Below are 57,420 nucleotides of genomic sequence, written 5' to 3'. Positions count from 1 at the left end.
CCACACGCAGTACGCCCCCGCAAAGGAGGACCTGCGCGCGCAGATGCACACCGACGAGGAGACCCTGCGGCTCTACCGGGGGATCACCCGCTTCCTGCTCGACGACACCACCGGCTTCACCGGCACCAGGTCCGCCCTGCAGCGGCACTGCCGCGACCGCGCGTACGGGGTCATCCAGCGCAGCCGGGCCTGGGGCGACCTGATCGCCGAGCAGCACCCGCGCTCGTTCCGGCTCTCCATCCACCCGCAGCGGGTCGGCGCCGCCAAGTTCGGCATCCGGCTGCTGGAGGCGCGCGACGCCTGGACCACGCCCTGGCACTCCTCGGTGCTCCACCACCCGGACGGCCGGTGGGAGCTGCTGCGCAGCGCGGAGGCCGCACAGCTGGGCCGCCCGGTCCTGCGGGACGGCCGGCCCAGCCACTACGAGGCGGGCTGACCCGGTGCAAGGGTGCCGGTCCGCGCGGACCGGCCCCCTGCGCACCGCCCCGCTCAGGAGGCGCCGCCCGCTCAGGAGGCGCCCCGCTCAGGACGCGCCGGCGGTGCTGCGCTGCGCCCCGTCCGGGCGGGCCGGAGCCTGCCGGTGGTCGAAGGCGATCAGCGGATCGCCGGTGAGCGGGTGCTCGACCACCGCCGCGCGCACCCCGAACACCTCGGCGAGCAGCTCGGCGGTGAGCACCTCGCGCGGTTCGCCGGACGCCACCAGGACGCCCCGGTGCAGCACGTGCAGCCGGTCGCAGACCGAGGCGGCGGCGTTGAGGTCGTGCAGCGCGACCAGCGTGGTGCGGCGCTGCTCGCGCAGCAGGGCGAGCAGCTCGACCTGGTGGCGGACGTCCAGGTGGTTGGTGGGCTCGTCGAGCACCAGGACGTCCGGCTGCTGGGCGAGCGCCCGGGCGAGCAGCACCCGCTGGCGCTCGCCGCCCGAGAGCTGGGCGAAGCGCCGGCCGGCCGCGTCCGCCATGCCGACCCGGTGCAGCGCCTCGGCGACCAGCCGGTGGTCCTCGGCGTCGTCGGCGGCGAAGGCAGGCTTGTAGGGGGTGCGGCCCATCGCGACCACCTCGCGGACGGTCAGCTCGAAGTCCCCGCCGCGCTCCTGCGGCAGCGCCGCGATGTGCCGGGCGGACTCGGCGGCGGACAGCCCGGTCAGGTCGCGTCCCGCCAGCAGGACACGTCCGGCGCTGGGCCGCAGATGCCGGTAGACGGTGCGCAGCAGGCTGGACTTGCCGCTGCCGTTCGGCCCGACCAGTCCGGCGATCTCGCCCTCCTTGGCGACCAGGTCGGCGCCGGCCACGACCGTCCGGCCGGCCAGGGTGACGTGCAGGTCCTCGACGGCGATCCTCAACTGCGCTCCAGTCGTCGGTCCAGCAGGTAGATCAGGGTGGGCGCGCCGAGCAGCGAGGTGACCACGCCGATCGGCAGCTCCTGGGTCTCCAGCACCGTACGGGCCGCGGTGTCGACCACGACCAGCAGGACGGCGCCGGTCAGCGCGGAGAGCGGCAGCAGCCGGCGGTGGTCGCCGCCGACCAGCAGCCGGCAGACGTGCGGCACCATCAGGCCGACGAAGCCGATCGCCCCCGAGACGGCGACCAGCACCCCGGTCAGCACACTGGTGACGACGAAGAGCTCGCGGCGCAGCCGGGTGACGTCCACCCCGAGACCGGCGGCCGTCTCGTCGCCCATCAGCACCGCGTTGAGGCCCCGGGCGCGGGCCTGGAGGGCCGCCAGGCCGAGCAGGACGGCGGCGGCGGGCACCGCGAGCTGGCTCCACACGGCGCCGCTCAGCGAGCCCATCAGCCAGAACAGCACGCCGCGGGTCTGCTGCTCGTCGTCGGTCTGCAGGACCAGATAGCTGGTGAAGCCGGCCAGGAACTGGCCGATGCCGATGCCCGCCAGCACCAGCCGCAGCGGGGAGAAGCCGCCCCCGCGCCGGGCCAGCACCCAGACCAGCGAGAAGGCGGCCAGGGCGCCCGCGAAGGCGGCGAGCGAGACGGCCGTCCCGGCGGCGTCGGCGGCGTTCAGGCCGAGCCCGGCGCCGAGGACGATCACCGCGACGGCGCCCAGCGAGGCCCCGGAGGAGATGCCCAGCAGGTACGGATCGGCCAGCGGGTTGCGGACCAGGGCCTGCACGGCGGTGCCGACCAGCCCCAGCCCGGCGCCGACCAGGGCGGCCAACAGGGCGCGGGGCACGCGCAGTTGCCAGACGATCAGGTCGCGGGTGCCGGGCTCGGGGGCACGGCCGGTGAGCCGCCGGGCGACCACCGACCAGACCTCGCCGGGCGGGATGTCCACCGAGCCGAGGGAGACGGCGGCGGTGAGGGCGGCGACCAGCGCGGCCCCGAGCACGGCGGCCAGCGGGCCGGCCCGCAGGGCGTGCTCCCTGCGGGCCGGGCGCGGCGTCCTCGACAGCGTCGAAGCCATCGGCTACCGGCCGTTCTTGACGAGCGACGGGTGCAGGGTCGCGGCGATCTGCCGGACCGTGTCGGCGTTGCGGACCCCGGCGATCGTGGTCACCTCGGAGCCGATCCGCAGGAACCTGCCCTCCTGGACGGCCTTCAGCCCCTGGGTGGCGGGGAACTCGCGGAGGAACTTCTCGGCGTCGTCGAAGGCCTTGCGGTTGGCCTCCTCGCTGCCCCGGTTGCGGACGCCGAGCTGGATCCAGTCGGGGTTCTTGCCGACCACCTCCTCCCAGGAGACCGGCTTGCGGTCGGCCGAGCAGTCGGCGAAGACGTTGCGGGCCCCGGCCATGGTGATCACCGCGTTGGCGACCTGCTGCGAGCAGACCGCGATCGGCTGCTTGGTGCCGGCGTCGAAGTCGAAGAAGAAGTAGCCGGGCCGCTGCTCGGAGGGCACCCCGGCCAGCGCACCGGCCACCTCGCCGGTCTGCTTGCGCATCGCCGCGACCAGCTCGTCCGCCTTCCCCTGCGCACCGACCACGGTACCCAGCCGCTTGATGTCGTTCTCGATGTCGGCGAGGTCGGTGCGCGGGCCCTTCGCCGCCGCGGGCGTGCCGGCGCAGGCGGTGGAGAGCAGGTACACGTGCTTGATCCCGGCGGCCTTGAACTCCTCCTCCGAGGGCAGCGTGGCGGCCCCGCCCATCATGCCCATCGCCCCGAAGGTGTCGACGTACAGGTCGGCGCCGGAGCCGAGCAGCTTCTCCTTGGCTATCGTCTTCTCGCCCAGCACCGGCACCTTGGCGCCCTGCTCGGCCAGCGCGGACGGCAGGCTGCCCTTGCCGGGCGGGAAGCCCGTCCCGATGACGCGGTCGCCGGCGCCGAGCTGCAGCAGGAGCTCCAGGCTCGCCGCGTTGCTGGTGACGATCTTGCGCGGGGCCGCGTCGAACGAGGTCTCCTTCCCCGCGCAGTCGGCCACCTTCACGGGGTAGCCGCTGCCGCCGCCGGTGGCCTCGGCCTTCCGGTCACTGCTGCCGGCACCGCTCCCGCAGGCCGTGGCGAACAGGGCGACGGCGACGGCGACACCGCCGAGGACGCGAGGGCGCATGACAACTCTCCTGGTTGGACGGACGTGCCGGGCCCGGCGTGCTGCGGACCCGGACCAGGTAGTCGGATACGCCAGCCGATCGGTTCCCACGACTTCCGGCGGAGGGGGCGGTGGCCTCCGGCGGGGGCGGTCGGTTGCCTCCGCTGGGGCGGTCGGTGAGTTCCGGCGGGGCGGTGGCCACCGGCGGGGCGGACGGTGACGGCCGCCGCGGGGGTTGCCTCCGGCGGCGTGGCCCGCGGACCGGCCCGGTACCGTCGGGTGCCATGGCGCACCCCCTGGACGACCTCGGCCTGCCCGTTCCGCTCGGCCCCCGCCCCGTACGCCGCGTGGTGTCCCTCGTACCGTCCCTGACCGAGGCCGTCGCGGCGAGCTCCCCCGGCCTGCTCACCGGCGCCACCGACTGGTGCAGCCACCCCGCCGGCCTCGCGGTGGAACGCATCGGCGGCACCAAGAACCCCGACACCGCCCGGATCGCCGCCCTGGCCCCCGACCTGGTGCTCGCCAACGCCGAGGAGAACCGCGCCCTCGACCTGGACGCCCTGCGCGCCGCCGGACTCCCCGTCTGGGTGACCGACATCCGCACCCTGGACCAGGCGTTCACCTCGCTCGACCGGATGCTCCGCGACGCCTGCGGACTCCCCCGACCGGCCTGGCTCGACGCCGCCGAGGCCGCCTGGCAGGACGTCGCACCGCCGCAGCGACCGGTCCGCGCCGTCGTCCCGATCTGGCGCCGCCCCTGGATGGTCCTCGGCAGCGACACCTTCGCCGGCGACCTGCTGCGCCGCCTCGGCGTCGCACCCCTGCATGCCGACCACCCCGAGCGCTACCCCGCCGTCCCGCTCCCGGACCTGCTCGCCGCCCGCCCCGACCTCGTCGTCCTCCCCGACGAGCCGTACCGGTTCACCGCCGGGGACGGCCCCGAGGCGTTCCCCGGCGTCCCGGCCGCCCTGGTCAGCGGACGCCACCTCACCTGGTACGGGCCCTCGCTCGCCGAGGCCCCCGCGGTACTCGCCGCCCAGCTCGCCCGGGCGCAGGCGTGACACCCGCCGACCCGCCCGGACCCCGCCGCACGGCACCCGCCCGGGGCGCGGACGGGCCCCCGTCGTAGGATGCCGCCCTGCGCCGGACGATCCGGCGCCAGGAGGGGGTACGGGGCATGGGGGACAGCATCGTTCGGCCGGTCGGGGCGACCCGCGGAAGCACCGCCGCAGGTGGGAACGGCCTCGGATCCGGAAGCGGCCGCGGACGCGGACCCGGAGGCGGACACCGGGCGGCGCGGCGGGTGCTGGCCGCCGTATCGGTGGCGGCCGTTTCCGGCGCACTGCTGACCGGCTGCGGCAGCAAGGGCGGTGACGACCGCGCAGCCGGGACACCGAGCCCGGCGGCGAGCAGCGGCACGGCGAGCCCGACGCCGTCCGAGAGCCCGAGCGCCACCGCCACCCCCACCGGGAGCGCGAGCCCGACCGCGACCGCGAGCCCGAGCGCGAGCAAGTCCGGCAAGCCGAGCGCCACACCCTCCACCACCCGCCCCGCCACCGCCGGCGCGAGCCCCACCGCCAAGCCGACCGCCGGCACCGGCACCCCGCGGACCGGCGCACCCGTCGTCGCGGCGCCCGTCCCCACCGCCAAGCCCGGCCCGGTCGCCCCGCCGCCCCCGCCCGCCCCCGCCGTCCCGCACGTCCCGCCGCTGCAGAGCAGCTGCAAGCCGAGCTACCCGCAGGCCAACGAGCCCAAGGACGCCGTCTCCGCAGCCCTCACCACCGCGGCCGGCCAGAGCCGCACCCTCAAGCTGAGCAACGGCGGCACCGACAAGCTCCCGCCGCTGCCCGTCAACCTGGTGAAGGCGATCGCCTGGCAGGAGAGCGGCTGGCAGTCCGGCATCCTCGCCTGCGACGGCGGCATCGGCACCATGCAGGTCATGCCCGGCACCGTCAGCTGGATGAACGGCAAGTACGGCACCACCTCCGACCCCAACACCCTGGCCGGCAACGTCCAGCTCGGCACCCAGCTGCTCGACTGGCTGATCGCCTACTACGGCGACTCCTGCTTCGGCGGCAACTACAGCCTCGCCCCCGACGCCGCCGGGAAGACCCCGCTGCTCGACCTGGTCATCGCCGCCTACAACGCCGGCGCCGGAAAGGTCCACTACAACACCGTCACCGACCCGGCGACCGGCGAGACCACCGGCAGCCTGGAGATCCCCAACCCCTCCTACGTCGCCAACGTCAAGGCGCTGATGGGCAGCCAGCCCTGGACCAAGGGCTGAGCACCCGGGCGGGCCGACCCGTCCGGACGTGCGTCGGGCCCGGTGGATGCGGAAGAGGCATCCACCGGGCCCGACGGGCTCTCGGCCGTCCGGAACCCGTCAGCTCCGGGCTGCGGTGACCGCGGCGCCCAGGGCCTCCTTGATGCGCGGACCGAGGCGGGCGAAGCCCAGCTCCTTCATCGCCGCCCGCAGCAGCTCGTCCTCCGACCGCGTGACCCCGTCACCGTCCACCCAGCGCACAACGGCCAGCAGCTCGTCGGCCGAGTAGGCGGTCACCGGCCGACCGGGCGTGAAGTCCGGCTTCTCCGGCCGCCCGGCAGGCGCCGCGGCGGGCTCGGGCTCGACGACAGGGGCCTCGGCAGCCGCCTCGGGCTCCTGGGGCTCCTCGACAGCGGCGACGGGCTCGGGCTCGGGCTCCGTGACGACCTCGGCCTCGACCTCGACCGCCGGCTCCACGGCCGCGACCTCGGTCTTCTCGGTCACCACGGCCTCGGCCTCGACCTCGACGACCGCCTCGGCCTCGACGACGACCTCGGCCACCGGCTCGACGGTCTCCGCGACCTCCGCGACCTCCGCGACCTCCGCGACAGCAGCATCCACGGCGGGCTCGGCCTCGGCAACCGGCTCGACGACGGGCGCCTCGACGACCTCCGCCGTCTCCGGCTCCGGCTCAGCCTCCGTGACGGCCTCGACCTCGGCGGTCTCCGGCTCGGGCGTGACCTCGGCTACCGGAGCCTCAGTCTCCACAACAGCCTCGGCCTCGACAGGAGCCTCGACGACCTCCGCCGTCTCCGGCTCGGTCTCCGTCACGGCCTCGGTCTCATCGACCGGCTCGACGACCGGGACCTCGACCGCCTCGGCTGCTTCCGGCTCGTCCGTGATCTCGGCAACCGGGGCCTCGACGACCTCCGCCGCCTCTGGCTCGACAGGCGCCTCGACGACCGAAACCTCGGCGACCTCCGCCGCCTCCGGCTCGGCCTCCGTCACGGCTGCGGCCTCGACCTCATCGACCGGGATCTCGATCGCCTCAACGGTCTCGACCTCGGGGACCTCCGCGACCTCCGTGACGTCCGGCTCGGCCTCGGCGACCGCCTCGGTGTCCTCGGCCGGGGTCGCCAAGTCGTCGGCGGCCGGCGACGGGGCGGGGAGGGTGACGGCGGCCGGTTCCTCGGCAGCGGCCTCGCTGACGACCTCGGACTCGTCGGCCGTGAGGTCCTCGACGTCCTCGGCGGCCCCGTCGACCTCGGTGTCCGCCTGCGACCCGTCGCGCTGGCCGCCGGCCAGGGCCTGGCGGGCGGCGTCCGGGTCGACGGCGCCGGTGTGGCGCTGGTAGGCGGCCTCGGCGGCGCGGCGGTCGGCGCGGGTGGCGGTGAGCTCGGCGAGCAGGTCGGCGAGGTCGGCGGCCTCCAGGGCGGTCCGCAGGCTGCGGATGGTGGGGAGGCGGTAGAGGGTGCCCTCGTCGGTGGCGAGGCGTTCGACCAGGTCGATGAGCGCGGGGAAGGCGAGCGCGTCGAGGTCCTGGTCGGGGAGGAGGCGGGCGAGGTCGCGCAGGTTGGCGGTGATCGCCTCGACGGCCTGGGCGGTGCGGGCGGCGAGTTCGCCGTCGGCGGGCGGGACCGGCAGGGTGCCCTCGGGGGCGACGGCGGACCAGGCGCGGCGCTCGACCTCGGCGGAGGCCAGGGCCTCGTGCAGTTCCTCGTTGGGGATCCGGCGTCCGCCGGTGACCAGGGCGGCGGCCTGCTTGCGCAGGGCCCGGCCGCGCAGGAAGCCCACCCTGACGCCCCGCTCGCGGCGCCAGGCGCGGTCCGCGGTGGCGGCGGCGAGGGCGTCGAGGTCGGCGTCGTAGGCGGCGCCGATCAGGGTGGCGGAGGTGCGGTGGACGCGCTCCAGCAGTTCGACGAGGAGGGCGGTGGTGGCGACGGTGGCGGGTTCCTCGACCTTGGCTGCGGCGGCGAGGACGGTGACGTCCTCCCATACCTGCTGGAGGTCGTGGCCGCGCAGTTCGGCGAGGACGGTGGAGGCCGCGCGGGCGTCCTCCGGGGTGGCGACGGTGTCGACGGCGGCGTACCAGGCGTGGGTCTCGGCGGTGAGGGTGAAGGCGCCGAGTTCGGCGTACCGACCCAGGTCCTCCCGGAGGTCGGGGGTTGCCGCGGCCTCGCGGCCGGGGGCCTGGTCCGGGTCCGTGGCGTCGGCTGCGTCGGCGTTGCGCGAGTGAAGCACTGTCATGTGAGGTCCGGTTCTGGGCGTCTGCGGCGGGGCTGGCGGCGAGGGACGGCCGTCCGGTTGCGTGCGGGCCCCTGCGGGTGGGGCGGTCGGCGCGCGGTCGGGCTGCCGGTGTGGAGGCCCAGAATACGGGTGCCCGTTCGAGCCTTGCACGCACCCACCGGGTCAGCGGCCCGGTGTGGCGTGCCACACCGCCCGGCCGGCCGCTACTCGGGAGGGCCGGGCGGGTGGTGGTCGGTGACCGATCCGTCCGGACCTGTCCCGTCCCGGCCGCCGGCCGTCCCGTGCGGGCGGCCGTGGTGGCGCCGGCCGTCCAGGGGGACGGTCCGGGTGCGCCGTCCGAGCGGCGGGCGGTGGCCGGTGCGGCGGAGGGTGTCGAGGCTGACGGGTTCGAGGTACTCGTGCAGCACGGTGCGGTGCCACCAGGCGCCGGTCCGCCGGAGTTCGCGCCAATCGGTGAAGCGGTAGAGGTGGAGCATCGCCCGGACGTGGGTCGGCGGTGCGTCGGGGAAGGGGTTGTGGCGCAGCAGGCGCAGGGTGTCCCGGTCGTTGACCAGCAGGCGGGCCACGAACGGCAGGAACCAGGGCCGCGCGTACGCGGGGGAGATCGCGGCGAACCACATCAGCCAGTCGAGCCGCAGGTGGTAGGGGGCGTACTGGCGGGGGCGGCGGCGCACGTCGCCGGGTTTGCCCTTGAAGCCGTACTCGCGCCAGACGGTGTGACGGGTGACGACGGCTTCGTCGGTTCCCTCGACGACGACCTCCTGGCGGAGGCGGTTGATGCTGCCGAAGGCGCCGTAGGTGTTGACGAGGTGGATGCGGTTGAAGGAGCGGTTCATGATCTGGCCGCGGGAGACCAGGTTGGCGACCGGCCAGTAGCTGAGGACGACGACGGCCGCGGTGAGGCCGATGACCAGGACCTCGAACCAGACGGGGCCGGTCGGCTCCCTGCGGGGCTCGGCGGCGAGGCCGATCCGGGCGGGGTCGACGGCGGCGAGCGCCAGGGTGATGGTGAGCCAGTTGAGCCAGGCGAAGTTGCCCGAGGCGACCAGCCAGAGCTGGGTGACGACGACCGCGCAGGCCGCCCAGGTGGCGACGGGCTGCGGGAGGAGGAGCCCGACGGGGACGACGAGCTGGGTGACGTGGTTGGCGGCGGCCTCGACGCGGTGCAGCGGGGCGGGCAGGTGGTGGAAGAACCAGCTGAGCGGGCCTGGCATCGGCTGGGTCTCGTGGTGGTAGCGCAGGCAGGTGAGGTCGCGCCAGCAGCTGTCGCCGCGCAGCTTGATCAGTCCGGCGCCGAATTCCACCCGGAAGGCCAGCCAGCGCAGCAGCCAGAGGACGAGGACGGGCGGGGCGGTGTCGGCGTTGCCGAGGAAGGCGGCCAGGAATCCGGCCTCCAGCAGCAGCGATTCCCATCCGAACGAGTACCAGGTCTGGCCGACGTTGACGATCGAGAGGTAGAGGGCCCAGAGCACGGCCCACAGCAGGATCGACACCCCCAGCGGGACGGCGTCGGCGGCGCCTGCCAGGACGGCGGCGGCGAGGGCGGCACCGGTCCAGCAGACGGCGGCGAAGAAGCGGTCGGAGTAGTGGAGGTGGAAGAGCCCCGGGGACTGCCGGAAGGAGACCCGGGCGGTGAAGCGCGGCACGGGCAGTATGCCGTGGGTGCCGATCAGGGCCCGGAACTGGAGGGCGGCGGCGAGGAAGCCGACCAGGTAGAGGGCGGCGAGCATCCGTTGGACGAGCAGCCTGCTCAGCCAGTACTCCGGGGCCGCGAACCACTCCATGCGGCCCATGCCTACCACCGGGCGCGGTGGCGCGGGGCGGGGTCGGCGGCGGGGGCGGGCCGGTTCACCCGGACGGTGGCCGGTCGGCGGGGTCCGGGCCGTTCGGCGGGGTGGGCCGGGACGGCGGACGACGGGCGCGGCGGGCGGCAGTCGGCAGGCGTCAGGGGCGACGGGCGTCAGGCGTCAGGCGTCAGGGGCGACGGGCGCGGCGGGCGGGGCGGCGGGGAGCCTCTCCTCGGGGGTGAGAGGCGCCCCGCCGCCCCGTGCGCGGGCTGCGCGGCCCTGCGGCGCGTGGTGCTCGGTCCTGCGGTCCTGTGGTGCTGCTCGGGCGCGCGGTACTCGGGCGGACGGTGCCCGGACTTGCGGTGCTGCTCCGGTGTGCTGCTCCGGTGTGCGGCGGATCCCGGGGGTGCGGGGGATCTCGGCGTGCGGGGGATCTCGGATGTCCGGCGGTTCTCGGGGGGACGGGCTGCGGGCTCCGGACGGGCAGGGGTCACCCGGGCGGGAGGAGTCCGTTCGTGCTGCCGGCGACGCCGGCACCGGGGCGCACGCCGGCGCCGGTGGCGCTGCCCGCACCGTTCTGCTGGAGACGGTCCACGAGCAGCGCGGCGAGGGTGCCGAGCTCCTCCTCGGTGCGGAACTGGGCGGTGACGTCCAGGCCGACGACGAAGACCCCGTTGACGTAGCCGGTGCGGGCGGTGCGCAGCGGGGTGCAGGTGAAGCTGAAGACCTGCTGGAGGTGCTGGGCGTCGGGGTGCGTGGCGGGGATCCGGACGTCGTTGAGGACGGTGGCGCGCCCGGTGCGGTACGCCTCGGCGACGGCCTGTTGGAGGCCCTCGGCGCCGAGTTGCGGGTACGCCTGGGCGATCGTGCCGTACGCGGCGGGGGCGCCGAAGGTGTCGGCGTGGTGGGCGTTGGCGTAGCGGATCCGGTGGCCGGGGCCGTCGGTGAGGATGATCGGGAACGGCGAGCCGTCGAAGGCGGCGAACATCTCCTGCTGGAGGGAGAGCAGGTTGTCGCGCAGCCGGATCTCGGAGAGCAGCGCCTCGGCGAGGTACTGGATGTCGCAGAGCCGTTCGCGGCCCCACTGGCGGGGTTCGCGGTCGAGCACGCAGACGGTGCCGATGACGGTGTCGGTGTCGTCGACGAGGGGCGCGCCGAGGTAGGCACGTACGGCGAGTTCGTCGACGACCGGGTTCGAGGCGAAGCGCGGGTGGGCGAGGATGTCGTCCAGCGCGAGGGGGGACCGCTGGGCGACCACGTGCGGGCAGAAGCCGTGGCTGAGCGGCATCTCCCGGCCGGGGAGGTCGAAGGCGATGCCGCGGTCGGCCCAGGAGGCGCCGTTGCCGACCGGGATTCCGGCCGAGGTTGGCGGAATGTAGAGCCCCCGGAACATCTGGCGCTCGTCGTTGATGAAGTTGACCATCGCGATGGGGGCGCGGGTGATACTGGCCGCGAGGTGGGCGAAGCGGTCGAAGGCCTCGTCGGCGATCGGTTCGTCGAGGCCCAGGCTGCGGAGCCTGCGGGTGCGCTCGGATTCTCCTGCGGCACCCGGGGGCTGGCCTTGAGTGCTCATCACATCAGTCATGGCGCACATGTAATCAGACGTCGGACGTGTGGCCGCCTTCCGGACGGAACAGTGTCGCCGCCCGGAGCGCAAGGATTGATGAACAGTCAGTCGGCCGTGGGAATCACCCGCTCGAACGGCCCGCCGGACAAGACGGGATCGTTACCCGGTTCGACCCGGTTCAATCATCGTTCATCCGTTTCCCGCCATTTCAAGATCAAATCTGGAGGTGGCTCGATCGGCATACGACAATGAGCCAGCCGAACGTGCGGACGGGCGGGTCGCCCCGCGCACGACCCCCCGTGGTTCCGCATGCCCCGCACCGCAGCAGCACTGCCGTCGCCGGCCCCCACCCCGCACCCGGCGGCCGTCGCGGAGCGGCGCGCAGGGACGGAGGCTCACACATCCTGAGAGGACCCGGGAATGGCGATGGACTACTTCACCGACGAGCGGCACGAGAAACTCCGCGCCGAGGTGCGTGAGTTCGCCGAGCAGCAGGTCCGCCCGCAGGTCGCCCGGATGGAGGCCGACCAGCAGGTGGAGTCCGCGCTCTCCCGCGAGATCGCCCGCCGGGGGTGGATCGGGGTGACCATCCCGCGCGAGTTCGGGGGGCTCGGGCTGGGGCACCTCGCCAAGACCGTCATCGTGGAGGAGCTGTCCCGGGTCAGCGGGGCGATGGGCGCGGCGGCCCAGGCCTCGCAGCTCGGGGTCGCCAAGGTCGTCCACTTCGGTTCGGACGCCCAGCGCCGGTACTGGCTGCCGCGGTTCGCCTCCGGGGAGTCGCTGCCCACCATCGGGGTGACCGAGCCGGATTCCGGCGGACACGTGCTGGGCATGGCCGGAACCGCGCGGCGCGAGGGCGACGGCTACGTGCTGAACGGGCGCAAGTGGTTCGTCGGCAACTCGCACATCGGCGACGTGCACGGCGTGGTGTTCCGCACCGGCGAGGGCAGCCGGGGCCTGTCCTCCTTCCTCGTGGAGAGCGACCGGCCCGGCTTCCGGACCGGCGACATCGGGCGGCAGATGGGCCTGCGCGGCTTCAGCTTCGGCGAGCTGGTCTTCGAGGACTGCCGGATCCCGGCGGCCAACCTGCTCGGCCGGGAGAGCCAGGGCCTGGACGTGGCACACTCCTCCAGCACCCTCTACGGGCGGCTGAACATCGCCGCGGTCGCACTCGGCCTGCACGTGGCCATCGTCGAGGACACCGCGCGCTTCGCCGAGGAGCGCGTGCTGTACGGCAAACCGATCAACCAGCTGCCCAACATCGCGCTGAAACTCGGCGACATGCAGTCCCGGCTGATGACGGCCAAGCTCGCCGCGTACCACGCGTCGCACCTGCTGGACCACGGCAAGTCCTGCGACGCCGAACTGATGAACGCCAAACTGATCAACACCGAGTACGCACTGGATTCGGCCCGCAATGCCATGGAGATCTTCGCGGCCCGCGGCACCCAGGGCGAGTACGGGATCGAACGCTATCTGCGCGACGCCTCCTGCCTCCGCCCCCCGGCCGGCACCTCCGACGTCCAGCGGCTTCGGCTCGGACAGTTCGCCTCCGGAGCGTACGGCCGGCAGTGGTCGGCCGAGCTGTCCGCGGAGGCGAGCTGGGCGTGGACCGAGCTGACCCGCGGCGGGGCCGCACTCGTCGGCCGATGACCGGCCGCGGGGGAATCGCCGCGGAGTTCGCCCCCGGATCACCCGCGGCCCGCAACAATTCCCGAGCTCCGCACACTGTTCGGTGACTCGGAACTCGTGATCACCCTTTGACATATCGTCAGTTGATATTGCGAAAGGGTCACCGTGGGCTGATAGCGTGCCGAGGTCGGCTGTGCAGCCCGCACCCACGCGATGACGCTCCGTCACCCGCGAGGGCTCCGCCTGGTCGTGGCACCCCCGAAGCTCCGTCCGGAACCGTCCGCGGACGATCCGTCCCCGCACCCCGTCCGGCCCCGCACCGAGGAATCAGATGCCAGGCATATCGGCTCCCCGCCCCGGCCACCGCGCCGCCCGGTGCGGCTCCGTCCGCGGCTCGCTGCTCCTGCTCGCCCTGGTGCCCAGCCTCGCCCTGGCCGGCGCCTGGAGCTGCGCCGCCGTCCTGCTGCACGGCTCCGGGCACCGCACGGCCGCCGCCGCCGGCAGCGCCGCCGTCGCCGTCGTCCTGCTCTGGAGCCTGCTGCGCGGCGTCCGCCTCTCCCGCACGCTCACCGCCCGGCTCACCGGCCTGCGCATCGACGCCCTCGGCACCGCCCGGCACGAGATCCCCGAGATCGTCGGACGCCTCCACGCCGGGGAGAACATCCCGCGCCCGCCCGCCTGGGTGCCCGCCCGGCGCGGCGACGAGATCCAACTGGCCGCCGACGGACTCGACGCCGTCCGCCAGGCCGCCCTCGCCGCGATCATCCAGCAGGCCCAGGGCCGCGAGGGGGCCCGGAAGGTCTTCCTCAACGTCGCCTGCCGCACCCAGATCCTGATCCACCGCCAGATCAGCATGCTGGACTCGCTGGAACGCGAACACGACGACCCGAAGCTGCTGCGCGAACTGTTCGCCGTCGACCGGCTCGCCACCCGGATGCGGCGCAACGCCGAGAACCTCGCCATCCTCGGCGGCGCCCTGCCCGCCCGCCGCTGCCGCAGCGCCGTCCCGATGGTCAACGTGCTGCGCACCGCCGTCTCCGAGACCGAGGCGTACGCGCGGGTCGCCGTCCAGGGCGTGCCGCGCGCCTCGCTCGCCGGCCCCGCCGTCGCCGACGTCATCCACCTGCTCGCCGAACTGATCGAGAACGGCACCTCCTTCTCCCCGCCCTACACCCAGGTGCAGGTCTCCGCCCAGGAGGACCCGCAGGGCCTCGCCGTCCAGGTCGACGACCGCGGATTCGGCATCGGCAAGGACGAGTACGAGCGCCTCAACGCCTACCTCGCCGACCCGCCCGAGCCGGACGTCCCCGCGGCCGGCGACGACCTGCGGATCGGCCTGTACGTGGTCGCCCGGCTCGCCGCCCGGCACGGCATCCGGGTCTCGCTGCGCTCCTCCCCCTACGGCGGCACCCGGGCCGTGGTGCTGGTGCCCGCCGCCCTGCTGGAGGCGGCCCCCCAGCCCGGCGCCGTTCCCGGCCTGCCGTTCGGCGCCCGGATCACCCGGATGCCCGCGGCGGAGGCCGCGGAGGCGCCGGGGGCCCCGGGGGCGGGGGCAACGGCTGGGGCATCGGCGGGGGCCGACGGTTCCGAGGACGGGGCCGCGGGTGCGGGCGCACGGGCGGCGGGCGGCGCGGACGGGACGGTCACAGGGGCGGCGGACCGCGCGGGCGGCGGCGCCGGCGGGTGGCTCGGCGCGGCCCGCAGCGGGGGCAGGGACGGGAGCGGCGACGGCGGCGGGGCCCGGGGCGGCAGCGCGAGCCGGGACGGCCTCGGGCCGAACGGTGCCGTACCCGCAGCGGGGCAGACCGGTGAATGGCAGCCCGTGGGGACCGAGCACCCCGGGCTGTCCGGTGCCGTCGTCGTACCCCGGCCGGTGGTCCCGCTGCGCTACGACCCGCCGGAGGCTGAGTGCCTGGGCGGGTGACGGCCCTTCGCGGGGTCGCCTCACCCTCCGCGCCGGGCGAGTGACCTAGGGTCACGGTGGCGGCGTTGCCGCCTCCGTCGCACTCCCCCGGATCCCGAGGAACGCCATGCCCCGACGCCTCCCCGCCCGCTCCCTGTCCGGCGCCCTGCTCGCCGCGGCCCTGGTCGGCGGCCTGCCGGCGGCCGCCGCCCCGGCGCACGCCGCCGACCCCCGCGCCGCCGGCCACCGGACCGACTGCGACGAACGCGAGCTGGGCAACCGGATCGCCGACCTGCGCGCCAAGGCGCAGCGGCTTCGGCACGAGGGCGAGCACGAGGCCGCCCGCCGCACCGAAGCCCAGGCCGACGCCCTCCAGCGCCGGCTCGACAGCTGCCGCGCCGCCGAGGAGAACGTCGCCCCGCCCCTGTGGCGCTGACGGTCCCGTACGAGGCGTCGGCACGGCCCGTACCCCGAACGTCGGCCCGGTCTGCGCGGCGGCCCGGCGGCCCCGGAGTCCGGACGCGGGACCAGCCGGGGGCCGACGGCCGGGGTACGGCCCGGACGTCGGTGCCCCACCGCGGCGCCGCCGAGCCCGGCTCGCCTCCTCGCCTCGGCCGTGAGGGCAGCAGGGGCCCGGGTGGACCCCTGCTGTCGTTACGTTCCCGCCGTCGGCGGCTCCTTCCCCTCGTCGGCTCCGGACCAGCCGGCGGCGCAGAGGGCCCCGGCCAGTTCCTCGCCGTAGCAGGCGGCGGCCAGCCAGGCCGTGGTGAACGCCGTGTGGTCGTCGGCCACCACGCGACCGAACACGTCCCGGGGCCGGTCGCCCGCGGTCGCACGCAGCGCGGTCAGCAGGGCGGCGCCGGTGCCCAGGCCCCACGCCCGGAGGTCGGCCGCGTCGGCGGCCGCCGTGCTGCCCGCCAGGGCGAGGGCGTGCCGGCCGCTGGTGACGGCCTGCTCCACCCGGCGGGTCAGCAGGTGGACCGGGGCGGCCGGGACGGGCACGTACCCGAAGGTCACCCCGGCAGGTACGGACGGGGCAACCGCGACGGACGGGGTTGGCGGAGTGGGCAGGGTGCCCGGGGCGAGGTCCGCCACCTGGAGGCGTTCCAGGCCGAGGTTCACCCGCCCGGCCCGGTCCGCGGGCAGGGCTAGTGCGGGCGTACCCGGCGCGGGCTCCTCCGGGGGGAGTCCGATCGCCAGCAGCCGCAGCTCCGGTCGGGCGGCCCGCTCCAGCCGGCCGATCACCCGCAGCCGCAGTCCGGGGGCGGAGGCGAGCAGCGCGAGGTTGCCCCGGTAGGCCAGCGCCGGGTGCTCGTGGGCCGGCCGCAGCGTGATCGGCAGTCCGCCGCAGTCGGCGATCAGCAGCTCCGGGCCGCCCGCCCCGCCGGACCCGCCGCCCGACCCGGGGCCCGGCCCGCCCCCGGAGCCCGGCCCGGCGATGCCCAGCACCGTGACGTCCAGGAACAGCAGGTCGCTCCCGGCCGGCCGGGTCTCGTACGGGAGGGCGGCCGCGGCGAGGGCGCGGGCCACCTGGGCGGCGACCGGCTCGGCCCAGAGCCCGGCCACCGGCTCGGCCGTCCAGGCGACGCCGGCCGCGCGGACGGCCTTGACGGCCGCGCCGGCTCCGAGTCGTCCGGCGGCCGACCGGGTCGCGCCCTGGACCGCCAGGCCGGCCCGGCTGAACTCGCGGTGGCTGAGCATGGCGTCGCCCAGCCGCACCGCCCGGTTGCCCGCCCCGGTCGCCTGCGGCGCCGCCGTGGTCGGGTCGCCGTGCGGAATGACCTCGGAGACCGTGCTCAGCCGGCCGCCGGCGTCCACCGCCCAGGTGAGCACGCCCGCGTGGGTGGGCGTCAGGACCGGTTCGGCGAACAGCCCGTACAGCCGCAGGCCGCCCGCCTGCTCGTAGGTCTGGCGGGCGGTGCCGCGCAGGTCGGCGAGCGGGGCCGCCGGGGCCGGTCGGCCGAGCGCCGCGGTGAGGTCGAGCAGCTCGCGCAGGCCGGTCACCAGATCGGCGAGCCGGTGGTCGGGCTCGCCGGAGCGGGCGGCGCGCAGCTTGGTCACCACGGCCACCGCGGCGGCGGCCGGCCGGTGGAGGCCGGCGAGCCTGGCCCGGTGGGCGGCGCGCAGCAGTTCGGCCTGGAGCACGGCGCCGGCTCCGCTCACCCCGGCGGCGAGCGCGGCCGACGCCGCCCGGTGCAGTTGCCCGGCGGCGGCCCGCTCGGCGGGGGCGAGGGCGGCCGGTTCGGGTGCGGGTGGCACGAGGGCCGGTGCTTCGAGCCCGGGTGCTTCGAGGTCGGGTGCTTCGAGAGCGGCCGGGCCGACCGGGGGTGCCTGAACGGCGGCGTCCCCGGGCGGCTCGGCCCCGGCCGCCGGGTCGGCCAGCGGGCAGACGGTGACCGCCGCCGCCCGGTGGACGCAGGCCGGGGCGAGCAGGCAGCCGCAGCGAACGGCCGCCTCCTCGGCGACCACGCCGCCCGGGGCGTGCAGGACCAGCACGCTCTCCTCGTCCACCTCGATCCGCCAGTCGTCGCCGTCCCTGGTGACCGGGCGGTCGGCGAGCTTGGCCGCCGCCGCGTCCAGCCGCTTCTGCAGCCGGGCGGACAGCCCGGCCACCACCTCGGCGACCACCTCGGGCCGGACGGCGGGCCATGCCGGCTGCTGTTCCGTCACTGTCATCGGACCTTCTCCCCCACCCAGCGGGCCAGTTCGAGCGGGCTGAGCGCCGCCACGGGCATCCCGGCCGCGACCAGCCGGCCGGCGACCGCCTTCGAGTACCGGGCGTTCCCGGTGTCGTCCAGGGCGGCGCAGCCGAGCAGGTGGCAACCCGAGTCGACCAGCGCACGGGTCTGCTGGAGCAGCGCACCGACCGGGCCGCCCTCCTCGAAGTCGCTGATCACCGCGACCAGGGTGCGGGACGGCACGGTCACCAGCTCGCGGGCGTAACGCAGTCCGGCGGCGATGTCGGTACCGCCGCCGACCCGGACCTCCAGCAGCAGCCCGAGCGGGTCGTCCACCCGCTCGGTCAGGTCGACGATCTCGGTGGAGAAGGCGACGAAGTGGGTGCTCAGCGACGGCACCCCGGCGAGGATCGACGCCGTGAGCGCCGCCCAGACCGTCGACGCCTCCATCGAGCCGGAGACGTCGACGACCAGGATCAACCGCCAGTCGGACGCCTGGCGGGCCCTGGTCCGGAACACCGGCCGGTCGGGGACGATCAGCGTGCCGCCGCCCTCCGCCGGGCGGGCGGTCGCCAGGTTGGCCCGGATCGTCCGGTCGAGGTCGAGCCCGCCGCCCGGGCGGCGGCTGGGACGCGGCACCCGGATGCCGGTGAGCGCCGGGCGCAGCCGGTGCGCGAGTTCCCTGGTCAGTTCGTCGACCAGGCGGCGCACCAGCGGGCGCAGGGCGGCGATCCGGGCCTCGGGCAGTCCGCCGGCGTGGGCCAGCACAGTGCGGAGCAGTTCGACCGAGGGCCGGACGGCGCCGGGGTCGATCGCCTCCAGGGCGTCGGTGCGCCCCTGGGCGACCGCGGCCGCGAGCACCTCCTCCCGGATGCCGGGCCCGAAGAGCGCCTCCAGGTCCTCGGCCCATTCGCGCACGCCCGGGTAGGGCGCCTCCCGGCCGGCACCGGTCCGGCCGCTGAGGCCGGGGCCGGAGCCCTCTCCCCGGCCGGTCCCGTACAGCTCGTCGAGGGCGAGTGCCAGCCGGCCGGCCCGGTCGCGGCCCGTGCCGCCGGTGCGTCCGAGCAGCAGCCGCCACCGCTCGGCCGGCCCGAGGGCCTGCTGCGGGTCGGGCGCGGCGGACTCGGCGGGCGTGACGGACTTGGCGGGCGTGACGGATCCGGCGGCCGCCGGCGCTGCGGTCGGCAGGGCGGTGGCGGGCTCGTCCTGACCGGTCGACGTGTCCTGCCGGGCCAGCGCGTCCTGCCGGTCCTGCGTGTCCTGCCCGGGGTCGGGCAGCAGGCCCCGGCGGGCCAGGGCCGCGCGGGCGGCGAGGTCCGCACGGGTCAGGGTGGCAAGCAGCGCGGGCTCGACGGCGGACGGCAGGGCGTCCACCCGGGCGCCGAGGCGCTCCTCGACCAGGGCGAGCAGCCGGTCTCGGGCGGCCGGGCTCAGCGTGTCGAAGCCGCCGCGCAGGGCGGGCAGCCGGTCCAGGAAGGCGTCGTCGGGCAGTGCGCAGACCCGCTCCAGCACGGGCTCCAGCACCTCGGGCGCGGAGGCGAGCAGCCCTTCGGCGGCCGTCAGCAAGCCGACCAGCGAGCGTCCGAGGGCGTGCCGGGTGTCCGGGTCGGTCGCGCCGTCCAGCCACGAGGCGACCCGGTCGCCGAACGCCGCGGGGGCGTTCTGGCCGAGCAGCACCCGGACCGCCCCGGCGGCGCCGCGGACCAGCGGGCTGCCGCCGTCGGCCAGGGCGCCGAGGGTGTGGGCGAGCCGCAGGCCGCCGGAGTCGTCCGCACGGCGGGCCAGCTCCACCAGGGCGCGGGCGTCGGCGGGGTCGTCGGAGCCTGCGAGGCCCTCCAGTTCGCGGACCGCGGCGACGGTCAGCAGGTCGCGCGCGTCGCCGACCGTCCGGGTGCGGGCGGCGTCCGGCGACCCCGCGGCGGGGGCCGCGGCGGACGGGTCGTCACCGTCCGGCTCCGGGGCGAGGCCCGGGACGTGGTGGGCGGCGAGCCGGTCGAGCAGGGCGAGGGCGTCGAGGAGTTCGGGAAGGGTCGCGGCCTCCGGGAGGGTGGTGGTGAGCTGGGCGAGCCGGGTGTCGGCGAGGGCGGGCAGTCCGCAGGCGGCGGCGCGGGCGAGGCCGTCCAGGACCTGGCGCGGCGTCGGCCCGTCCGCTTCCGACTCCCGGCGCAACTGCTCGCGCAGGGTGCCCTCGGCGGCCTGGGCGGGGGTGACGCCCCGGGTGCCGGCGACCGTCAGCATCGCGGCGACGGCCGGGGTCCACTGGACGCGCCAGCGGGTGCCGAGCGCCTCGGTGCCGCCGGCGCCCGCGGTGGCGACCGGGTCGGCGTACGGGATGCCGCAGGCGGTGAGCCGGTGCAGCAGCAGTTCGCGGCGGCGGTCGAGCCGGGAGCGGAGCGGGTCGAGGCGCAGTTCGCGGGGGCCGGGCTCGGCGGTGTCGTCGGGGCCGGGCAGGCCGAGTTCGGCGAGCAGGGCCTCGACGGCGGGGGCCAGGCCGCTGCGCGGGGCGGCGGGGGTGGGGCGGCCGGTGCGGCTGCCGACCAGGACCTGTTCCAGTGCGCGGGCCACGGCTCGGCCGCGGCCGAGGGGTTCGCCCTGGGCGAGGACGGTCTGCACGGCCTCGACGAGTTCGCCGCGGCCGGGGGCGGCGAGGCCGCGCAGCCGGGCGAGGTCGCCGGCGAGCCGGACGATCTCGCGGGCGTCGGCCGGTCCGGAGGGGTGGTCCTGACGGCGCAGGGCCCCGCAGATCCGGACGGCGGTGCGGGTGAGCGCCTCGGCGAGGCGGTCGGGGTCGCCGGCCGCGTCGAGCACGGTGTGCTGCCACTCGGGGTCGCGGATGCCGGCCGGGTAGCCCGAGCGGGCGTCGAGCAGCGGGTAGGCGTACGGGATCAGCGAGACGACGTGGCTGTCGGCGTCCGCCGGGACGGCACGCACGGCCGGGGTGCCCGGGGCGGTCGGCACGGCAGCGTCGCGGGTGTCCGAAGCGTCGAGCGCGGCCGGGGTGCCCGGGGCGGCCGACGCGTCGCCGGCGTCGAGGGCGTCCAGCAGTGCGGGGGCGTGGAAGGCCCCGATGACGGCGGTGACCCGGCGCCCGCCCGCGGCGGCGGTCCGGATGCGGGCCCGCATCCACTCCTCGCGCCGCAGGTCGTACGGGTCGACGCCGCCGCCGGCCGGCTGTTCGGCGTCGTGTCGCATGGCCCAGCCGACCAGCAGGGCGGCGCGGCGCACCGCCTCGGGGGACGAGCCGGGTGCGGCGGTCTCGACGAGGCGGTCCCACAGGTCCTCGTCGCCCTCGCGGCCGGTGAGCCGGTGGCGCAGGGCGTCGGCGACGCCGGGGTGGCGGTCGCCGCCGGAAGGGCCGTCGGGGCCGTCGGGGGTGCGCCGGGCCTCGGCACGGTGGGCGAGCGGCAGGTCGCAGGCGACCGTCTCGACACCATGCCGGGCGGCCCAGCGCAGCGCCACCAGCTCCGGCGAGAAGTCCGCGAACGGGTAGAACGCGGGCCCGCCGGAGCCGGTGTCCTCGGCGGTGCGGGGCGCGGCGGCGAGGGCGACCGGGGCCTGGGTGGCCTCGTCCGCCAGGTGGTCCAGCCAGGGCTGGAACTCCGCCGGGAGCTCGACCAGCAGGACGTCCGGCCGGGCGGCGTCCAGCAGCGCCGGCACGACGGCGGCGAGCGACGGCGCGTGGTGCCGGACGCCGATCAGGTGCGGGCCGGGGCGGTCGGTGCCGGAGGCCGCCAGCCGGGCCGCGAGCGCCTCGGCGGCGGTCCGGTCGGCGAGGTCGGCATGGTCGGCGTCGAGAGCGGGGTCGGGGTCGGGTTCGGCGCCGGGGACCGCCCGGTCCGGCGGACCCGGCACGGCTGCCGGGTCCGCCGAACGGGCCGGACCCCCCGGGGCCGCCGCACCGGCGGTGCCGGTGCGGTCGGCGTCGGGACGGTCGTCCGCGAGCATGCTCACCCTTCCAGTGCCGAGCGGAGGTCCCACAGGGTGCGCCAGGTGGCGGCGCCCTGCTCGGCACGGCGGCGGACCGGCCCGTCCCAGTACCCGAGCAGGCGGGCGGCGTCGCTCGGGTCGTCCTTGCGGACGACGCCGATGAGCTGGCCGGGGAGCCGGGTGAGGAGTTCGCCGCCGTCGGGCAGGTAGGCGGCGCCGACGCCGAGGGCGGTGGCCACCGAGACCGCCTCGGCGGTGCTCATCACGGTGGAGGGCCGCTCGACGTCCCAGCCCTCGGTGGAGCGGCCGGTGCGCAGGTCGCGGAAGGCGGTGACCAGGGCCTCCAGCACGGCGTCGTCGACGGCGTAGGCGGCGCCGGCCCGGGCGACCGCGGCGGTCGACTGGCGGCGGACCAGCTCGACCTCGGCGTCCAGGCTGCCGATCGGGCCGACCGTCTCGAAGTTGAACCGGCGCTTGAGGGCGGCCGACATCTCGCTGACGCCCTTGTCCCGCAGGTTGGCGGTGGCGATCAGGGTGAACCCGGCGGCGGCGTGCAGCTGGCCGTCCGGGGTGCCCGCCAGCTCGGGGACGGCGATGCGGCGTTCGGAGAGCAGCGAGACCAGGGCGTCCTGCACCTCGGGCAGGCAGCGGGTGACCTCCTCGACCCGGGCGACGGCGCCGGTGGTCATCGCGGTGAGCACCGGCGAGGGCACCAGGGCGTCCGGGCCGGGGCCCTTGGCGAGCAGCAGCGCGTAGTTCCAGCCGTACTTGAGCTGCTCCTCGGTGGTGCCGGCGGTGCCCTGGACGGTGAGCGCGCTGGTGCCGCAGACGGCGGCGGCGAGCAGTTCGGAGAGCATGGACTTGGCGGTGCCGGGCTCGCCGACGAGCAGCAGGCCGCGCTCCCCGGCGAGGGTGACGACGCAGCGCTCGACGAGGGCCCGCTCGCCGACGAACTTGGGCTCGATCGCCAGGCTGCGCCGGCCGGCCTTGAGCTTCTCGCCGCCGCTGCCCATCACGAAGGTGACCACGGCGCGCGGGGTGAGCCGCCAGCCGGGCGGACGGGGGCCGGTGTCGTGGGCCGCCAGGAACTCCAGTTCGGCGGCGTACTTCTCCTCGGGCGGGACGGTCTGCCGGACCGGCGCGGCGGCGCCTCCGGTGGTGCTGCTTCCGGTCACGGTGTCTCCGGTCCTCGGGGTGCGTACGGGGGGTGCGGCTGTCTCGGTGGTGGCGGTTCGGGTGCCGGGGGTGCCCGCGTCGGGGGCGGTGGCGTCGGGGGCGGTGGCGTCGGTGCTCATCGGCGGGCGCCCTTCGCGCGCCGGCCGGTCCGGAGCTCCTCGTAGCCCGGCGCGTCCCCGTCGGTGACGCGCTGCCAGGCGCGGGCGAAGAGCTCCGCGGCGGGCAGCGGCGGCAGCACGGCCATGCCCGTCGGCAGCGGGTAGAGACCGGCCTTCCAGGTCTCGGCGGGCAGGCCGGGCGTGCGGGCCTCCTGCCAGCCGCCGGGCAGGAAGAGGCTGCGGCCGGCCCGGGCCCGCTTGGCCTCCAGGACCAGGTCGGTGGCGGCGAGTTCGGCGCGGGCCTTCTTCAGCCGGGCGGGCTTCCAGCCCGTCCAGCGGGCGGTGTTGCGGTCGGTCGGGTCGGGCAGGGCGAGCAGCTGGAGGTAGAGGACGGCGGCGTCCTCGCCGAGGCCGAGCGCCTTGGCCGCGTCGGCGACCGTGCCGGGGGCGCTGAGCAGCGGGTGCTGCGGCCAGCCCTCGGCGGGCTGGGCTCCGGCGGGGGCGACCAGCCGCTCGACCTCTCCGCCGAGGACGGCTTCCAGGGCGGGCCGCTCGTGGGTGAACCAGTAGCTCGACGAGAGCCCGTCGAGCAGTTCCAGCAGCGGGTCGTCGGCTCCGGTCAGCCCGGCGGGCCGCAGGTAGGTGGTCTCGCCCTGGCTGCCGGGGCCGAGGACGAGCGCCGGCCCGCAGCGGACCAGCCCGTCGGCGTCGGCGCCGCCCTCCTCGGGCAGGCCGTAGTGGCTGCGCAGCAGCGGCGCCAGTCGGCCCTCCTTGGCGGCCCAGTGGAAGCCGTAGTCGAGCAGCAGCTCGGGGTCGGCGAGCCGGCGGCGCAGGGCGGCGGCGGCGGCCGGCAGCGCGGCGCGCAGCGGGCTCTCGTACGGGGTGTGGTGGGCGAGCCAGCGCAGGGCGGCGACGGCCCCGTGGAAGCTGCCGTTGCCCGGGAGGGCGGACGGGTCGTCGGCCCACAGCTCGTGCTCCCCGGAGGAGTGCGGTCGCAGGCGCTGCACGGTGGTGCGGCTGAGCCAGGGGGTGCGCTGGTGGTTGAGCACGGCCTCGACGAACTGGATGCTCGCGCCGTTCACCCCGGCCTGCTGCTCGGCGGGGACGGTGAGCAGGCGTCCGATCCGGTCGTTCCAGACCTCGGCGGCGCCGGCCGCGTCGGGCCCGGTGGTCCAGAGCTGCTCGGGTTCGGCGGGCAGCAGGGCGGCGCGGACGGCGGCGAGGTCGTCCCGGCCGACTTCACGCAGCCAGTTGCGGGCGGCGTTGGCGTCGGCGTTCTTGATGCCGTACCGCTTGAGCTGCTCGGCGTCCAGGAGGTTGCCGTACCAGCGGTAGAGGTTGGCCGGCAGGTCGAACAGCAGGGTGGCGCGGGTGGTGCCGATGCCGGTGGCCTCGGCGAAGGCGGCGACCGCCTCGGGTGCGGCCGGGTAGCCGCCGTGCTCGCGCAGCCCGGCGGTGAAGCGGGCCGTCCACTCGGGGGTGAGCCGCTCCTCGGTGGAGCGGTCGGTGTCCAGGCCGAAGTGGGCGACCTGTCCGAAGACGCCGCTGGGGTCGTGGTCGGCGACCTGCCAGTACACCGTGTCGCCGTGCTCGCGCAGGTGGGCGAGGACGACGACGGTGCGGTCGCCGCAGCTCCAGACCTCGCCCTTGCGGGAGGCGTGCCGGCGGTGGCCCTTGCGGGTGTCGACGGGCTCGGTGAGGACGGCCTCGCGCAGGGTGGCGCCGCGCCCGGCGAGCGGGCCGCGGGTGAGCTCGTCGAGGAGCAGGCCGAGCGTGGCGCGGTCCTGGTCGTCGGTGAGCGGTGCGACGGCGGCGTACGCGAGGGTGCCGAGTCGGCCGAGCAACTGGATCCAGCCGTGCAGGTCGCCGGTCAGGTCGATCCTGCCGACGGTCTGCCAGCCGGCGCAGTCGGCGGTCGGCGGGTCGGCGAGGACGGCGGTGACGGCCCGCAGGTTGTTGAGGTGGTGCCAGTTGCCGCTGCCCGAGGAGCTGCTGCCGAAGCCGGTGACTCCGGGCAGGGCGGTCTCGACGGCGCGGCTCAGCTCGTGGTCGCGGCCGTGCTCGGGCCGGTAGGTGTCGCGGCGCTTGCTCGGTTCGGCGGCCCGCTCGGCCTCGGGCTGCGGGACGAACCGGGCGGCCGAGTCGAGCAGGTCGGCGGCGAAGCGGGCGAGCCCGGCGACGCCGGCGAGCAGCAGCGGGTGGCCGAGGCCGGGCAGCGCCCGGTCGACGGCCTTGACCGGGATCTTCTTGCGGGCCGAGGAGCCCGCGAGCAGGCGCCGCACGCCCTGGACGGTGAGCCAGCGGCGGCGCTCCGCCGGGACCTCCTCGGCGTCGACCGGCCAGGCGGCGTCGATCAGTGCGGCGGCCTGCTCGTCGGTCAGGGCGCGCAGCAGCTGCGAGCCCTGCTCGTCGCGCGGGCGCAGGGCGTGCCAGTGGTCGAGCGGCGGGACGAGCGCGGTGCCGGCGGCGGGCAGGCCGCCGGCCCGGCAGGGCTTGAGTTCGACGGTGAGGTCGTGGGCGGCGTCGCCGGTCGGGTCGGGCAGGGCGAGGGCGAGCTCGTCGCGGCGGCCCCGGGTGAGCAGCACGCCGGGCTCGCCGGGCAGGCCGAGCGGGCCGACCGGGTAGCGGTCGGGGTGGGCGCCGGCGGCGGGCAGGACGGCGGTGCGGCCGTCGGCGGTGGTGGCGGTGAGCCGGCCGCCGTCGTTGCGCACCCAGTGGCCGACGGCGGCGCCGTCGGTGCCGAGCGGACTCTGCTCCAGGCCGGGCTGCAGCGGCAGCAGGCAGGAGTGGTTCAGGTCGAGCCGGCCGGGGGCCGGGTCGGCGGCGATCCGCGGCGGCAGGGTGGCGCTGCCGCGCTCGCCGGTGGCCGGGTCGTACTCGACCAGGGCGGTGCCCTTGCTGCCGTGGTGGACGAGCCAGTGGCCGGTGCCGTCGCCGAGGATGCGGTGCTCGGCGGGCATCCGGGTGTCGCCGGCGTGCAGCGGGCGCTCGCCGGTGGTGCGTCCGCCGCCGGCCAGCGGGAGGGACGGCTCGTCGGGCTCGTCGTTGCCGCCCCAGTAGCGGGCGATGGTCTCGCCGCCGAGGTCGAACACCTCGGTGGGCCGGTGGGACCAGTAGGCGCGCTGCTTGCCGTCCTCGTGCCAGGCGACCAGGAGTTCGCCGTCGACGTAGCGCAGCCGGGGGCGGCGCCACTTGTCCAGCTCGGGGTGGCGCAGGTCGTGCTCCAGCAGGATCTCCTGCGGGCCGACCACGAGGGCCTTGCCGCCGAGGGCGAGGACGAGGCCGGGCCAGGCGTCCTCGACGACGAGGTCGTCGGGGCGGCCCTTGTTGCCGGGGGCCTTGCTCTCCTTGACGCCGAGGCGGCGCAGCGCCTCCTCCAGGGCGGGCCAGCCGAGTTCGTCGGGGATGCCGGCGCGCAGGGCGCGGCCGAGCAGGGCGGCGACGTCGAGGGAGGCGATCCGCTCGGCGGCGGCGGGGTGTTCGGCGGTGATCGCGGAGCGCAGCGGCTGCAGGGTCTTGAGCAGGGCGGCGGCGCCGGCGAGGCCGCGGGCGGCGAGGAGCTCCGCGGTGCGCTCGTCGACCCATTCGACGAGGAGTTCGCGCAGCGCGGGCACGGCGGCGGCGCCGGCGGTCCGCTCGATCTCGCGCCAGCTGCCGGGGACGGCGGTGCGCAGGGCGGGCCGGAAGCGCTCGTCGGCGGCGACGGCGGCCAGGGCGGGGCTCGCGGCGGTCGCGTGGTTGAGCCAGGTGCCGAGCTGGAAGCCGAGGCCGGGGGCGGGGTCGGCGACCGGGACGCCCTCGGTGAGCAGCAGGTCGAGCAGGTCGAGCTGGGTGGTGGAGCTGCGGACGCCGTCGAGGAGGTCGACGGGCACGCCGTCGGTGCGCAGCCGTTCGATCATCCGGCCGGCCAGGGCGAGGGTGGGGGCGCTGGCGGGGCGGTTGCGCCAGCCGCGGCCGAGGTGGCCGGTCCACTGCCGGAGCCAGCCGGCGGCGGGCTCGGCGCCCTCGGCCCGGGGGCCGGTGAGGAGTTCCTCGGCGCCGCTCTCGGCGAGGACGGCGAGCCAGGCGGTGTCCTGCTCGTGATCGTTGTCGCCGCCGGGGGTGGGGAAGATCTCCAGCAGCCGGGTGCGGACGGCCGCGTCGCGCCGGGCGAGCTCGATGACGGCGGTGTGCCAGGTCTTCCAGAAGGCGCCGGGCGCGCGGTCGACGGCGGGCGAGGCGAGGAGTTCGGCAAGCAGGGACTGCTCGTGCTCGGCGCGGTCGAGTCCGGCGGCCCGGATCAGGGCGCGGGCGTCCTCGGCGACCCCGGCGTAGGGGGCCATGCCGGCGGCGGATCGCTCGGCGCAGAGCTGGCGGAAGCGCTGCCAGGCGGTGAGCGGGTCGAGCCGGGTGCCGAGCTCCTTGACGTACTCGCGCAGGGCCTTGACGGTGAGTGCGCCGGCGAGGGCGAACTCCAGGAAGACGGCGCGCAGCCGCTCCTCGTCGACGGCCAGGCCGTAGGTGCGCTCGGCGTTGCGGGCCTTGCCGAACCAGGTGGCGGCGTAGGTCTGGTTGCCCTGGGCGAGGAAGATCCGGCCGACCTCCTCGCAGAAGGTGGGCAGGAAGTGCGGTACGGCGCGGCCGAGGCGGGTGGCGAGCTCCTCGAAGCCGTCCTTGGCGTGGCCGGGCTTGGACTTGGCCTGGCGGCCGAGCCGCTCCATCTCCTTGACCAGGGCGAGGGCGTGGTGGCCGTTGGCCGGGTCGTGGACGAGCGCCCAGGCGGGGAAGCCGAGGGCCTCCTGGCGGACCTGGCCGACCTCGACCGGTTCGGTGGCGGGGGCGAGGCCGAGGAAGTCGACGGCGAGGTCCTCGGCGGGGCCGAGGGCGCGCGGCACGAGCCGGACGATGCGGCGCTCGCCGAGCACGGGGTGGTGGTAGCTGCGGGCGGTCAGCACGTCGGCGGGGCTGTCGGGCCGTCCGGCGCCGGCCAGGGTGCCGGCCGGGAGCACCGCTCCGGCGTCCAGCAGGCGTTCGTTCATCTCGGTGGTGCTCATTCGGCGTCCTCCCCTTCGATCGTGCGCCCGGCGTACAGCCCGGCTGCCATCCGCATGCCCTCGGACCAGGCGACCGGTCCGACCTCGCCGAGCGGCAGGGCCTTGCCGTCCGGTCCCGTCCAGCCGAGGTCACCGGTCTCGCACTCGTCGTAGTCGTAGTAGTCGCCGACCCAGACCCGGGCCTCGACGGCGCGGCCGTCCTCGACGACGGGCAGCACGGCGTGGCCGCCGCGCACCCGGTAGCCGAGGCGGTTGCAGCGGCCGACCAGCTCGCGCAGCTCCTTGTAGCGGCCGCCGGTGTAGGACGTGACGGCGGCGGACCGCGCGTCGGCGTCGTCCGGGCGGTGCCAGACCTCCCGGTAGAGCTGCTGGACCTGCTGGGAGACGCCGAGTTCGACGGCGAACTCGCGCAGGTCGTCGAGGTCGTCCAGGAGCACGGGGTGGGGTATCCGGATCTCGCCGTCGGTGAGGCGCACGGTGTCCCCGTCGAGGTCGACCAGGCCGAGGCCGCGCTCGGGGTCGGCGCCGCGCAGGAAGCCGGCGACCGCGCCGTCGGGCCCGGTGACCACCAGGTCGCGCAGCACCTCGCGCCAGGCCTCGTCGGCCCAGACGGCGATGACGACGGCGGCCGGGACGGGCAGCGAGCGGACCATCCAGCGCTCGACGTCCTCCTGGCACTGGCGCCGGTGGCCGGCCAGCCATTCGGTGAGCTGCTTGAGCCCGGCGACCACCGGGTCGTCGTTGAGCTTCGACGGGACGGTCTTCAGCAGGCGGCCGGCCGCGTTGCGGCACACCACCCTCCCGTCGTCGTCGAGCGCGACCTGATAGCCGCCCGACCCTGTTTCCACCCACGCCACGACTGCGCTCCTCCCAGCTGCGGATCTGCGATGGGAGGAACGTAACGGGACGCACTGACAGGCCGGACGGCAGGTCCGGGCCTGGGAGCCGCAACCGGCCGGAGTTCATTCGAACGAGTGAACGACGGCGGCCTGACGGGCCGTGCGGCGCGCGCCGGACGGCCCGTCGGGAGGTGGACGAAGGGTCCGTCAGCCGCCGGTGGCGGCGACCTCCAGCCGCAGGATCCGGTCGTCGCCGGGCCGGGGGTCGCCCCGGCGGTCGGTGTTGTTGGTGGCCAGCAGCAGGGTGCCGTCCCGGTCCGCGACGACCGTGCGCAGCCGCCCGTAGGTGCCGCTGAGGAGCGCCTCGGGCTGTCCGGCGAGGCCCTCGCCGGCGATCGGGACGCGCCAGAGCCGGGTACCGCGCAGCGCGGCCAGCCAGATCGCGCCGTGCGCGTAGGCGATGCCGCTGGGCGAGGCGTCGGCGGTGCGCCAGACGGTCACCGGGTCGGTGAACTCCGGGCGGTTGCCGACGCCCTCGACCTCGGGCCAGCCGTAATTCGCGCCGGGCTTGATCAGGTTGAGCTCGTCGTAGCCGTCGGCACCGAACTCGGAGGCCCACAGCTGCCCCAGGTCGTCCCAGGCGAGGCCCTGGACGTTGCGGTGCCCGAGCGAGTAGACGGGCGAGCCCGGCACCGGGTTGCCGGGGGCGGGGGCGCCGTCCGGGGCGAGCCGCAGGATCTTGCCGGCCAGCGAGGAGCGGTCCTGGGCGAGCGCGGTGCGGCCGGCGTCGCCAGTTCCGGCGTAGAGCAGGCCGTCCGGGCCGAAGGCGATCCGGCCGCCGTTGTGCCGCGAGCCCTTCGGGATGCCGGTCAGGACGGTGACGGGCTCGGAGAGCTGCGCCCCGGTGGGCCGGGCCGGGTCGTAGCCGAAGCGGACGATCCGGTTGTCGTCGTCGGTGCTGTAGTAGGCGTACACCTGGTGGTCGGTGGCGTAGGCCGGGGAGAGGGCGAGGCCGAGCAGGCCGCCCTCGCTGCCCGCCTCGGAGTCGGGCACGCTGCCCGCCTCGGTCTTGGCCCCGGTGGCGGTGGCGACCCGGGTGATCGTCGCCTTGTCGCGGGAGGAGACCAGCAGGTCGCCGTCGGGGAGCACGACCAGCCCCCAGGGGGAGTCCAGGCCGTCGGTGACGGTGGTCCGCACGGTCACCGCGCCCTGGGCGGGTGCGGAGGGCGCGGGGGCGGCGGAGCCCGTCGGGGCGCCGCTCGCGGCGGCGGAGGGGGCCGGGGCGGAGGGCGGCGAGGTGGCGGCCGGCGGGGCGGCCGAGGAGCAGCCGACGGCGGTGACCGGCCCCAGCAGCAGGGCCAGCAGGGCGGTGGCGAGGCGGCGGTGCACGGTGTTCCTCCCGGGAGGGCGACGGACCTGCACGGCCCAGCACACCACATCGGCGGCCCGCCCACGGGTGCACGCGCCCGACCGGGCCCGGTCCGGACGCGCACGGAGGGCTGAGGCCCGTCGGGCCGCAGCCCTCCGGTCCGAGGGTTGCGAGATGCGGTCAAGGGAGGTTCACGGGCACTGATCAGCCGATGCCGAGGATGTTGACGGAGTTCCCACAGATGTTGATCGGGATGTGGATCGGGATCTGGATCTGGTTGCCGGACAGCACGCCCGGCGATCCCGCCACCACGCCCTGCGCGTAGGCACCGCCGCCCTCGTTGATGCAGACGGTGCCGAAGTTCCCCGGAATCTCGATCGCCCTGCTCTGCGCCGACGCGGTGCCGGCGGTGGCGAGGACGAGGGTGGTGCCGAGGGCCGCACAGGCCGCGAACTTCTGGGTCTTGTTCATGGTTCGATCACTACCGACCCCGGGGGCCGCCCAGTCCCCTACCCGGTGGTATCACTCGAACGCATCGCCGACCAGCCTCCAATGCCCCGCAGCCCGGGCGCGATGTGCCGGCGTCGGCTAGGACCGGTCCGTGCGTCCGGCAGGACCGACCGGGCGCAGATCGGTCCAGTGCTCGCCGATCCAGTCCAGGACGGGCTGCTTCCCGCCGGGCCCGTGGGCGACCTCCCAGCCGTCCGGGACGGCGGCGAAGACCGGCCACAGCGAGTGCTGTCCCTGGCCGTTGACCAGGGCGAGGAACTCGCCGTCGGCGTCGAAGGGGTTGGTGGGGGCGTCGGACATCGCGGTGCTCCAGGTCGTTCGGTGGACGCGCGCCCCCGGGGGCGGCGGATCGTGGGGTGCCGTGGTCGTCCGCGGCGGGTGCGGGCGGGCGGGGTGACGGGCGGGCGGGTGCGGGCGGGCGGGGTAGCGGGCGGGTGCGGGCGGATCAGGTGGCCACGGGGTCCAGCGGTCGACCGGTCGGCTCCGCGGTGCCCAGCACCTCCGGGGCCGCCCGCAGCGCGGTGACCCCCAGGTCGCGGATCAGCCCGCCGACCGCCGCGCCCGGATCGGCGAGCACCAGGGCCGCGCCGGTCCGCAGCGGCCAGAAGAACTCCCAGGCGGGCAGACCCAGTTGCAGCACCCGGTCACCGGGGCCGAGGCCGTACACGGACTGCAGGGCACGCAGCCGCCGGTCCACCTCGGCATGCGCGACGGGAGTGCCGGACGGCCGCCCGCCCGGGCCGTACGCGAGCCAGAGCGGGTGCTGCGGGGTGAGCGCCCGCGGCGGATCCGTCGTCAGTTCGGCGTCCAGTTCGGCGGGTTCGGGGAGCTGGGCACCGGGCACCCGCTCACCGAGGACGCAGACCGGGGCCCCGTCCGCCAGCAGGTGGGCCAGCCGGCCCGGCGCGTCCTCGGCGTCCAGCGGCAGGTACGCGGCGCCGGCCTTGGCGACCGCCAGCAGCGCGGGCACCAGCTCGGCGGACCGCCGGAAGGCCACGCCGACCACCGCGCCCGGCCGCGCCCCGCGGCGCGCCAGGTACCGGGCCAGCCGGTTCGCCCGGGCGTTCAGCTCCCCGTACGACACCGTGCCGCCGTCGCCGAGGACCAGGGCCGGGGCCTGCGGGGTGCGGGCGGCCTGCCGCTCGATCGGCCCGACCGCCGTGGTCGCGGGCGGCCCGGGCGCCCGGCCCGGCGCGGCGGCGGACTCCGCGCCCGGTGCCGCGCCAGTGCCCGCAGCTGTGACGGGCTCCATCAGACCGCACCCAGCAGGGCGGCCCAGGCCTCCACCGCCGGGCGCTCCGCCAGCTCGACGAAGCCGACCCGGGCGCCTTCCGAGCGCCAGCGCTCGGCGAGCGTCATCAGCCGCACCGAGTCCAGGCCCCAGTCGGCCAGGTTCTCGTCCAGCGGGATCTCCTCCGGGTCCTCGCCGAGCAACTCGGCGACCTCGGCCCGGATGCGCTCCACGGTGAAGGCCACGGCCGCCACCTCCCCTTCCCCTGCGTCCCGTACGGGCGTCGAATGCGGTGCGGCGGACGTGTCCGCCGCCTCGAACACGGCGTCGGCGGTGGTGACGACGCCGCAGCGCCCGGCCACCCACTCCAGCGCGGACCGGTGCTCGGCCGGCCCGAAGTCGGCGACCGCGTCGGCCACCACGAAGGCCTGGATGTCGCGCATCCAGGCGTCGCAGGCGGTGGCCTGCACCCCGATGTGCGCGTACACGCCCGTGATCACCAGCTGGTCGCGGCCCTGCTCGCGCAGCAGCTCCGCCAGCGCGGTGCGCACGAACGCGCTGTACTTCCACTTGGTGAGCACGGTGTCGTGCTCGGCCGGGGCGACCGCGTCGGCGATCGCGACCGCGCGCGGATCGTCCGGGATGCCCGGACCCCAGAAGTCCTGCTGCAGCCCGCGCTCGGCCGGGCTCTGGCCGCCGGGCTGCGCCGAGTAGACGACCGGGATGCCCAGTTGCTCGGCCTGCTTGTGCAGGCGGCCGACGTTCTCGAAGAGGCGGCTGATCGGGGCGGCGCCGGTGTCGAAGGCGTCCAGGAAGTGGTTCTGCAGGTCGTGCACCAGCAGCACGGCCCGGGCGGGGTCGACCTGCCAGTCGACCCGGTTGGCCGGCAGGTCGGCGGCTTCGGGCATCGGATAGGCGGAGATGCGGGGCAGGCCCACGGCGGTACGTCCTCGTTCTCAGGGGTTCTCAGGGGTTCTCGGGGGGTCAGGGGGTTCTCGGCGCACCGGGGGCCGGCGCGGGGGCCGCGTCCGACGCGGGGGCGAGCGCGGCGGCGACCGCGGCGCGCAGGTCCTTCTTGGAGACCTTGCCGATCCCGGTGGCCGGGAAGGCGTCCACGAACTCCACCCGGTCCGGCACCTTGAACGCGGCGAGCCCGCGCTCGCGGACGAACCGCTTCAGCGCCGCCCCCTTCGGCGCCCGCTCCCGCGCCCCGGCCCGCAGCACCACGTAGGCGCAGGTGCGCTCGCCGAGGTAGGGGTCGGGCATCGAGACCACGGCGGCGTCGTGCACCGCCGGGTGGGCCAGCAGGTGGTTCTCGATCTCCTCGGCGGCCACCTTCTCGCCGCCCCGGTTGATCTGGTCCTTGGCACGGCCCTCCACCACCAGGTGGCCGGTGGCGGTGCGCCGCACCAGGTCGCCGGTGCGGTAGAAGCCGTCCGCGGTGAAGGAGGCCGCGTTGTGCTCGGGCGCGTTCCAGTAGCCGCGGATGGTGTACGGGCCGCGGGTGAGCAGGTGGCCGGTCGCGCCGTCCGGCAGGTCCCGATCGGCGTCGTCGACCACCCGGATCTCGTCGTCCGGGGAGATCGGACGCCCCTGGGTGGTGACCACCACCTCCTCCGGGTCGTCCAGCCGCGTGTAGTTGACCAGCCCCTCGGCCATCCCGAACACCTGCTGCAGCGTGCAGTCCAGCACCGGGCGGACCCGCCGGGCGGCCTCCTCGCTGAACTTGGCGCCGCCGACCAGCAGCACCTCCAGGCTGCCCAGGTCGTGGCCGCGGCCCTGGGCGCGCTCGCGCTCGGCGGCCTCCAGCCAGAGCAGCGCCAGCGGCGGCACCAGCCCGGTGACGGTCACGCCCTCGCGCTCGATCAGCGGGAACGCCACCTCCGGGCTCGGCTGCGGGCAGAGCACCACCTTGCCGCCCGCGTACAGGGTGCCGAGCGTGCCCGGCGAACTGAGCGGGAAGTTGTGCGCGGCGGGCAGCACGCAGAGGTAGACGCTGTCCTCGTCCACCGCGCACAGCTCGACCGAGCCGCGCAGCGAGTAGATGTAGTCGTCGTGGGTGCGCGGGATCAGCTTCGGCACGCCGGTCGAGCCGCCGGAAAGCTGGAGGAAGGCGACCTCGCCCGGCTGCGGTTCGTCCGCCGGGCCGGGGCCGTCGCACGGCACGTCCGCCAGGCGGACGTGCCCGCCGGCGTCCTCCGCGGCGACCAGCACCAGGCGCAGCGAGGGCGTCTGCGCCTGGACGGTGCGCGCGAGTTCGCGGTGGTCGAAGCCGCCCTCGACCGCGGGCACGACGTAGCCGACCGCCTCGGTGAAGGCGCAGAAGTACCCGATCTCGGTGGCCCGGTGGGCCGGCAGCGCGAACACCGGCAGCGCGCCGATCCGGAACAGCGCGAAGACGACCTCGAAGAACTCCGCGGTGTTGGGGAGTTGGACCACCACCCGGTCGCCCCGCCCGATGCCCCGGGCGAGCAGCCCCGCGGCCATCCGGTCGGCACGGCGGTCGAGTTCGGCGTACGTCCAGGTGGTGCCGGCCACCGGGTCGACCACCGCGACCCGCTCGCCGTGCGCGGCGGCGCGCTCGCGCAGCATCCGCCCGAAGGTCTCGCCCCGCCAGTACCCGGCCGCACGGTAGCGCTCGGCGAACTCCTGCGGGTACGGCGTGAACCCGGTCGTCGCGCCGCTCACTCGGCCACCCCCGCGGCGTCCAGGAAGGTACGGAACTTGGCGGCGGTCTCGGCGAGTTCGGCGTCCGGGTCGGACCCCTCGACGATGCCCGCCCCGGCGTAGACGCGCAGCGTCCGCCCGTCGGCCTCGGCGCAGCGGATGGTGACCACCCACTCGCCGTCGCCGCGCGCGTCGCCCCAGCCGACCATCCCGGTGTACAGGCCCCGGTCGAAGGGCTCGACCTCGCCGATCACCCGGCGGGCCACCGGAGTCGGGGTGCCGCAGACGGCGGGGGTGGGGTGCAGTGCGGTGGCCAGCTCCAGCGCGGAGACGGCCGGGTCGGCCAGTTCACCGGTGATCGTGGTGGCCAGGTGCCACATCGCGGCGGTGCGCACCAGCGTCGGCCGCTGCGGCACGTCCAGGGTGCGGCAGTAGGGCGCCAGCGCCGCGCGGATGGCGTCCACCACGACGGCGTGCTCGTGCAGGTCCTTCGGTGACTCCAGCAGCGCGGCGGCCCGGCGGACGTCCTCGCCGAGGTCGGCGCTGCGCGGCACCGAACCGGCCAGCGGGTTGGCGAGCACAGCGGTGCCGCGGCGGGAGAGCAGCAGTTCGGGGCTGGCGCCGATCAGCGTCCGCCCGTCGCCGGCGGGCACCGCGAAGGTGTAGCCACCGGGGTCCCGGCGGGCCAGGCGCTGCAGCACGGCCGGCAGGTCGATCGGGCGGGCGGCGCTCAGCTCCAGCGTGCGGGCCAGCACCACTTTGCTCAACTCGCCCGCCCGCATGCGCCGGACGGCCTCGGCGACGCCGGCGCCGTACGCGGCGGGCTCGGGCACCGGGCGCACCTGCCAGTCGACCCGGTCGGCGGGCGGGGCGGGCAGCGCGATCAGCGGGTCGTCGCGCAGTGCGCCGCACCGGCGCAGTCCGGCGGGGACGGCGAGTTCGGCCCGGCCCGCGTGGTCGAAGGCGACCGCACCGAGCACCAGCGGGTCCACGACGCCGTCCTGCCGGGCCCGGTCGAGCGTTTCGGCGACCCGGACGGGCAGTGGGCGGTCGTCCTGCGGCACCCGGGCGTGGACGCCCTCGGCGAGCAGGGTGCGGGTCGGCGAGGCGAAGAACGCCTCGGCGGGCCCGGCCCGGTACTGGCCCAGCAGCCCGCTGGCCGCGCCGATGACGGTGTGGTCCGTCCCGGCGGCGGCGTGGTGAACCGTGGTCACCTGGAATCTCCCAGTCTGCGTGTGGCCGCCGGGCCCGGTCGGGCCCGGCGGGGTTGTTTCGGCGCCCGTGCGGTGTCGCTGCGTGTGCGGTGGTGCGGCGTCGCGGTGTGCTGCTGCGGGTGCGGTGGTGCGGTGCGTGCGGTGGGCCGGCGCGTGCCGTGGGCCGGCGCGTGCCGTGGGCCGGCGCGGCGGGGGTCGGACGCGGGGTCAGGCGCGGAGGGTGGCGCCGCCGTCCACGTACAGGTCGTGCATGGTGATGTGGCGGGCCCGGTCGGAGACCAGGAAGACCACCGCGTCGGCGACGTCGACGGGTTGGGCGATCCGGCCGAGCGGGATGCCGACCCGGTACCCGGCGAGGTCGCCGTCGACGACCCGCCGCTCGGCGGCCCCGGCGTCGCCCTGCCAGAGCGAGCGCTGCATCTCGGTGTCGGTGGAGCCCGGCGAGACGATGTTGCAGCGCACCCCGGAGCGGGCGAGTTCCAGGCCCAGACAGCGGGTGAACATGGTCGCCGCGGCCTTGGAGGCGGCGTACGCGGCCATGCCGGTGCGCGGCACCCCGGCCGCGTTGGAGCCCACCGTGACGATGGACCCGCCGCCCCGGGCGGCCATCCGCCGGCCGACCGCGCGCGCGGTGTGGAACACCCCGGTGGTGTTGACGGCGAAGGTCGCGGCCCAGTCCTCGTCGGTGAGTTCGACGGCGGGCGAGACGCGAAGGATGCCGGCGACGTTGACCAGGGTCCGGATCGGACCGAGGCGCTGCTCCACCAGGTCCACGGCGGACTCGACGGCGGCACCGTCCGCGACGTCCAGGACGTAGGGGTGGACGATCCCGCTCCCGAGCTCGGCGACCAGGTCCGCGAGGGCGTCCCCGTTGCGGTCGACGGCGGCGACGACGGCACCGGCGGCGGTGAGGGCCCGGGTGACGGCCGCGCCTATGCCCTGCCCGGCGCCGGTGACCACCGCGGTGGTCCCGACCAGTTCCGGCTGCTGCACGGGAAAATCCCCTTCGATCAACGTTAGGCAAGGCTAACCTAACACAGTTGTCCGGTCGCGCCGAAAGGGGCTGCGGGATCGTCAACTCCGGTGGATATCCGGACACTCGGGGCGCCCGGGCGCCGACAGCCGCCCCCACCGCGCCCGGTCGCGAGACTGGACGCAACGTTGCGTCCAGTGCTACGTTCCGAACGGGACGCAACGTTGCGTCCACTTTCACCGCCGCTTTCGCACCCGCCCTGAGGAGCACCCGCATGCCCTCGACCACCGCCCGCGCCGCCGTGGCGCTCGCGTTCTGGGTCACCATGGCCGGCACCACCGTGCCGACCCCGCTCTACCCCCTCTACCAGGAGTCCCTGGGCTTCGACCCGCTCACCGTCACCGTGGTCTTCGCCGTCTACGCCTTCGGCGTGCTCGTCGGACTGCTCACCCTCGGCAGCCTCTCCGACCGGCTCGGCCGGCGACCCGTGATGGCCGCCGCCCTGCTGCTCGCGGCCGGCGCCGCCGCACTCTTCGAGGACGCCGACTCGCTGACCGTCATCCTCACCGCCCGGGTGCTCTCCGGCCTCGGCGCCGCCCTCATCACCGGCAGCGCCACCGCCGCACTGATCGAACTCGCCCCGCCCGAGCGCCGGTTGCGCGCCCAGACGCTCGCCCTCGCCGCCAACATGGGCGGCCTCGCCGGCGGCACCCTGCTCGCCGGGATCATCGCCGAGTGGAGCGACTCCCCGCTCCACCTCCCGTGGACGGTCATGCTCTGCCTCAGCGCCGTCGCCCTGCTCGGCCTGCTCCTGGTGCCCGAGACCGTCACCGACCGCACCCCCGCCCGGGGCCTGTCCGCCCTCCGGATCCAGCGGCTGCGCATCCCCGCCGCCGTCCGCCCCGCCTTCCTGCGCGCCGCCCTGGCCGGCGGCTCCGGCTTCGCCGTCCTCGGGGTGCTCACCGCCGTCAGCGGGATCTTCCTCGGCACCGTGCTGGAGATCCACGACCAGGCGCTCACCGGCCTGGTGGTCTTCCTCGCCTTCGCCTGCACCGCCGTCGGGCAACTGCTCGTCCGCGTCCTGCCGCCGGCCCGCGCCCTGCCCGCCGCCTGCGCCGGCCTGGTGGTCGCCGCCGGGCTGGTCGCCACCGCCCTCGCCACCTCCACCCTGGCACCGCTGCTGCTCGGGGCCTGCATCAACGGGCTCGCCACCGGCACCGCCGTCGGCACCGGGCTCTCCACCGTCAACTCCCCCGCCGTCCACGCCGGACAGCGCGGTGAGACGGTCTCCACCTTCTTCGCGATCCTCTACGCGATGCTCTCCGTCCCGGTCGTCGGCGTCGGCGTCGCCATCCAGCACGCCGGACTGCGCACCGCCGGCCTGGCCTTCAGCGGGCTCGTCGCCCTGCTCGCCGCCGGCGTCGCCGCCACCCTGCTGCGCCGCACCCCCGCGCCGGCACCCGCCACGGCCGACCGGAACGGCCCCGAGGGGGCATGAGAGGATGACTGCCGTCGACCCCGAGGGCCCGGTCGACCCGACCGGCGACCCGGCCGCGGGACACCCCGCCGACCCGCCGGACCAGGACCGACCGGCGCCGGCCCCGCCGGCACCGGCCCCCGCGACACCCGAGCCGCCCAGGCCCGGACCACCCCGGGGCCCCACCGCCCCGACCACCGGGGCCCGCACCGTCGAAGCCCCCCGCCGCACGGAAGGAACCGAGCACCATCGCCCCGCAGCAGCGCCCCGCCGGCTCCCCGCGCCGCAGTGAGGCGGCCCGCCTGGCCGTCCTCAACGCCGCCGACGACCTGCTGGTCGAGCACGGCTTCGAGGGCCTGACCATCGAGGGCATCGCCGCCGCCGCCGGGGTCGCCAAGCAGACCATCTACCGGTGGTGGAAGTCCAAGGTCGACATCCTCTTCGACAACCTCGTCCTGGACGCCGAGAGCGGCCTCGCCTGGCCGGACGAGCCCACCGGCCCGGACGCCCTCCGCGGGTACGTGCACCGCCACGCCGCCTTCCTCGGCGAGGCCCCCGCCGGCCGCGTCCTCCAGGCCCTGATCGGCCACGCCCAGCTCGACGCCCGCACCGCCGAACTCCTGCACACCGGCTTCCTCGACGGGCTCCGCACCCGCGACACCCGACTGGCCGCCGACTGCCTCGGCACCGGCCCCGACGCAGCCGCCGTCCTCCTCGACGCCCTCATGGCCCCGCTCTACCACCGCGCGCTCGTCCTGCGCCGCCCGCTCGACCGGGCCTTCGTCGACACCCTGCTCGACCGGCACCTCGCGGACTGACGCACCGTCGGATCTGCTCAGGTCCAAGCCCTTTAGCCGTGCCGCCCCGCTGCGGCACCGCCTCCCTTGCCGCCTTGTCGCGGCCCCCTTCACCGTGCGTGCCCGCCGGTCCGTGGTTCGTCCGGACGGCGGCCGCCGCCAGACCAGGAGGACCCGTCGTGTTCCGACGCCCCCGCCCCACCCACGACGTCACCGTCACCGCCGTCGCCCCGCTCACCTCCGCCCTCGTCCGGCTCACCCTCGGCGGCCCGACCCTGGACCGCCTGGAGATCCAGCACCCCACCCAGTGGGTCAAGTTGGCGATACCCGACGGCACCAAGCGGGCCTACACCGTCCGCCACCACCGGCCCGGACAGCAGGAGGTCGACCTCGACGTCGTCCTGCACGGCAACGGTCCCGCCGCCCGCTGGGCCGCCACCGCCCGCCCCGGCGACCCCGCCCAGCTGATCGGTCCGCGCGGCAGCCTCCGCCCGCTCGACGACGGCCGCCCACTACTGCTGGCCGCCGACGAGAGCGCCCTGCCGGCCGCCCTCACCGTCCTGGAGGCGCTGCCGCCGGGCATCCCCGTGACCGCCTGGTTCGAGATCGCCGACCCTGCCGACACCCTCCCCCTCCCGCCCGGCCGCAGCGCCGTCTGGCTCCCGCGCACGACCGCGGAGCCGCGGACGGCCCCGACGGCCCGGACGCCGGCGTCCGGCCGGCCCAAGGCGGCACTGCTCGTCGAGGCCCTCCGCGCCGCCGAACTGCCGCCCGGCCCGGCCTGGTTGGCCGGCGAGGCCGGCGCCGTCACCACGATCCGCCGCCATCTGCTCGACGACCGCGGCTTCGCCCGCGAGGACGTCCAGGCCAAGGGCTACTGGAAGCTCGGCGAGGCCGACCACAAGGGCTGACCCGGAAATGACGAACCGCGGGGCCGCGTGCCGATCTACCCTCGGCGCATGTGTATCCGCAGCACGACCTCGCGCCGGCACTTCGTCTGCCCGCCCTGCCGGGCCTCGTACAAGCGGCACGCGGCACCGGACGGGCGCGCGGTGTGCCCGCGCTGCACCGGTCCGCTGATCGACGCCGGGCAGGACCTGGCCGTCCCCAAGCGGCAGGACGCCGCCGGATGGCGGGCGCTCACGGCGGTGCTCAACGCCGGGGTGACGTTCCACTCGGGCTGCTGCGACGGCCCAGGCTGGCGGCCCCGCACCCCGCGGGAGGTGCGCGAGCGGCTGGCGGCGGCCCACCGGGCCGGCGTCCCCGTCACCGAGGCGCTGACCACCGAGGACGTGGCCGGACTCAGCGCCCCGGAACGGGCACGGGCGCGAGGCCGGTACAGCCCCGCAGGCCGTCGCGCCGCTTGAGCGCCGCCTCGGCGGTCGCCCCGGTGACCGGCATCGGCACACCCCTGCCGTCGATGGTGGCCGGGGTGAACGCCTCCCCGATCACCTTTCCGTCCCCCGTCACGGTCAGGGTGGCCACCCCGGTCTCGTTGGAGAACGCGTAGTTGGAGGTCCCGTACCAGAGGAAGTTGCCGTAGCCGTAGCCGACGTAGGTGCCGTCGAGCATGCCGGAACCCAGCATGGTGTGCGCGTGCGTGCCGACCACGGCGGTCGCACCGGCCTTGGCCAGCTTCTTGGCGATGCCGGTCTGCGCGGCGGTCGGACACGCCTTGCCCTCGTCGCCCCAGTGCAGGTAGACGAGCACCACCGGCGCCTGCCGCTTCGCCTCCTCCACCGCCTTCACCAGGGCCGCGGTGTCCAGCGCCGACGCGATGCCCGGCTTGCTCGCCCCCGCCCGCCACTTCTGGTTGGTCAGGTCCTCGACCTGGCTCGCGGCGACGACCGCGACCTTCACCCCGCGCACCGTGCTCACGTACGGGGCGAACGCCTCCTTGGCGGTGCGCCCGAAGCCGACCACCGGGATCGGCGAGGACTCCTTGGCCGCCAGCGTGTCGGCCAGGCCGTCCGCGCCGTAGTCGACGGCGTGGTTGTTGGCGAGCGACACCACGTCCACGCCCGACTCCTGGAGCGCGGTGAGCGCCTTGCGGGAGGTCCGGAAGGTGTACAGCTTCGGCTCGGGCTTGCCGCGCTCGGTGATCGCGGTCTCCAGGTTGAGCACCGAGAGGTCCGCGTCGGCGAGCGCCTGCGAGAGCGGTCCGAGCGCCTTCTCCGTACCGTCGACCGACAGCCGCGGCTCGGTCCGGCCCTCGAAGTGCACGTCCCCCGCGAAGGCCACCGTGATGCTGCCGTCCGGCCGGGGCGCGGTCGTCCCCGCGGTGGGCGACGCCGTCCCGCTCGCGCTCCCGTCCGCCGCGGGCCGGGCCGCCTCCGCGGACGCCGGCTTCGGGTCGTCCGGACCGCACGCAGCCACCGGCAGCAGCCCGATCAGCAGCGCGACGGCGGCCGCGGCACGGCGCATGGAGTCCCCCCGGTGTTCGGTTCACGAGCGCCGGTCAGCCTACGCCACTCCCCCGCGCCCCCTCCCCGCCGCCTCCACACCCACCGCTTCCGGGAGCGGCTCCGCGGCCCCGGCCGAACGGATGAGGACGGGACGGCCGAGGTCGGGACGTGCCTGGGACGCGTCGGCCCTGATGACGGGGTGGGCCCGGGTGGACGGAGTGGCCCGAACGGCCCACGCGGGGACGACAGGTCCGCATCGGCGCGACCGCCCGGGACGAGGAGCAGGGCCCGGTCCGTCGGCCGGTCGCCCCCGGAGCTACCGGGGGGCGGGCGTCAGACCCAGGGGTCGTCCCCGGTCGCCACGGTCCACGGGTCGTCGCGGACGACGACGGTCCACGGGTCGTCCTGCCCGATCACGGTCCACTGGTCGTCGGCCTGCCCGGTCACCGTCCACCGGTCGTCGGCGGCGACGACCGCCGGGGCGGCCGGAGCGGCCGTGGCCGGGCCGCCGAGCGTCGCGACGGCCGCCGCGGCGAGCAGGGCCGATCCTGCGAGTACGCGCATGCGCATGTGAGTCCCCCATGTCCCCGAGCCCGCTTGTCGGGCCTCGGTCAGATGTGATGCTGCCACCCCGCCCGTCCCACCGACAACGCCCGCCCCACCGGCCCCGTCCGGATCCGGCCATCCTGCGCCGTACGCCATGCTGGGCGGATGGACCACGACGCCGACGCCGACTTCACCCCCGCCGAGCGCGCCCGCGGCCGGGCGCTGCGCCGCGAGCAGGTGCCCTGGCTGCTGGCCGGCCGGGTGGCGGGGCTGGCGCTGCTGCTGGTGCTCGGGCTGACGCCGGCCGGGGCCGGGCTGGTGGCGGCGGTGGGCGGCTGGTTCGGCGGGTCGTGGGCGGCCGAGGTGCTGGCGGGTGCGGCGGCGCTGGTGGTGCTGGGTCAGCTGCTGCAACTGCCGTTCGGCGCCCGGGTGCGGGCGGTGCGGGCCCGGTACGGACTGGTGACCCAGGGCTGGGGCGGCTGGGCGGTGGACGGGCTGCGCGGGCTGGCGCTGACCCTCGGCCTGATGCTGCCGCTCGCCCTCGGCCTGTTCGCGCTGACCGGCCGCTCGCCGGAGCGCTGGTGGCTGCCGGCGGCGGGCGCGGCGGCGCTGCTCACGGCGGCCCTGTCGTTCCTGCACCCGCTGGTCGTGGAGCCGGTGTTCAACCGCTTCTCGCCGATGCCCCCCGGCCCGCTGCGGGAGTCCCTGCTGGAGCTGGCCGCGCGGGACGGCATCCGGGTCCGGGACGTACTGGTCGCGGACGCCTCGCGGCGGACGACCGCACTCAACGCGTACGTCTCCGGGCTGGGCGCGACCCGCCGGGTGGTGGTGTACGACACCCTGCTGTCGACCGCCGATCCGCGCGAGGTGGAGCTGGTGGTGGCACACGAGCTGGGGCACGTGAAGCACCGGGACGTACCGACCGGGACGCTGCTGGGCGCACTGGGTGCGGCCGTGGTGGTCGCCGTACTGGGCCTGCTGAGCACCTGGACCCCGCTGCTGGAGGCGGCCGGGGTGCCGGACGCGGGCGATCCCGGGGCGCTGCCGCTGCTGGCGGCGTGCGCGGCGGTACTGGGGGCGGCGTCGGGGCCGGTGCAGTGCGCGGTGAGCCGCCGGATCGAGACGCGGGCCGACCGCCACGCGCTCGAACTCACCCGGGACGCCGACCGGTTCGTGGCGATGCAGCGGCGGCTGGCGGTGGCCAACGTGTCCGACGTGGATCCGCCGCGCGCGCTGGAGCTGCTGTTCGCCACGCACCCGAGCGCGGTGCGCCGGATCGCGGCGGCCCGCGCCTGGCGGGCGTCGGCGGGCAGGGAGCAGACGCCCGAGTCACTGTAGGGAGAGGGGGCGCCGCGGGAGCCCCGGTGCCCCTCGCGCCGGTCCGGCGGTGCCGCGCCGCCGGACCGGCCGAGGCCGTTGCGCAAGGCAACGGGTTCAGGAATCAGGATCCAGGATCCCGGATCCACCCGAGGAGGCAGGTGCCGCCGTGGCAGGCCGTGAGTCGTCGATCGACACCATCCAGCGCGAGCTGACCGCCTTCGCCCGCCGGGCCCGGCACAAGGCGTCCCAGCTGCACCCGGACCTCTCGCTGGTCACGTACAGCATCCTGGACCTGATCAACGAGCGCGGCGGCTGCCGGGCCGCCGACGTCGCCTCGTACTTCATGCTCGACAAGTCCACGGTCAGCCGGCAGGTGGCCGCCCTGGAGAGGCTCGGACTGCTGCGCCGCGAGACCGACCCGGACGACCAGCGCGGGCAGATCCTGCGGGCCACCGACGCGGGGCTCACCCTGCTGCGGGAGGCGCACGAGCAGCGCCGGCTCTCGTTCTCGGCCCGCTTCACCGACTGGTCCGACGAGGACCTGTCCCGCTTCGCCGGCTATCTGGCCCGGTACGGCGCCGAGGACTAGCCAGGTGTACTGACCACGAGCGTTGTCGAAGGCGACCGCGGGATGCGGTGCGACGGGACGGTCACCGCCGGGCCCGCGACGGGGGCTCGGCCTGCTGGTAGAGCGTCACCAGCAGACCGTGCACCGGCTCGCCCTCCGGGTCCTCCTCCGTCTCGTCGACCAGGGCGTCCAGCACCTCGGCCAGCCGTGCCGCCTTCGCCGGGCTGAGCCGGAGGTGGCGCAGCCTCAGCAGGTGGTCGCCGGGGGAGCGGTCCAGCTCCTGGGCGACGGCGCCGAGCAGCGCTGCGGTGCCCTCGGCCTGCGGCTCGGCCACGTGGAGGCGCTCGGCGGTCCGCCGGTAGTACTTCTCGGTGCCGCCGCGGACCTGCCGCGTTCCCGCCTGCCGGACCAGCCCCGCCTCGCACAGCACCCCGAGGTGGTGGGAGACGCTGCCCTTGTTCACTCCCAGCTGCGCGGCCAGCCGACTGATCGTCGACGGCCGCCGGCTCAGGGCGAAGAGCAGGCGCTGGCGCAGCGGATGGGCGAGGGCGGCGTGCTGCTGGGGCGTGTCGACCTGCTGGACGTCGGCATCCGGTTGATGGCTCACCCAATCAAGTGTTAAGAGCATTTGACGCTTTGGCAAGCCGCTGGTTCACTCCCTGCCCATGACCACCATCACCTCGTCACCCGCGCTCCCGGACACCGCCGCCGTCGTCGACTCGATCGCCGACCTGGTCGCCGAGAACTACGTCTTCCCCGATGTCGCCGGGCAGTTGGCGGACCTGCTCCGGCGCCGGAGCGCAGCGGGCGCCTACCCGGCCGGAACCGCCGAGGAGTTGGCGGAGGCGGTCACCGTCGATCTGCGGTCCGTCAACGGCGACCTGCACCTGGGCCTCAAGTACCACGCCGAGCCGGTACCGCCGGAGCAGGGCGCGGCGACCCTCGCCGCGATGCGGCGGAAGTTCGACGACTCCCTGCACGGCACACCGCGCGTGGAACTCCTCGGTGACGGCGTCGCGGTACTGGAGATCGCGCCCGCGGTGTTCCCGCTGTCCTGGGCGGCGGAGCAGCTGACCGCGGCGCTCTCGCTGGTGGCGCCCGCCCGCGCCCTCGTCCTGGATCTGCGCCGCAACCTCGGCGGCGACCCGGACACCGTGGCCTTCATCTGCGGCTACCTCCTCGACGGCCGCACCCACCTCAACACCATGGTCTCCCGGCAGGGGGAGGTGGCCGAGCAGTCCTGGACGCCCCCGTTCGTACCGGGGGCCCGCTTCGGCGGCAGCAAGCCGCTCTACGTGCTCACGAGCGCGCAGACCTTCTCCGGGGGTGAGGAGCTCGCCTACGACCTGCAGCAGCTCGGGCGCGCCCAGGTCGTCGGGGAGGCCACCCGCGGCGGCGCGCACCCGCGCGAGGGCTGGACGGTGCACCCGCACCTGGAACTCACCGTACCGATCGCCCGCGGGGTCAACCCCGTCTCGGGCACCAACTGGGAGGGCACCGGCGTCCAGCCCGACGTGCCGTGCGAGGCCGGGGAGGCGCTCGACCGCGCGCTGGCGCTGGCCTCGGCGCGGCTGGCGGAGGACCGGGCCTGACACAGCCGCCCCGCGCCCGGCCGGTGTCCGACGGGTTCCGTCGCGCACGGGCCGGGCCACGGGGTGCGCCCCGCCGCTGCCCGGTGTACAGAGGAGACGTGCCCCTGCGGCAGTACCCCGCACCCGAATCCCGCCGGCCCTGGCGGCCCGACCGCCGCGCGCTGACGGCGATCGCGCTCGCCCTGATCGTCGCGATCACCGTCGTCGACGTCCTGGCCCCGCCGCAGATCCACCTCGGACCGCTGCTGGTCGTCGCACCCGCGCTGGCCGCCTCCTTCTCGGGCACCCGCGCCACCACCGTGGTCGCCGTGCTGGCCGTGGCCGCGCAGGTGGTCATCGCGGCGTCCAGGGACGGGTTCTTCGACCCCAACCACGAGACCCAGATCGGCGCGCTCGTCCTGATCTCCACCCTCATCGTCGGCCTGCGCGCGCTGCGCGACCGGTACGAGCGCCGGCTCGCCCAGGTCCGCACGGTCTCGGAGGCGGCCCAGCGGGTCCTGCTGCGCCCGCTGCCGGAGCGGATCGGCCCGCTGCACCTGTCCTCGGTGTACCTGGCGGCGGAGGCGGAGGCCCAGGTCGGCGGCGACCTGTACGCGGCGGCCCGTACCGCCACCGGCACCCGGCTGCTGGTCGGCGACGTCCGCGGCAAGGGCCTCGCCTCGCTCGGGGAAGCCGCCCTGCTGCTCGGGGCCTTCCGCGCCGCCGCCCACCTGCACGCCACCCTCCCCGGCCTCGCCGCCTACCTGGACGGCAGCGTCTGCTGGGACCTCTCCCAGCCGAGGAACCCGCCGAGCGGCAGCGGCCCGAGCGGTGGCGCGGGCGGCGGGGGCGGGGGCGGGGGCGGCGCCGGGGGCGGTGGGGACGGGGACGGCGCCGGGGGCGGTGGGGACGGGGACGGCCTGGACGAGGCGCCGGGCGAGTCCTTCATCACCGCGGTCGTGCTGGACATCCCCGACGACGGCTCGGTCGTCCGGCTGATCGACTGCGGCCACCCGCCGCCCCTGCTGCTGCCCGCCGACGACGGCCGCGCCGTCTCGGCCCTGGTCTCGCAGCACCCGGCGCCGCCGCTCGGCCTCGGCGAACTGGCCCCGGGCGGCTACCGGGTGGAGGTCTTCCCGTTCGTCCCCGGCGACCGCCTGCTGATCTACACCGACGGCGTGATCGAGGCCCGCAACGGCAACCGCAGCTTCTACCCGCTCACCGAGCGGATCGCCGGCTGGCGCGCCGAGCCCCGCGGCGCCCTCCTGCCGCACCTGCGCCGCGACCTGCTGGCGCACGTCGGCGGCCGGCTGGACGACGACGCGGCGATGGTGCTGGTAGAGCGCCTGCCGGACTGACCCGCCCCCGGCCCGCGGGGTTCGGTGCGGCGGGGGTTCGGTGCGGCGGGGGTTCGGTGCGGCGGCGTCAGGGGGTGTACGGCAGCTGCGGAACCTCGAAGCAGGTGTCGGTCATCGACTCCACCTGGGTGACCCACCCGCCGCGGCCTCCCCCGGCGGCGTCCTCCCAGCGGGCGGCGTTCAGGCAGGCCCGGGTCGGCCCGCTCGGCGCCGGCTCCGGGACGAAGGACGCGGGCAGGATCAGCCCGTGCGCGTCGTACGGCTCGGGGCGGTTCAGGAAGCGCTCGACGCAGGCCCTGGTCGGTTCCGCCCCGCAGGAGTCGAGGGCGTCGGTGAGCCATTGGGCCCCGGCCCAGCCCTCCAGTTCCCAGGCGGAGAGCAGCGGTTCGCGGTCCGGGTACCACTGCGCCATCGCGGTCCGGAACTCGCGGACCGCCGGGTACCGGTCCGCGTCCTCGTAGTTGAGGGTGGCCGAGGTCGCCCAGAGGCTGCTGCGGCAGACGGGTGAGGTCTGGTAGTCGCGGCCGACGCCGGCGGACCAGTTCTGCACGTTGGTGACCTTGGCCGCGAGCCGCACCCCGGCCTCGTCCAGGGCCCGGCAGAGCGCGGCGTTGCCCCGGGTGTCCATCGCGTCGAAGAGCAGCTGGGAGCCGTCGGCCCGGACGGCGGCGGCCACCGCCTGGAAGTTCGGCAGGGCGAAGTCGACGGTCTGCACCAGCACCCGGTACCCCTCGGCCTCCAGCCCGGCGCGCAGCTGGTCGGCGTAGCGGGCCGAGTCGGCCTGGTTGTACGCGACCACGGCGGCACTCCGCGCACCCAGCCGCTCCTTGAAGAACCGGAACACCTCCGTGGACTGGTAGAGGGTGCCGTTCCAGCCGACCGCGTGCCCGTCGCGCGGAGCACTGCTGCCGTGGATCGCGTACAGGTGCGGCCAGCGATCGTACGCGGTGCCGATCGGCTGGCCGCCGACGTCCGGCACACCCCGCCCGCTGACGAAGGGGGCGCCCGCGTAGTCCAGCGAACTGCCCGAGACCAGGGCGAACACCTGGTCGCGGTCGATCAGCCGGTGTACGCAGTCCTGGTTGCCGATGCCGCTTCCGCCGTCGTCGCAGGTGACGACCTTGACGGTGCGCCCGTGCAGGCCGCCGCGCTCGTTGAGGGAGCGGAAGAAGGCCAGCGCGCCGTACCGCGGCCCGCTGAACACCTCGCTGCCGACCGGGCTGGTCAGCGAGGTGACCATGCCGATACGGATCTCCGTGGCGGTGACCCCGGTGTCGGTGGCACCGCCGTTCGCCGCGCTTCCGGTGGTCCCGGTCGCCGGAGCCGTGGTGACCGGTGCGGTGAAGGCGCTGTCCGGCAGGCGGGTGCCGCAGGCCGTGGCCGCCACCGCCGTCAGCAGGAGTGCTGCGACGGCGGCGGCGGCCCGGACGGCGCTCCGGAGCGGCCTCGGCTGCACGGGGTCGGAGGGGGTCAGCTGCACCCGGGCAGCGGGCTGGGGCTGGTACCGGCGCTGGCACCGGCCTGTGTCACCAGGCCGCAGAGGGTGGAGCGGGAGACCTTCCAGACGCCGTTGTCGAGAACAGCCTGCCCGGTGGCGGCCGGTTCGACCACGGTGCCCTGGAGGGTGAGCTCGTAGGTGACGGTCGCCTCGGTCGCCGAGGTGAACGCCACGTCGGTCACGTTCGCCTGCACCTGGCTCACCCGCGGGTCCTGGCCGAAGCCCTGCAGCACCGGCACCAGCTGGTCACCGTTCTGCAGGAGACGGGCCTTGTCGGCGAGGGAGGTCTCCGGGGAGAAGAAGTCCTCCCAGTTCCCGGTGACCTCCGCTTCCGCCACCGTGAGGTCGGCCGGGGCCGTCCCCGTCGGCGAGGCGGTGGAGGTCGCACCCGGCGAGCCGGTGCCGGTCGGCGAACCGGTGGCCGTCGCGGTCGGCGACGGGGAGGACGAGGAGCCCGAGCCGTTGTCGTCGCCGCAGCCGGCCAGTGTGCCGAGCAGCACGACCGCGAGCAGCACGCTCACGGACCACCGGACCGGGCCTCCGCGCCTGCGGGCGCCGCTCTGCGTCACGTGCATGGTGTCCCTCTTGTTCGTGTCTGGTGCGTTCGTGGCTGGTGCGTTCGTGGCTGGTGCGTTCGTGGCTGGTGCGTTCGCGTCGGGTGCGTTCGTGGCCGGCGCGTTCGTGTTCGTGTTCGGGATGCCGTCGGGTGCCGATGCTGGAAATGTCGCAAGTGACACCATCAAGGCGGATCCATGGACGAATCGCAATCCGGGGAGGAAGTCCGGCACACCGCCGCCGGCGGCGCGGTCCGGCTGCTCAGGGCTGCCCGCGAATGGCTGGGCTGGATCGTCGTGGCGGCCGGGGCGGCCCTCTGCGTCCTGGGCTGGTACGGCATCTCGGGTGAACACCGCATCGAACAGCAGCTGCCCCTCCTCGCCTCGGCCACCGTCCCCGGCGCCGCGCTGATCGTGTCCGGAACCGTCCTGGTCGCCCTCCGCCCCTTCGGCCCCGGCCCCGGCCCCGGCCGCGGCCCGTCCGGTGCCGACGGCGCCACGGACCGGCGGGTCGAGCAGTTGTACGCGCTGCTGGTCGAACCCGAGTCCGGGCCCGGATCCGGACCTGCACCCGTACCCGCAGATGCACCCGAGCCAGGAACGTCGCCGCAGCCCGAACGTTCGTGGACGCATGAAGCTGCGCGGGCGGAGGACCCGGCGCCGCAGGAGGATCCGGCACACACGGACGAACGGTCGCGGGTGGACGATCCGGCGCACGCGGACGGCGGTGCCGACGGTACCGCTGCCCCGGCCGCGGCTCCCCCCGCCACGAACAGCCCGCTGTCCGTCCCCGGGGGCACCTTCTACCACCGCCCCGACTGCCCGCTGATCGCCGGCAAGGACCTCGCCGCACCGGTCGACCCGCAGGCCGTACGGAACCGCGGGCTCACGCCGTGCCGGCTCTGCGACCCCGCGCCGCCGCCGACCCCGGACGCCCCGAAGGCCCCGGACGACCCCGCGACGGCGGAGGCCGAGGCCCGCAGGCCCCCGGAGGCCCCGGACGCCCCAAGCCACCCGCAGCCTCCGGACCCCCCGGAGGTCGCCGGATGACGCCCGGGGCCGGGCCGGTCGGCGGACCGTCCGGTGCGTTCCCGCTCGCCTCCGCCGGCGGCGAGCTCGACCTGACCGTCGACCTGGCGCTCGCCGGGCTCACCGTCGGCGGGGCCGCGGCGCTCAGCGGCATCGGGTTGGTGGTCTGCCACCGGGCCACCGGGGTGCTGAACCTCGCCCAGGGCGCCCAGGCCATGATCATCGCCTACCTGCTGCGCGAACTCGTGGTGGTCCGCCATTGGCCCGTCTGGCCCGCCGTCGCCTGCTGCCTGCTGCTCGTCGCCCCCGCCCTCGGGGTGCTGCTGGACGTCCTCGTCCACCGCCCGCTCCAGCGACGCGGTGCCGGACCGGCCGAGACGCTGGTCGCCGGGATCGGCGTGTTCGTCCTGCTGATCGGCACCGCCGTCCTGGTCTGGGGCCCCGCCCCGCTGGCCGGCGCCCCCTCCCCGTTCGGCGGCACCCCGATCGGCCTCCCGGGCGGCCACAGCGTGCGGCCCGACACCGTGGCGCAGCTCGCCGCGATCGTGCTGCTGTGCGCCGCCGTCACCGCGACCACCCGCTGCACGCGGTTCGGACTGCGGTTGCGCGCGGTGGTCGACGACCGCCGGCTCGCCGCACTCGGCGGGGTGAACGCCGACCGGGTCTCCGCCGCCGGCTGGGCGTTCGGCTCGTTCACCGCCGGCCTGGTCGGCATCGCCCTCGCCCCCTACCTGCTGCTCGACCCGTACGGACTCCCGCTGCTGGTGATGGAGACGATGGCCGTCGCCGTGGCCGCCCGCCTGCGCTCGCTGCCCGTCGCGGTGGCCACCGGTCTCGGGCTCGGCATCCTGCAGAGCGAACTGACCCGGCTGCGCCCGTCCGGCCGACTGCTCCCCCTCGTCCAGGCCGTCCAGGCCAACCTCTTCGTGATCGCCCTGCTGGTCGCCGCCCTGGTGGCCGGCACCCGGCTCGCCGACGACGGCCGCGCCCCGCTCCCCGCCCGGCCCTCCGGCGGCGGACGAGTGGGGCCGGTCGTCTGCGCGGTACTGCTCCTGCTGCCGCTCGGCTTCCGCGGCGACGACCTGCGGGGAGCGCTGGCGGTGCCCGCGCTCGCCCTGGTGCTGCTGTCGGTCGTGGTGGTGACCGGTTACGGCGGGCAGATCTCCCTCGGCCAGGCCGGATATGCCGGGCTGGGCGCGCTCGGCACCGGACTGCTGATGTCCGGACGCGTCCCCGGCCTTCCCGCCCTGCCCGCCGTACCGGCCCTGCTGCTCGCCGTCCTCGCCACCGCCCCGCTCGGCCTGCTCACCGGCCGCCCCGCCATCCGCCGCCGCGGCCTGGCGCTCGCCCTGGTCACCCTCGCCGTCGGCACGGCACTGAGCCGCTTCGTCTTCCAGCAGCCGTACGCCACCACCGGGCTCACCCTGGACCGCCCCGCCCTGCTCGCCGCCGACCGCGCCTTCTACCTGGTCGAACTGCTCCTGCTCGGCGCCGGCCTGCTGCTCGTCCACCGCCTCCACCGGGGACGACTCGGCCGGGCCCTGACCGCGATGCGCGACCACGAGCCGGGCGCGGTAGCCGCGGGTGTCGACGTGCCCGGGCTCAAACTGTTCGCCTTCATGGCCGGCGCCGCCCTGGCCGCACTCGGCGGCGGACTGCTCGGCCTCGGCGGACGGGCCTTCGACGCGGCCACCTTCGACCCGGTCCAGGGGCTGGTGTGGTTCGCCGCGGTGGTCGTGGTCGGCGCGGACAGCGCCGTCGGCGCACTCCTGGCCGCCGCGCTGCTGGTCGGCCTGGACACGGGCACCGTCACCGGCGTCTCGGCGGTCGCCGTCGGCCTGCTGGCAGCCGCCGTCGGCCGACTCCCCGGCGGCCTCGCCGCCCACCTCCGCCCCCGCCGCACGGCACGGCCGGAGTGTCCGGAGGCCGGCGTCGGGCCGGGTGGTGCCGGCGTACGGCTGACGGCCGCCGGACGACGGGCCCGCGCCCGGATCCACGCGGCCCGGCAGGCGCGGGGAACGGGGGTGGGAGCGGGAGCGGGAGCGGGCGCGGGCGCGGGCGCGGAACGCACGACGGGGCGAAGCACGTGAACCGCGACGGGGGCGCGGTGCGGGTGTGCCTGTGGGGGGTGGCCGGATGGGTTGCCCGTGTGGGGTGACCGGGTGCGGTGACCGGGGCGGTGGTTGCGGCCGAGGCTGGAGGCAGCGGGACGGAAGGAGGCGGACGGTGACGGGTACCCGGCTCACCGCGCGTGGTGTGGTGCGGCGGTACGGCGGCATCACCGCCGTCGCCGGGGTCGACCTGACCGCGCCCGCCGGTCGGATCACCGCCCTGATCGGGCCGAACGGCGCCGGGAAAAGCACCCTCTTCGACTGCCTGGCCGGCACCGCCCGCCCGGACGCCGGACGCGTCCTGCTCGCCCGCCGGGACATCACGCGGACCCCCGCACACGCCCGGGTACGCCTCGGGCTGGCCCGGACCTTCCAGCAGATCGCGGTCTTCCCCACCCTCACCGTCGCCGACAACGTCCGGGTCGGGGCCGAACAGGGCGGCCGGGGCCCTCGTCCACGCCGCGGCTCTGACGCCCGCGGGGCGGAGGAGGCCACGGCGCAGGCCCTGGCGACCGTCGGCCTGGGCGCGGTCGCCGAACGCTCGGCGGGCGACCTGCCGACAGGGGTGCTCCGGCTGGTCGAACTGGCCCGCGCACTGGCGGGCCGACCGCAGGTGCTGATGCTCGACGAACCGGCCGCCGGCCTCGACACCGCCCAGACGGCCCGGCTCGCCGCCGTCCTGCGCGGGCTGGCGGACGGCGGGATGGCGCTGCTGCTGGTGGAGCACGACCCGGACCTGGTGGCCGAACTCGCGGACACCGTGTACGCCATGGCCGGAGGCCGGGTGGTGGCGCGCGGCCCGGCGGCGGAGGTGCTGGCGGGCGGCGCGGGGTGGCGCCGGACGGATGGCGGATGACGGCGAACAGAGGACGGAGGACGGAGGACGGATGTCGACCGACAGACCACAGACGGCAGATGGCAGATGGCAACGGACAGACAGCGGATCACCGATGGCAGATGACAGACACCGGATGACGGCTGACAGATTTCAGACTTCCACCGCGCGATATCGGACTCCCGACGACGGACGACAGACGACCACCTCCGCCCGCCGCGCCCCCCAGCCCGCGGGCCACCGATGAGCGCCGAGGCCCGCCTCCGCGACGTGCGGGTCCGCTACGGACCGCTCGAAGCCCTCCACGGCGTGGACCTCGCGTTCCCCGCCGGGGCGGTGACGCTCCTCCTCGGCCGCAACGGTGCGGGTCGGACCACCGTGCTGCACGCACTCGCCGGACTCGTACCGCTCGCCTCGGGGCAGGTGTTCCGACGCGGACGGGACATCACCGCGCTCCGTCCGCACCGGCGGGCCCGTGACGGGCTCGCCCTCGTCCCCGCCGAGCGGGCGGTCTTCCCGTCACTCACCGTCGCCGAGCACCTGGACCTGGCCGCCGAGCCCCGCGACGCCACCGCCGTACGCGCCGAAGTCATCGCCGTGTTCCCCGAGTTGGCGGAGTTGCTCGCCCGCCGCACCGGCACGCTCTCCGGCGGCCAGCAGCAGCTCGTCGCGCTCGCCCGGGCGCTGGCCGCCCGCCCGGGACTGCTGCTGCTGGACGAGCCGGACCGGGGGCTGGCACCGGACGTCGCCGCCCGCCTGCACGCCCACCTGCTGGGGTCGGCGGCCACCGAGGGCCGGACGGCGGTGGTGGCGGCGCAGCGCCTGCCCCGAACGCTCGCGCCGGCCGCCGCCGTTCACGTGCTGCACCGCGGGGAGGTGGTGTTCTCCGGCGAGCCCGCCGAGACGCCCGAACCGTTCGGCCCACAGCAGTGAGGCCGCGCTGCACCGACCGCGCGCGTGCCCGACATCGACCGCCGGACTGCCCGACCGACCAGCACCGACCGCCCGACCGCCCAGTCACTGCGCCAGGTAGCCGCCGTCCACCGGCAGCACCGCGCCGGTGATGAAGGACGCCTCGTCGGAGGCCAGGAACAGCACCGCCGCGGCCACCTCCGCCGGGGCACCCAGTCGGCCCATGGGGTGCAGGCGCTCGATCGCCTCCAGGTATTCGGGGCCGCCGGGTTCGTCGCGCAGGCGGTGGACCCGCTCGGTACTGATGGTGCCGGGCGCGACGGCGTTGACCCGGATGCCGCGGTCGGCCCATTCCACGGCGAGGTGCTTGGTGAGTCCGGAGGCGACGAACTTGGCGGGCCCGTACACCGCCTGGCCGCGCTGGCCGGCCTCGCCGGAGATCGAGGAGACACAGACGATCGCTCCGCCCGCTCCGCGCCCGGGGCCGTCCCCGCTCATCTCCTCCACCGCGTACTTGCAGGTCAGGAACATGCCGCGGCCGTCGACGGCCATCACCTGGTCCCAGTCCTCGGCCTCGGCGTCGGTGATCTCCATCAGCGGGATGACGCCCGCGTTGGCCACCAGGACGTCGATCCGACCGTGCCGTTCCACGGCCGCCCGGACCATCCGGCGGGCGTCCTCCGCCAGCGAGACGTCGCCGACGACCGTCGTCACCGCCTCCGGCAGTGCCTCGGCGAGCCGGCTGAGGCCCTCCGCGTCGATGTCCGTGGCGACCACCAGGGCGCCCTCGTGGGCGAAGCGTTCGGCCACGGCCCGGCCGATCCCGCTCGCCGCGCCGGTGACCACGCAGGACTTGCCCGCCAACCGCCCATGAGCCGGTGAGGAGTTCATGGCTCCGACTCTAGCGAGGCAACGTCAGATCGCACCGCACGACGCACAGTTGGCGCCACGACTCCGCGCCGCGGACCCGCCCCGGTCGGCGCGTGCGGACGGCGGTACCCCCGCCCCCGCCGTCCGCGCGCCCCCCTGCCGACCCCGATCCCGGCCGGACCCGTCCCCCGCGCCGCCACCTGCCCAGGCCCGACGCCCGGACCGCGACCCCACACCAGCACCAGCACCAGCACTGTCGGCACCGCAGACCGTCACGCTCAACCGACCGAAAGGACGAGCTTCCCCCGCACGTGCCCGGCCTCGCTGTCGCGCTGCGCCCGGGCCGCGTCCGCCAGCGGGTAGATCCGGTGCAGCGGCAGCACCAGCCCGCCCGATTCGAAGAGCGCCACGGCCGCCTGCTGCGCGGTGCGCTGGTGGTCGACGGCCTCCCCGCCGCCGGTGAACCGGACGCCGTGGGTCTCGGCGCTGTGCGGGTCGGTGATGGTGACGACCCGCTCGGCCGCACCGGTCAGTTCGACCGAGAGCGGGAGGACGTCACCGCGGCCGGCGGCGTCCAGTGCCCGGTCGACCCCGTTCGGGGCGACGGCCCGCACGCGCTCGGCGAGTCCCTCGCCGTACGTGACGGGGATCGCGCCGAGTTCGCGCAGGTAGTCGTGGTTGGCCTCGCTCGCGGTGCCGATCACCCGGATCCCGCGGGAGCGGGCGAACTGGAGCAGCAGGGTGCCGACCCCGCCGGCCGCGCCGTGCACCAGCAGGGTGGCGCCGGTGCCGTCGAGTTCGCCGTCGGGGGCGAGGCCGAGCAGGTCGAGGACGCGCCAGGCGGTCTCGGCGGCCACCGGCAGGGCGGCGGCCTGCTCCCAGCTCATCCCCGCGGGCTTGCGGGTCAGCCGGTCGGCGGCCAGCAGGGCGTGCTCGGCGTAGCCGCCGAAGTACGCCGTCGGGCCGAACACCTCGTCGCCGACGGCCACTCCGGTGACGCCCTCGCCGAGCGCCTCGACGACACCGGCCGCCTCGCTGCCGGGCACGTTCGGGAAGGTCACGGGGTAGATCGCCTCCAGCACGCCGCTGCGCACCTTGGAGTCCAGCGGGTTGACGCCGGCGGCGCGGACGGCGATCCGCACCTGGCCGGGGCCGGGCTGGGGCAGTTCGACCTCGATGGGGCGCAGGACGTCCGCGGTGCCGTACTCGTGGTGACCGATGGCCTTGGTCATGATTCTCACGATCCTTCTGTCCGGGATGGATTGACGCCCCGATCGACGCCCCGACGGGTGCTGCGGCCGGTCGTCCGGCCCGCTCCGTCGGCGTGGCGCCGTCGGGCTGACGTCATCCAGCCTGCCGGGTGGTCGACCCCGGTTCGGCCGGTCGTTCGGACGGGCCCACCTGTCCGAACGGCCAGGCGGTGACGGCGGGGCCGCGATTAGGCTGGAACCCATGGACATCCAGGGGGAGAACGGCACGCAGGAGGCAGTCCGGTCGGCCGGCGGGGGCTGGGCCGATCCGGCGGCGGTACTGGCGCGGGCCGTGGAGGTGCTGGGCGCGCCGCGGGCCCGAAGCATGGTCACCATCTCGCGGGTGCTCGCCGATCTCGTCCCGCACACGGCGGTGGCCCAGTTGAGCCGGGTCTGCACATACTCCCCGGTGAGCGCGGTGGGCGCGCCGGAGGTGGCGGGACGGATCACCAGCCGCGAACTCGCGGACCTCGCCGACCTGGTGGAGCCCGGTCGGCCGTGGCAGGGCGAGGCGGTGCTCGCCGGGCGGGAGCGCCCGGTGCTGGCGGTGGCGTCCAGGCCGGCCAACAGCAACGGTTCGCTGCTGGTCCTGGTCCGCGGCTCCGACGCGCCGCTGGGCGAGGACGTCCCGGCGGTGCTGCAGCAGCTGTGGGAGGTGGTGACCACGCACAACCACCACCGTGCGACGGACGCCGCCCCGGTGCAGACCGCCGCGTCCCGCGCCTCGGCGGGTGTGCGGGCCAAGGCGATCGCCGAACTGTCCGGGGAGCACGCCTCGGCGCTGTCCACGATCCTCGCCACCCTGCGTTCGGCCCGGCTGGACGATGCCGCGGCCCGCCGGGGCGCCACCGAGCTGGCGGTCGGCGCGCTGCTGGAGCTGCGCGCGTACGCCGATCTGGACCGGGAGTTGAGCGAGGAGCCGGCCGACGCCTCGTTCGCCCGGCTCGGCGAGGAGCTGCGCCCGCTGCTGCGGCACAGTCCGGTACGGCTGGAGCTGGTGCCGCCGGCCACCGCGCCGGGGGGCCGGACGCTGCCCGCCGACATCGCGCTGACCGCGCGGGCGGCCGTCCGGTCGACCGTGCTGACGCTGCTTGAGCAGGGGGAGCCGGGCCGGCTGCACGTGAGTTGGCAGCTCACCGGGGACGCGCTGCGCGCGGTGGTGCGCGACGACGGCCCCGGGCTGCTGACGGTCGAGGCGCTGGCCGTCCACGGCACCGCGGAGCGGGTGCAGGTGCTGGGCGGACGGCTCGCGGTGGACGCGGTGCCGGGCTGGGGCACCACGGTGACGGTGGAACTTCCGCTGACCGCACCGGCGGTGGCCGCGGCGGACGGGCCGCTGGACGGGCTGCACCCGCGCGAGCTGGAGGTACTGGACCAGCTGGCTCAGGGCCGCCGCAACCGCGACATCGCGCAGGCCCTGCACATCAGCGAGTCCACGGTGAAGTTCCACGTCGCCAACATCCTGGCGAAGCTCGGAGTCGGCTCGCGCGGCGAGGCCGCCGCCCTGGCCCACCGCGCCGGCCTGCCCTCGACGACGACGCTCCACGCGGTGTCCTGACCCGCACGGCAACTGCTCGCCCGGACCGGACACGCAGCGGCGGCAGCACACCGGAAGCCGGTCACACAGCGACAGCGGCCCCGGTCGAACCGTCCGGGGCCGTCCGTCCGTGTACTCGAACGGCGGCCCGTCGTCCCGTGGCGGGCGGCCCCGCGGCCGCGCTACCGGAG

At 76.0% G+C, this 57,420-nt stretch carries 45 protein-coding genes and 1 pseudogene (1 of these 46 only partly in view); 19 read left to right on the top strand and 27 right to left on the bottom strand.

Annotated features, from left to right (window positions below):
* Positions 1-436 carry the final stretch of an L-tyrosine/L-tryptophan isonitrile synthase family protein gene (locus ACWGB8_RS08405; protein ID WP_452211487.1) on the top strand. The gene continues 554 nt to the left of window position 1, outside the view, so only the last 436 of its 990 coding nucleotides appear in the window; its start codon lies off the left edge, out of view; it ends in the stop codon at positions 434-436.
* An 87-nt stretch (positions 437-523) separates the two neighbouring features.
* Here ACWGB8_RS08405 and ACWGB8_RS08400 read toward each other — a convergent pair whose 3' ends face one another.
* From ACWGB8_RS08400 to ACWGB8_RS08390, 3 genes are read right to left on the bottom strand one after another with little or no spacing between them, the layout of a single operon-like run.
* A complete protein-coding gene (locus ACWGB8_RS08400; RefSeq protein ID WP_452211485.1) occupies positions 524-1,339 on the bottom strand; it encodes an ABC transporter ATP-binding protein in 816 nt (271 codons plus the stop codon).
* Positions 1,336-2,415 carry a FecCD family ABC transporter permease gene (locus ACWGB8_RS08395; RefSeq protein WP_452211483.1) on the bottom strand — a complete coding sequence of 360 codons (1,080 nt, stop codon included), beginning with the start codon at positions 2,413-2,415 and terminating at the stop codon, positions 1,336-1,338. Before ACWGB8_RS08395 ends, ACWGB8_RS08400 begins: the two co-directional genes overlap by 4 nt.
* 3 nt (positions 2,416-2,418) lie before the next feature.
* A complete protein-coding gene (locus tag ACWGB8_RS08390; RefSeq protein WP_452211482.1) occupies positions 2,419-3,495 on the bottom strand; it encodes an ABC transporter substrate-binding protein in 1,077 nt (358 codons plus the stop codon).
* A gap of 263 nt (positions 3,496-3,758) precedes the next feature.
* Here ACWGB8_RS08390 and ACWGB8_RS08385 point away from each other — a divergent pair, with 263 nt between their 5' ends.
* Together ACWGB8_RS08385 and ACWGB8_RS08380 are read left to right on the top strand one after the other, a co-directional pair.
* Positions 3,759-4,535, top strand: a complete 777-nt coding sequence (locus tag ACWGB8_RS08385) for a helical backbone metal receptor (RefSeq protein WP_452211480.1) — start codon at positions 3,759-3,761, stop codon at positions 4,533-4,535.
* Between the two features lie 242 nt (positions 4,536-4,777).
* Complete coding sequence (locus ACWGB8_RS08380) at positions 4,778-5,761, top strand: transglycosylase SLT domain-containing protein (RefSeq protein WP_452211478.1); 984 nt, start codon at positions 4,778-4,780, stop codon at positions 5,759-5,761.
* Positions 5,762-5,860: 99 nt separating this feature from the next.
* On the opposite strand, the gene ACWGB8_RS08375 is transcribed toward ACWGB8_RS08380, so the two are convergent.
* The 3 genes from ACWGB8_RS08375 to ACWGB8_RS08365 all read right to left on the bottom strand — a co-directional run bounded on the left by ACWGB8_RS08375 (position 5,861) and on the right by ACWGB8_RS08365 (position 11,359).
* Positions 5,861-7,987, bottom strand: coding sequence for a hypothetical protein (locus ACWGB8_RS08375; RefSeq protein ID WP_452211476.1), 2,127 nt, complete (start codon positions 7,985-7,987; stop codon positions 5,861-5,863).
* A gap of 203 nt (positions 7,988-8,190) precedes the next feature.
* Complete coding sequence (locus tag ACWGB8_RS08370) at positions 8,191-9,771, bottom strand: lipase maturation factor family protein (protein WP_452211523.1); 1,581 nt, start codon at positions 9,769-9,771, stop codon at positions 8,191-8,193.
* A gap of 493 nt (positions 9,772-10,264) precedes the next feature.
* Complete coding sequence (locus ACWGB8_RS08365; RefSeq protein WP_452211474.1) at positions 10,265-11,359, bottom strand: GAF domain-containing protein; 1,095 nt, start codon at positions 11,357-11,359, stop codon at positions 10,265-10,267.
* A gap of 402 nt (positions 11,360-11,761) precedes the next feature.
* On the opposite strand from ACWGB8_RS08365, the gene ACWGB8_RS08360 reads away from it, so the two are divergent.
* The 3 genes from ACWGB8_RS08360 (at position 11,762) to ACWGB8_RS08350 (ending at position 15,312) form a co-directional block, all read left to right on the top strand.
* Complete coding sequence (locus ACWGB8_RS08360) at positions 11,762-12,994, top strand: acyl-CoA dehydrogenase family protein (RefSeq protein ID WP_452211473.1); 1,233 nt, start codon at positions 11,762-11,764, stop codon at positions 12,992-12,994.
* Between the two features lie 310 nt (positions 12,995-13,304).
* Positions 13,305-14,897, top strand: coding sequence for a sensor histidine kinase (locus ACWGB8_RS08355; protein ID WP_452211472.1), 1,593 nt, complete (start codon positions 13,305-13,307; stop codon positions 14,895-14,897).
* Between the two features lie 106 nt (positions 14,898-15,003).
* Positions 15,004-15,312 (top strand): hypothetical protein, encoded by a 309-nt coding sequence (locus tag ACWGB8_RS08350; RefSeq protein ID WP_452211470.1) that lies wholly within the window; start codon positions 15,004-15,006, stop codon positions 15,310-15,312.
* Positions 15,313-15,530: 218 nt separating this feature from the next.
* On the opposite strand, the gene ACWGB8_RS08345 is transcribed toward ACWGB8_RS08350, so the two are convergent.
* From ACWGB8_RS08345 to ACWGB8_RS08280, 14 genes and pseudogenes are all read right to left on the bottom strand, one after another.
* Positions 15,531-17,552, bottom strand: a complete 2,022-nt coding sequence (locus tag ACWGB8_RS08345; protein ID WP_452211469.1) for a hypothetical protein — start codon at positions 17,550-17,552, stop codon at positions 15,531-15,533.
* Complete coding sequence (locus ACWGB8_RS08340) at positions 17,549-21,499, bottom strand: DUF5682 family protein (protein ID WP_452211467.1); 3,951 nt, start codon at positions 21,497-21,499, stop codon at positions 17,549-17,551. Before ACWGB8_RS08340 ends, ACWGB8_RS08345 begins: the two co-directional genes overlap by 4 nt.
* Positions 21,500-21,501: 2 nt before the next feature.
* Complete coding sequence (locus ACWGB8_RS08335) at positions 21,502-22,776, bottom strand: ATP-binding protein (RefSeq protein WP_452211465.1); 1,275 nt, start codon at positions 22,774-22,776, stop codon at positions 21,502-21,504.
* A complete protein-coding gene (locus ACWGB8_RS08330) occupies positions 22,773-27,788 on the bottom strand; it encodes a hypothetical protein (protein WP_452211464.1) in 5,016 nt (1,671 codons plus the stop codon). The genes ACWGB8_RS08335 and ACWGB8_RS08330 overlap by 4 nt, the downstream gene beginning before the upstream one ends.
* Entirely contained in the window at positions 27,785-28,645 is an 861-nt protein-coding gene (locus ACWGB8_RS08325; RefSeq protein ID WP_452211463.1) for a DUF4132 domain-containing protein, read from the bottom strand. Before ACWGB8_RS08325 ends, ACWGB8_RS08330 begins: the two co-directional genes overlap by 4 nt.
* A gap of 189 nt (positions 28,646-28,834) precedes the next feature.
* Positions 28,835-30,016, bottom strand: a complete 1,182-nt coding sequence (locus ACWGB8_RS08320) for a PQQ-dependent sugar dehydrogenase (protein WP_452211462.1) — start codon at positions 30,014-30,016, stop codon at positions 28,835-28,837.
* A 184-nt stretch (positions 30,017-30,200) separates the two neighbouring features.
* The gene (locus ACWGB8_RS08315; protein ID WP_452211461.1) at positions 30,201-30,467 is read right to left on the bottom strand and encodes a chaplin family protein; all 267 of its coding nucleotides are present in this window, start codon (positions 30,465-30,467) and stop codon (positions 30,201-30,203) included.
* 117 nt (positions 30,468-30,584) lie between these two features.
* The gene (locus ACWGB8_RS08310) at positions 30,585-30,806 is read right to left on the bottom strand and encodes an MbtH family protein (protein ID WP_452211460.1); all 222 of its coding nucleotides are present in this window, start codon (positions 30,804-30,806) and stop codon (positions 30,585-30,587) included.
* Positions 30,807-30,951: 145 nt separating this feature from the next.
* Positions 30,952-31,758, bottom strand: a complete 807-nt coding sequence (locus ACWGB8_RS08305; RefSeq protein ID WP_452211458.1) for an AMP-binding protein — start codon at positions 31,756-31,758, stop codon at positions 30,952-30,954.
* Positions 31,758-31,970 carry a phosphopantetheine-binding protein gene (locus ACWGB8_RS08300; RefSeq protein WP_452211521.1) on the bottom strand — a complete coding sequence of 71 codons (213 nt, stop codon included), beginning with the start codon at positions 31,968-31,970 and terminating at the stop codon, positions 31,758-31,760. Before ACWGB8_RS08300 ends, ACWGB8_RS08305 begins: the two co-directional genes overlap by 1 nt.
* 81 nt (positions 31,971-32,051) lie before the next feature.
* Positions 32,052-32,675 (bottom strand): annotated as a pseudogene (locus tag ACWGB8_RS08295) (isochorismatase family protein); the annotation flags it as partial.
* Positions 32,676-32,721: 46 nt separating this feature from the next.
* The gene (locus ACWGB8_RS08290; RefSeq protein WP_452211455.1) at positions 32,722-34,425 is read right to left on the bottom strand and encodes a (2,3-dihydroxybenzoyl)adenylate synthase; all 1,704 of its coding nucleotides are present in this window, start codon (positions 34,423-34,425) and stop codon (positions 32,722-32,724) included.
* Entirely contained in the window at positions 34,422-35,618 is a 1,197-nt protein-coding gene (gene dhbC, locus ACWGB8_RS08285) for an isochorismate synthase DhbC (protein ID WP_452211453.1), read from the bottom strand. The genes ACWGB8_RS08290 and dhbC overlap by 4 nt, the downstream gene beginning before the upstream one ends.
* 207 nt (positions 35,619-35,825) lie before the next feature.
* Entirely contained in the window at positions 35,826-36,611 is a 786-nt protein-coding gene (locus ACWGB8_RS08280) for a 2,3-dihydro-2,3-dihydroxybenzoate dehydrogenase (protein WP_452211451.1), read from the bottom strand.
* Positions 36,612-36,865: 254 nt separating this feature from the next.
* Here ACWGB8_RS08280 and ACWGB8_RS08275 point away from each other — a divergent pair, with 254 nt between their 5' ends.
* From ACWGB8_RS08275 to ACWGB8_RS08260, 4 genes are all read left to right on the top strand, one after another.
* Positions 36,866-38,089: an MFS transporter gene (locus ACWGB8_RS08275; RefSeq protein WP_452211449.1), complete on the top strand. Its 1,224-nt coding sequence runs from the start codon at positions 36,866-36,868 to the stop codon at positions 38,087-38,089.
* 8 nt (positions 38,090-38,097) lie between these two features.
* Positions 38,098-38,886: a TetR/AcrR family transcriptional regulator gene (locus ACWGB8_RS08270; protein WP_452211519.1), complete on the top strand. Its 789-nt coding sequence runs from the start codon at positions 38,098-38,100 to the stop codon at positions 38,884-38,886.
* Between the two features lie 158 nt (positions 38,887-39,044).
* On the top strand, positions 39,045-39,776 hold the full coding sequence (locus ACWGB8_RS08265) for a siderophore-interacting protein (protein ID WP_452211447.1): 732 nt from the start codon (positions 39,045-39,047) through the stop codon (positions 39,774-39,776).
* Positions 39,777-39,824: 48 nt separating this feature from the next.
* A complete protein-coding gene (locus tag ACWGB8_RS08260) occupies positions 39,825-40,232 on the top strand; it encodes a hypothetical protein (RefSeq protein ID WP_452211446.1) in 408 nt (135 codons plus the stop codon).
* On the opposite strand, the gene ACWGB8_RS08255 is transcribed toward ACWGB8_RS08260, so the two are convergent.
* On the bottom strand, positions 40,168-41,289 hold the full coding sequence (locus ACWGB8_RS08255; RefSeq protein ID WP_452211444.1) for a CapA family protein: 1,122 nt from the start codon (positions 41,287-41,289) through the stop codon (positions 40,168-40,170). The two genes, ACWGB8_RS08260 and ACWGB8_RS08255, sit on opposite strands and share 65 nt — an antisense overlap.
* A gap of 314 nt (positions 41,290-41,603) precedes the next feature.
* Positions 41,604-41,834: a hypothetical protein gene (locus ACWGB8_RS08250; protein ID WP_452211442.1), complete on the bottom strand. Its 231-nt coding sequence runs from the start codon at positions 41,832-41,834 to the stop codon at positions 41,604-41,606.
* Positions 41,835-41,981: 147 nt separating this feature from the next.
* Between ACWGB8_RS08250 and ACWGB8_RS08245 the strand changes: the two genes are divergently transcribed.
* Together ACWGB8_RS08245 and ACWGB8_RS08240 are read left to right on the top strand one after the other, a co-directional pair.
* On the top strand, positions 41,982-43,154 hold the full coding sequence (locus ACWGB8_RS08245; RefSeq protein ID WP_452211440.1) for a M48 family metalloprotease: 1,173 nt from the start codon (positions 41,982-41,984) through the stop codon (positions 43,152-43,154).
* 148 nt (positions 43,155-43,302) lie between these two features.
* Positions 43,303-43,725 carry a MarR family winged helix-turn-helix transcriptional regulator gene (locus tag ACWGB8_RS08240; protein WP_452211438.1) on the top strand — a complete coding sequence of 141 codons (423 nt, stop codon included), beginning with the start codon at positions 43,303-43,305 and terminating at the stop codon, positions 43,723-43,725.
* A 61-nt stretch (positions 43,726-43,786) separates the two neighbouring features.
* Here the strand turns inward: ACWGB8_RS08240 and ACWGB8_RS08235 are convergent, their stop codons facing one another.
* Entirely contained in the window at positions 43,787-44,311 is a 525-nt protein-coding gene (locus tag ACWGB8_RS08235) for an ArsR/SmtB family transcription factor (RefSeq protein ID WP_452211436.1), read from the bottom strand.
* A gap of 58 nt (positions 44,312-44,369) precedes the next feature.
* Between ACWGB8_RS08235 and ACWGB8_RS08230 the strand changes: the two genes are divergently transcribed.
* A complete protein-coding gene (locus ACWGB8_RS08230; RefSeq protein WP_452211434.1) occupies positions 44,370-45,296 on the top strand; it encodes a S41 family peptidase in 927 nt (308 codons plus the stop codon).
* 98 nt (positions 45,297-45,394) lie between these two features.
* The gene (locus ACWGB8_RS08225) at positions 45,395-46,633 is read left to right on the top strand and encodes a PP2C family protein-serine/threonine phosphatase (protein WP_452211432.1); all 1,239 of its coding nucleotides are present in this window, start codon (positions 45,395-45,397) and stop codon (positions 46,631-46,633) included.
* Positions 46,634-46,700: 67 nt separating this feature from the next.
* Here the strand turns inward: ACWGB8_RS08225 and ACWGB8_RS08220 are convergent, their stop codons facing one another.
* Together ACWGB8_RS08220 and ACWGB8_RS08215 are read right to left on the bottom strand one after the other, a co-directional pair.
* Positions 46,701-48,107, bottom strand: a complete 1,407-nt coding sequence (locus ACWGB8_RS08220) for an ABC transporter substrate-binding protein (RefSeq protein WP_452211517.1) — start codon at positions 48,105-48,107, stop codon at positions 46,701-46,703.
* A complete protein-coding gene (locus tag ACWGB8_RS08215; RefSeq protein WP_452211430.1) occupies positions 48,104-48,706 on the bottom strand; it encodes a hypothetical protein in 603 nt (200 codons plus the stop codon). The genes ACWGB8_RS08220 and ACWGB8_RS08215 overlap by 4 nt, the downstream gene beginning before the upstream one ends.
* 177 nt (positions 48,707-48,883) lie before the next feature.
* Between ACWGB8_RS08215 and ACWGB8_RS08210 the strand changes: the two genes are divergently transcribed.
* From ACWGB8_RS08210 to ACWGB8_RS08195, 4 genes are all read left to right on the top strand, one after another.
* Positions 48,884-49,735, top strand: coding sequence for a hypothetical protein (locus ACWGB8_RS08210; RefSeq protein ID WP_452211428.1), 852 nt, complete (start codon positions 48,884-48,886; stop codon positions 49,733-49,735).
* Positions 49,732-51,804 carry an ABC transporter permease subunit gene (locus ACWGB8_RS08205; RefSeq protein WP_452211426.1) on the top strand — a complete coding sequence of 691 codons (2,073 nt, stop codon included), beginning with the start codon at positions 49,732-49,734 and terminating at the stop codon, positions 51,802-51,804. Before ACWGB8_RS08210 ends, ACWGB8_RS08205 begins: the two co-directional genes overlap by 4 nt.
* A gap of 136 nt (positions 51,805-51,940) precedes the next feature.
* On the top strand, positions 51,941-52,681 hold the full coding sequence (locus ACWGB8_RS08200) for an ABC transporter ATP-binding protein (protein WP_452211424.1): 741 nt from the start codon (positions 51,941-51,943) through the stop codon (positions 52,679-52,681).
* Positions 52,682-52,903: 222 nt separating this feature from the next.
* Entirely contained in the window at positions 52,904-53,593 is a 690-nt protein-coding gene (locus ACWGB8_RS08195; RefSeq protein WP_452211422.1) for an ATP-binding cassette domain-containing protein, read from the top strand.
* Positions 53,594-53,677: 84 nt separating this feature from the next.
* Here the strand turns inward: ACWGB8_RS08195 and ACWGB8_RS08190 are convergent, their stop codons facing one another.
* Together ACWGB8_RS08190 and ACWGB8_RS08185 are read right to left on the bottom strand one after the other, a co-directional pair.
* Complete coding sequence (locus ACWGB8_RS08190; protein ID WP_452211421.1) at positions 53,678-54,463, bottom strand: SDR family NAD(P)-dependent oxidoreductase; 786 nt, start codon at positions 54,461-54,463, stop codon at positions 53,678-53,680.
* Positions 54,464-54,720: 257 nt separating this feature from the next.
* Positions 54,721-55,674, bottom strand: coding sequence for an NADP-dependent oxidoreductase (locus tag ACWGB8_RS08185; RefSeq protein ID WP_452211420.1), 954 nt, complete (start codon positions 55,672-55,674; stop codon positions 54,721-54,723).
* A 220-nt stretch (positions 55,675-55,894) separates the two neighbouring features.
* Between ACWGB8_RS08185 and ACWGB8_RS08180 the strand changes: the two genes are divergently transcribed.
* Positions 55,895-57,250, top strand: coding sequence for a LuxR C-terminal-related transcriptional regulator (locus ACWGB8_RS08180; protein ID WP_452211419.1), 1,356 nt, complete (start codon positions 55,895-55,897; stop codon positions 57,248-57,250).
* The last annotated feature ends 170 nt before the right edge of the window (positions 57,251-57,420 follow it).

The sequence above is a fragment of the Kitasatospora sp. NPDC054939 genome (assembly GCF_053610105.1).
This window is presented reverse-complemented; position numbering and strand designations above follow the sequence as displayed.

Excerpts from the sequence above, each read along its gene's own strand:
- ACWGB8_RS08345 (WP_452211469.1), bottom strand. The coding sequence starts at position 17,552 with ATGACAGTGACGGAACAGCAGCCGGCATGGCCCGCCGTCCGGCCCGAG.
- ACWGB8_RS08185 (WP_452211420.1), bottom strand. The coding sequence starts at position 55,674 with ATGACCAAGGCCATCGGTCACCACGAGTACGGCACCGCGGACGTCCTG.
- ACWGB8_RS08275 (WP_452211449.1), top strand. The coding sequence starts at position 36,866 with ATGCCCTCGACCACCGCCCGCGCCGCCGTGGCGCTCGCGTTCTGGGTC.
- ACWGB8_RS08250 (WP_452211442.1), bottom strand. The coding sequence starts at position 41,834 with ATGCGCGTACTCGCAGGATCGGCCCTGCTCGCCGCGGCGGCCGTCGCG.
- ACWGB8_RS08335 (WP_452211465.1), bottom strand. The coding sequence starts at position 22,776 with ATGAGCACCGACGCCACCGCCCCCGACGCCACCGCCCCCGACGCGGGC.
- ACWGB8_RS08255 (WP_452211444.1), bottom strand. The coding sequence starts at position 41,289 with ATGCGCCGTGCCGCGGCCGCCGTCGCGCTGCTGATCGGGCTGCTGCCG.
- ACWGB8_RS08190 (WP_452211421.1), bottom strand. The coding sequence starts at position 54,463 with ATGAACTCCTCACCGGCTCATGGGCGGTTGGCGGGCAAGTCCTGCGTG.
- ACWGB8_RS08310 (WP_452211460.1), bottom strand. The coding sequence starts at position 30,806 with ATGTCCGACGCCCCCACCAACCCCTTCGACGCCGACGGCGAGTTCCTC.
- ACWGB8_RS08390 (WP_452211482.1), bottom strand. The coding sequence starts at position 3,495 with ATGCGCCCTCGCGTCCTCGGCGGTGTCGCCGTCGCCGTCGCCCTGTTC.
- ACWGB8_RS08205 (WP_452211426.1), top strand. The coding sequence starts at position 49,732 with ATGACGCCCGGGGCCGGGCCGGTCGGCGGACCGTCCGGTGCGTTCCCG.
- ACWGB8_RS08180 (WP_452211419.1), top strand. The coding sequence starts at position 55,895 with ATGGACATCCAGGGGGAGAACGGCACGCAGGAGGCAGTCCGGTCGGCC.
- ACWGB8_RS08315 (WP_452211461.1), bottom strand. The coding sequence starts at position 30,467 with ATGAACAAGACCCAGAAGTTCGCGGCCTGTGCGGCCCTCGGCACCACC.
- ACWGB8_RS08350 (WP_452211470.1), top strand. The coding sequence starts at position 15,004 with ATGCCCCGACGCCTCCCCGCCCGCTCCCTGTCCGGCGCCCTGCTCGCC.
- ACWGB8_RS08340 (WP_452211467.1), bottom strand. The coding sequence starts at position 21,499 with ATGCTCGCGGACGACCGTCCCGACGCCGACCGCACCGGCACCGCCGGT.
- ACWGB8_RS08215 (WP_452211430.1), bottom strand. The coding sequence starts at position 48,706 with ATGCACGTGACGCAGAGCGGCGCCCGCAGGCGCGGAGGCCCGGTCCGG.
- ACWGB8_RS08370 (WP_452211523.1), bottom strand. The coding sequence starts at position 9,771 with ATGGAGTGGTTCGCGGCCCCGGAGTACTGGCTGAGCAGGCTGCTCGTC.
- ACWGB8_RS08245 (WP_452211440.1), top strand. The coding sequence starts at position 41,982 with ATGGACCACGACGCCGACGCCGACTTCACCCCCGCCGAGCGCGCCCGC.
- ACWGB8_RS08330 (WP_452211464.1), bottom strand. The coding sequence starts at position 27,788 with ATGAGCACCACCGAGATGAACGAACGCCTGCTGGACGCCGGAGCGGTG.
- ACWGB8_RS08385 (WP_452211480.1), top strand. The coding sequence starts at position 3,759 with ATGGCGCACCCCCTGGACGACCTCGGCCTGCCCGTTCCGCTCGGCCCC.
- ACWGB8_RS08365 (WP_452211474.1), bottom strand. The coding sequence starts at position 11,359 with ATGACTGATGTGATGAGCACTCAAGGCCAGCCCCCGGGTGCCGCAGGA.
- ACWGB8_RS08305 (WP_452211458.1), bottom strand. The coding sequence starts at position 31,758 with ATGGAGCCCGTCACAGCTGCGGGCACTGGCGCGGCACCGGGCGCGGAG.
- ACWGB8_RS08375 (WP_452211476.1), bottom strand. The coding sequence starts at position 7,987 with ATGACAGTGCTTCACTCGCGCAACGCCGACGCAGCCGACGCCACGGAC.
- ACWGB8_RS08395 (WP_452211483.1), bottom strand. The coding sequence starts at position 2,415 with ATGGCTTCGACGCTGTCGAGGACGCCGCGCCCGGCCCGCAGGGAGCAC.
- ACWGB8_RS08360 (WP_452211473.1), top strand. The coding sequence starts at position 11,762 with ATGGCGATGGACTACTTCACCGACGAGCGGCACGAGAAACTCCGCGCC.
- ACWGB8_RS08195 (WP_452211422.1), top strand. The coding sequence starts at position 52,904 with ATGAGCGCCGAGGCCCGCCTCCGCGACGTGCGGGTCCGCTACGGACCG.
- ACWGB8_RS08355 (WP_452211472.1), top strand. The coding sequence starts at position 13,305 with ATGCCAGGCATATCGGCTCCCCGCCCCGGCCACCGCGCCGCCCGGTGC.
- ACWGB8_RS08260 (WP_452211446.1), top strand. The coding sequence starts at position 39,825 with ATGTGTATCCGCAGCACGACCTCGCGCCGGCACTTCGTCTGCCCGCCC.
- ACWGB8_RS08210 (WP_452211428.1), top strand. The coding sequence starts at position 48,884 with ATGGACGAATCGCAATCCGGGGAGGAAGTCCGGCACACCGCCGCCGGC.
- ACWGB8_RS08230 (WP_452211434.1), top strand. The coding sequence starts at position 44,370 with ATGACCACCATCACCTCGTCACCCGCGCTCCCGGACACCGCCGCCGTC.